The 55,888-nt window shown below is 62.4% G+C and carries 53 protein-coding genes and 1 pseudogene (1 of these 54 cut by a window edge); 23 read left to right on the plus strand and 31 right to left on the minus strand.

The window, feature by feature from the left end:
- Positions 1–12 precede the first annotated feature (12 nt).
- The 4 genes and pseudogenes from ACIPK7_RS27560 to ACIPK7_RS27575 all read left to right on the plus strand — a co-directional run bounded on the left by ACIPK7_RS27560 (position 13) and on the right by ACIPK7_RS27575 (position 7,351).
- Complete coding sequence (locus ACIPK7_RS27560; protein WP_401091523.1) at positions 13–4,101, plus strand: Ig-like domain-containing protein; 4,089 nt, start codon at positions 13–15, stop codon at positions 4,099–4,101.
- A gap of 108 nt (positions 4,102–4,209) precedes the next feature.
- A complete protein-coding gene (locus ACIPK7_RS27565) occupies positions 4,210–5,112 on the plus strand; it encodes an OmpA family protein (protein WP_401091435.1) in 903 nt (300 codons plus the stop codon).
- Positions 5,113–5,575: 463 nt separating this feature from the next.
- Positions 5,576–6,184, plus strand: a pseudogene (locus ACIPK7_RS27570) (response regulator); the annotation flags it as partial.
- Positions 6,161–7,351 (plus strand): PAS domain-containing sensor histidine kinase, encoded by a 1,191-nt coding sequence (locus ACIPK7_RS27575; RefSeq protein WP_401091524.1) that lies wholly within the window; start codon positions 6,161–6,163, stop codon positions 7,349–7,351. The pseudogene ACIPK7_RS27570 and the gene ACIPK7_RS27575, both read left to right, overlap by 24 nt.
- Positions 7,352–7,468: 117 nt before the next feature.
- On the opposite strand, the gene ACIPK7_RS27580 is transcribed toward ACIPK7_RS27575, so the two are convergent.
- Positions 7,469–7,813, minus strand: coding sequence for a hypothetical protein (locus ACIPK7_RS27580; protein WP_192436279.1), 345 nt, complete (start codon positions 7,811–7,813; stop codon positions 7,469–7,471).
- A gap of 1,059 nt (positions 7,814–8,872) precedes the next feature.
- Here ACIPK7_RS27580 and ACIPK7_RS27585 point away from each other — a divergent pair.
- Positions 8,873–9,277: a hypothetical protein gene (locus ACIPK7_RS27585; RefSeq protein ID WP_401091437.1), complete on the plus strand. Its 405-nt coding sequence runs from the start codon at positions 8,873–8,875 to the stop codon at positions 9,275–9,277.
- An 85-nt stretch (positions 9,278–9,362) separates the two neighbouring features.
- Positions 9,363–9,623, plus strand: a complete 261-nt coding sequence (locus ACIPK7_RS27590; RefSeq protein ID WP_401091439.1) for a hypothetical protein — start codon at positions 9,363–9,365, stop codon at positions 9,621–9,623.
- Positions 9,624–9,630: 7 nt separating this feature from the next.
- On the opposite strand, the gene ACIPK7_RS27595 is transcribed toward ACIPK7_RS27590, so the two are convergent.
- The 5 genes from ACIPK7_RS27595 to ACIPK7_RS27615 all read right to left on the minus strand — a co-directional run bounded on the left by ACIPK7_RS27595 (position 9,631) and on the right by ACIPK7_RS27615 (position 17,776).
- A complete protein-coding gene (locus ACIPK7_RS27595; protein WP_401091441.1) occupies positions 9,631–10,611 on the minus strand; it encodes a hypothetical protein in 981 nt (326 codons plus the stop codon).
- Between the two features lie 388 nt (positions 10,612–10,999).
- Positions 11,000–11,947 (minus strand): glycosyltransferase family 2 protein, encoded by a 948-nt coding sequence (locus tag ACIPK7_RS27600; RefSeq protein WP_401091443.1) that lies wholly within the window; start codon positions 11,945–11,947, stop codon positions 11,000–11,002.
- A 60-nt stretch (positions 11,948–12,007) separates the two neighbouring features.
- A complete protein-coding gene (locus ACIPK7_RS27605) occupies positions 12,008–14,101 on the minus strand; it encodes a M10 family metallopeptidase (protein ID WP_401091445.1) in 2,094 nt (697 codons plus the stop codon).
- Positions 14,102–14,188: 87 nt separating this feature from the next.
- A complete protein-coding gene (locus tag ACIPK7_RS27610; RefSeq protein WP_401091447.1) occupies positions 14,189–15,616 on the minus strand; it encodes an HlyD family type I secretion periplasmic adaptor subunit in 1,428 nt (475 codons plus the stop codon).
- An 18-nt stretch (positions 15,617–15,634) separates the two neighbouring features.
- On the minus strand, positions 15,635–17,776 hold the full coding sequence (locus ACIPK7_RS27615) for a type I secretion system permease/ATPase (RefSeq protein ID WP_401091449.1): 2,142 nt from the start codon (positions 17,774–17,776) through the stop codon (positions 15,635–15,637).
- Between the two features lie 359 nt (positions 17,777–18,135).
- Between ACIPK7_RS27615 and ACIPK7_RS27620 the strand changes: the two genes are divergently transcribed.
- Positions 18,136–19,398, plus strand: a complete 1,263-nt coding sequence (locus ACIPK7_RS27620) for a tetratricopeptide repeat protein (RefSeq protein WP_401091451.1) — start codon at positions 18,136–18,138, stop codon at positions 19,396–19,398.
- Positions 19,399–19,533: 135 nt separating this feature from the next.
- Here ACIPK7_RS27620 and ACIPK7_RS27625 read toward each other — a convergent pair whose 3' ends face one another.
- Positions 19,534–19,701, minus strand: a complete 168-nt coding sequence (locus ACIPK7_RS27625; protein WP_192436110.1) for a peptidoglycan-binding domain-containing protein — start codon at positions 19,699–19,701, stop codon at positions 19,534–19,536.
- A gap of 788 nt (positions 19,702–20,489) precedes the next feature.
- Here ACIPK7_RS27625 and ppnN point away from each other — a divergent pair.
- Positions 20,490–21,881, plus strand: a complete 1,392-nt coding sequence (gene ppnN, locus ACIPK7_RS27630; RefSeq protein ID WP_192436109.1) for a nucleotide 5'-monophosphate nucleosidase PpnN — start codon at positions 20,490–20,492, stop codon at positions 21,879–21,881.
- A gap of 169 nt (positions 21,882–22,050) precedes the next feature.
- Here ppnN and ACIPK7_RS27635 read toward each other — a convergent pair whose 3' ends face one another.
- The 10 genes from ACIPK7_RS27635 to ACIPK7_RS27680 form a co-directional block, all read right to left on the minus strand.
- A complete protein-coding gene (locus ACIPK7_RS27635) occupies positions 22,051–22,233 on the minus strand; it encodes a PA3496 family putative envelope integrity protein (protein ID WP_192436108.1) in 183 nt (60 codons plus the stop codon).
- A 107-nt stretch (positions 22,234–22,340) separates the two neighbouring features.
- On the minus strand, positions 22,341–22,979 hold the full coding sequence (gene nth / locus ACIPK7_RS27640; RefSeq protein WP_192436107.1) for an endonuclease III: 639 nt from the start codon (positions 22,977–22,979) through the stop codon (positions 22,341–22,343).
- Entirely contained in the window at positions 22,976–23,689 is a 714-nt protein-coding gene (locus tag ACIPK7_RS27645) for an electron transport complex subunit E (RefSeq protein ID WP_401091453.1), read from the minus strand. The genes nth and ACIPK7_RS27645 overlap by 4 nt, the downstream gene beginning before the upstream one ends.
- Positions 23,682–24,317 (minus strand): electron transport complex subunit RsxG, encoded by a 636-nt coding sequence (rsxG, locus tag ACIPK7_RS27650; protein ID WP_192436105.1) that lies wholly within the window; start codon positions 24,315–24,317, stop codon positions 23,682–23,684. Before rsxG ends, ACIPK7_RS27645 begins: the two co-directional genes overlap by 8 nt.
- Complete coding sequence (locus tag ACIPK7_RS27655) at positions 24,314–25,354, minus strand: RnfABCDGE type electron transport complex subunit D (RefSeq protein WP_192436104.1); 1,041 nt, start codon at positions 25,352–25,354, stop codon at positions 24,314–24,316. The genes rsxG and ACIPK7_RS27655 overlap by 4 nt, the downstream gene beginning before the upstream one ends.
- Positions 25,351–27,675, minus strand: a complete 2,325-nt coding sequence (gene rsxC / locus ACIPK7_RS27660) for an electron transport complex subunit RsxC (RefSeq protein WP_401091456.1) — start codon at positions 27,673–27,675, stop codon at positions 25,351–25,353. Before rsxC ends, ACIPK7_RS27655 begins: the two co-directional genes overlap by 4 nt.
- On the minus strand, positions 27,672–28,226 hold the full coding sequence (gene rsxB / locus ACIPK7_RS27665; RefSeq protein ID WP_401091458.1) for an electron transport complex subunit RsxB: 555 nt from the start codon (positions 28,224–28,226) through the stop codon (positions 27,672–27,674). Before rsxB ends, rsxC begins: the two co-directional genes overlap by 4 nt.
- Positions 28,223–28,807, minus strand: coding sequence for an electron transport complex subunit RsxA (gene rsxA / locus ACIPK7_RS27670; protein WP_401091460.1), 585 nt, complete (start codon positions 28,805–28,807; stop codon positions 28,223–28,225). The genes rsxB and rsxA overlap by 4 nt, the downstream gene beginning before the upstream one ends.
- A gap of 37 nt (positions 28,808–28,844) precedes the next feature.
- The gene (locus tag ACIPK7_RS27675) at positions 28,845–29,156 is read right to left on the minus strand and encodes a CcdB family protein (RefSeq protein WP_192436100.1); all 312 of its coding nucleotides are present in this window, start codon (positions 29,154–29,156) and stop codon (positions 28,845–28,847) included.
- Entirely contained in the window at positions 29,156–29,401 is a 246-nt protein-coding gene (locus tag ACIPK7_RS27680; RefSeq protein WP_401091462.1) for a type II toxin-antitoxin system CcdA family antitoxin, read from the minus strand. The genes ACIPK7_RS27675 and ACIPK7_RS27680 overlap by 1 nt, the downstream gene beginning before the upstream one ends.
- Before the next feature lie 148 nt (positions 29,402–29,549).
- Here ACIPK7_RS27680 and ACIPK7_RS27685 point away from each other — a divergent pair, with 148 nt between their 5' ends.
- Complete coding sequence (locus ACIPK7_RS27685; protein ID WP_401091464.1) at positions 29,550–30,080, plus strand: hypothetical protein; 531 nt, start codon at positions 29,550–29,552, stop codon at positions 30,078–30,080.
- On the opposite strand, the gene ACIPK7_RS27690 is transcribed toward ACIPK7_RS27685, so the two are convergent.
- From ACIPK7_RS27690 to metG, 5 genes are read right to left on the minus strand one after another with little or no spacing between them, the layout of a single operon-like run.
- Positions 30,074–30,472, minus strand: a complete 399-nt coding sequence (locus ACIPK7_RS27690; RefSeq protein WP_401091466.1) for a DUF350 domain-containing protein — start codon at positions 30,470–30,472, stop codon at positions 30,074–30,076. The two genes, ACIPK7_RS27685 and ACIPK7_RS27690, sit on opposite strands and share 7 nt — an antisense overlap.
- Before the next feature lie 10 nt (positions 30,473–30,482).
- Positions 30,483–31,598, minus strand: coding sequence for a glutathionylspermidine synthase family protein (locus ACIPK7_RS27695; RefSeq protein WP_401091468.1), 1,116 nt, complete (start codon positions 31,596–31,598; stop codon positions 30,483–30,485).
- On the minus strand, positions 31,598–31,924 hold the full coding sequence (locus ACIPK7_RS27700) for a hypothetical protein (RefSeq protein WP_192436095.1): 327 nt from the start codon (positions 31,922–31,924) through the stop codon (positions 31,598–31,600). The genes ACIPK7_RS27695 and ACIPK7_RS27700 overlap by 1 nt, the downstream gene beginning before the upstream one ends.
- A complete protein-coding gene (locus tag ACIPK7_RS27705; protein ID WP_401091526.1) occupies positions 31,921–32,718 on the minus strand; it encodes a DUF4349 domain-containing protein in 798 nt (265 codons plus the stop codon). The genes ACIPK7_RS27700 and ACIPK7_RS27705 overlap by 4 nt, the downstream gene beginning before the upstream one ends.
- Before the next feature lie 36 nt (positions 32,719–32,754).
- Positions 32,755–34,788, minus strand: a complete 2,034-nt coding sequence (metG, locus tag ACIPK7_RS27710; RefSeq protein ID WP_401091470.1) for a methionine--tRNA ligase — start codon at positions 34,786–34,788, stop codon at positions 32,755–32,757.
- A 300-nt stretch (positions 34,789–35,088) separates the two neighbouring features.
- Between metG and apbC the strand changes: the two genes are divergently transcribed.
- From apbC to ACIPK7_RS27725, 3 genes are all read left to right on the plus strand, one after another.
- Positions 35,089–36,183, plus strand: coding sequence for an iron-sulfur cluster carrier protein ApbC (gene apbC, locus ACIPK7_RS27715; protein ID WP_401091472.1), 1,095 nt, complete (start codon positions 35,089–35,091; stop codon positions 36,181–36,183).
- Positions 36,184–36,279: 96 nt separating this feature from the next.
- The gene (gene dcd, locus ACIPK7_RS27720; RefSeq protein WP_017521037.1) at positions 36,280–36,846 is read left to right on the plus strand and encodes a dCTP deaminase; all 567 of its coding nucleotides are present in this window, start codon (positions 36,280–36,282) and stop codon (positions 36,844–36,846) included.
- Between the two features lie 25 nt (positions 36,847–36,871).
- Positions 36,872–37,465 carry a hypothetical protein gene (locus tag ACIPK7_RS27725; protein ID WP_401091474.1) on the plus strand — a complete coding sequence of 198 codons (594 nt, stop codon included), beginning with the start codon at positions 36,872–36,874 and terminating at the stop codon, positions 37,463–37,465.
- Here the strand turns inward: ACIPK7_RS27725 and ACIPK7_RS27730 are convergent.
- The 4 genes from ACIPK7_RS27730 to ACIPK7_RS27745 all read right to left on the minus strand — a co-directional run bounded on the left by ACIPK7_RS27730 (position 37,439) and on the right by ACIPK7_RS27745 (position 41,600).
- Complete coding sequence (locus ACIPK7_RS27730; protein WP_401091476.1) at positions 37,439–37,996, minus strand: AAA family ATPase; 558 nt, start codon at positions 37,994–37,996, stop codon at positions 37,439–37,441. The genes ACIPK7_RS27725 and ACIPK7_RS27730 overlap by 27 nt on opposite strands.
- A 198-nt stretch (positions 37,997–38,194) precedes the next feature.
- Entirely contained in the window at positions 38,195–40,735 is a 2,541-nt protein-coding gene (locus ACIPK7_RS27735) for a penicillin acylase family protein (RefSeq protein WP_401091478.1), read from the minus strand.
- Positions 40,736–40,905: 170 nt separating this feature from the next.
- A complete protein-coding gene (locus ACIPK7_RS27740) occupies positions 40,906–41,106 on the minus strand; it encodes an SEC-C metal-binding domain-containing protein (RefSeq protein WP_024765232.1) in 201 nt (66 codons plus the stop codon).
- 8 nt (positions 41,107–41,114) lie between these two features.
- Complete coding sequence (locus ACIPK7_RS27745; RefSeq protein WP_401091479.1) at positions 41,115–41,600, minus strand: LEA type 2 family protein; 486 nt, start codon at positions 41,598–41,600, stop codon at positions 41,115–41,117.
- Positions 41,601–41,722: 122 nt separating this feature from the next.
- Here ACIPK7_RS27745 and ACIPK7_RS27750 point away from each other — a divergent pair, with 122 nt between their 5' ends.
- Positions 41,723–42,271 (plus strand): hypothetical protein, encoded by a 549-nt coding sequence (locus ACIPK7_RS27750; RefSeq protein ID WP_401091480.1) that lies wholly within the window; start codon positions 41,723–41,725, stop codon positions 42,269–42,271.
- Here ACIPK7_RS27750 and ACIPK7_RS27755 read toward each other — a convergent pair whose 3' ends face one another.
- From ACIPK7_RS27755 to ACIPK7_RS27765, 3 genes are all read right to left on the minus strand, one after another.
- Entirely contained in the window at positions 42,272–42,898 is a 627-nt protein-coding gene (locus tag ACIPK7_RS27755) for a trimeric intracellular cation channel family protein (protein ID WP_024765229.1), read from the minus strand.
- A gap of 123 nt (positions 42,899–43,021) precedes the next feature.
- Entirely contained in the window at positions 43,022–43,495 is a 474-nt protein-coding gene (locus ACIPK7_RS27760) for a YchJ family protein (RefSeq protein WP_081517733.1), read from the minus strand.
- A 2-nt stretch (positions 43,496–43,497) separates the two neighbouring features.
- Positions 43,498–43,986 (minus strand): DUF6231 family protein, encoded by a 489-nt coding sequence (locus ACIPK7_RS27765; protein WP_401091482.1) that lies wholly within the window; start codon positions 43,984–43,986, stop codon positions 43,498–43,500.
- A gap of 140 nt (positions 43,987–44,126) precedes the next feature.
- On the opposite strand from ACIPK7_RS27765, the gene ACIPK7_RS27770 reads away from it, so the two are divergent.
- The 3 genes from ACIPK7_RS27770 (at position 44,127) to ACIPK7_RS27780 (ending at position 45,939) form a co-directional block, all read left to right on the plus strand.
- A complete protein-coding gene (locus tag ACIPK7_RS27770) occupies positions 44,127–44,759 on the plus strand; it encodes an OmpA family protein (RefSeq protein ID WP_192436085.1) in 633 nt (210 codons plus the stop codon).
- Positions 44,760–44,879: 120 nt separating this feature from the next.
- Entirely contained in the window at positions 44,880–45,182 is a 303-nt protein-coding gene (locus tag ACIPK7_RS27775) for a DUF1145 domain-containing protein (RefSeq protein ID WP_401091484.1), read from the plus strand.
- Positions 45,175–45,939 (plus strand): collagen-like protein, encoded by a 765-nt coding sequence (locus ACIPK7_RS27780; RefSeq protein ID WP_401091486.1) that lies wholly within the window; start codon positions 45,175–45,177, stop codon positions 45,937–45,939. The genes ACIPK7_RS27775 and ACIPK7_RS27780 overlap by 8 nt, the downstream gene beginning before the upstream one ends.
- A gap of 70 nt (positions 45,940–46,009) precedes the next feature.
- On the opposite strand, the gene ACIPK7_RS27785 is transcribed toward ACIPK7_RS27780, so the two are convergent.
- Complete coding sequence (locus ACIPK7_RS27785) at positions 46,010–46,474, minus strand: CopD family protein (RefSeq protein WP_401091488.1); 465 nt, start codon at positions 46,472–46,474, stop codon at positions 46,010–46,012.
- Between the two features lie 122 nt (positions 46,475–46,596).
- Between ACIPK7_RS27785 and dinG the strand changes: the two genes are divergently transcribed.
- The 6 genes from dinG (at position 46,597) to ACIPK7_RS27815 (ending at position 55,446) form a co-directional block, all read left to right on the plus strand.
- The gene (gene dinG / locus ACIPK7_RS27790; protein ID WP_401091490.1) at positions 46,597–48,741 is read left to right on the plus strand and encodes an ATP-dependent DNA helicase DinG; all 2,145 of its coding nucleotides are present in this window, start codon (positions 46,597–46,599) and stop codon (positions 48,739–48,741) included.
- A gap of 79 nt (positions 48,742–48,820) precedes the next feature.
- Complete coding sequence (locus tag ACIPK7_RS27795; RefSeq protein WP_401091492.1) at positions 48,821–51,103, plus strand: beta-galactosidase; 2,283 nt, start codon at positions 48,821–48,823, stop codon at positions 51,101–51,103.
- 103 nt (positions 51,104–51,206) lie between these two features.
- Positions 51,207–52,352 (plus strand): serine hydrolase domain-containing protein, encoded by a 1,146-nt coding sequence (locus tag ACIPK7_RS27800; protein ID WP_192436079.1) that lies wholly within the window; start codon positions 51,207–51,209, stop codon positions 52,350–52,352.
- A gap of 243 nt (positions 52,353–52,595) precedes the next feature.
- Positions 52,596–53,402: an OmpA family protein gene (locus tag ACIPK7_RS27805; protein WP_192436078.1), complete on the plus strand. Its 807-nt coding sequence runs from the start codon at positions 52,596–52,598 to the stop codon at positions 53,400–53,402.
- Positions 53,403–53,510: 108 nt separating this feature from the next.
- Positions 53,511–54,158 (plus strand): pyridoxamine 5'-phosphate oxidase, encoded by a 648-nt coding sequence (gene pdxH / locus ACIPK7_RS27810; protein WP_192436077.1) that lies wholly within the window; start codon positions 53,511–53,513, stop codon positions 54,156–54,158.
- A gap of 148 nt (positions 54,159–54,306) precedes the next feature.
- A complete protein-coding gene (locus tag ACIPK7_RS27815; protein ID WP_401091495.1) occupies positions 54,307–55,446 on the plus strand; it encodes a glycerate kinase in 1,140 nt (379 codons plus the stop codon).
- Here ACIPK7_RS27815 and ACIPK7_RS27820 read toward each other — a convergent pair.
- On the minus strand, positions 55,431–55,667 hold the full coding sequence (locus ACIPK7_RS27820; RefSeq protein ID WP_192436075.1) for a hypothetical protein: 237 nt from the start codon (positions 55,665–55,667) through the stop codon (positions 55,431–55,433). The genes ACIPK7_RS27815 and ACIPK7_RS27820 overlap by 16 nt on opposite strands.
- Positions 55,668–55,873: 206 nt before the next feature.
- Between ACIPK7_RS27820 and ACIPK7_RS27825 the strand changes: the two genes are divergently transcribed.
- Positions 55,874–55,888: the 5' end (the start) of a glycine zipper 2TM domain-containing protein gene (locus ACIPK7_RS27825; RefSeq protein ID WP_192436074.1), read on the plus strand. Its footprint extends 450 nt past the window's final position; 15 of the gene's 465 nt are visible here — the first part of the coding sequence; the start codon lies at positions 55,874–55,876; its stop codon lies off the right edge, out of view.

The raw sequence follows: 55,888 nt of genomic DNA on the forward strand, positions 1-55,888 counted from the left end.
GCCGAGCAGACCATCAGTGGCAAGGCCACCGGTGACTTCAAGGCCGGTGACAAGGTGACCTTCACCCTCAACGGCACTGCCTACAGCGCCGACGTCGCGGCCGACGGCACCTGGAGTGTCAAGGTGGCCGGTGCCGACCTGGCCAAGGGCAGCAGCATCAACGCCACCCTGGTAGCCCACGATGGTGCGGGTAATGCCACCGAGGTACTCAGCAACCGTCCGTACAGTGTCGACCTGGCTGCACCGGTCGTGACCCTGACCATCAACGCCGTGGCCGGTGACGACATCGTCAACAGCGAAGAGTCCAAGGTTCAACAGACCATCAGCGGCAAGGCCGGTGGCGAGTTCAAGGCCGGTGATCTGGTCAGCCTCGAGCTCAACGGCACCACCTACAGCGCTGCTGTAGATGCTGCAGGTAACTGGAGCGTCGAGGTAGCCGGTTCCGACCTGGCCAAGGCCACCGGCATCCACGCCACCCTGGTGGCTCACGATGCAGCGGGCAACGCGAGCAGCATCGAAGCCGATCGCAGCTTCACTGTGGACGTCACTGCACCGGTCGCCACCCTGAGCGTCAACGTGATCGCCGGTGATGACATCGTCAACGCCGCGGAAGCCGCGACCAACCAGACCGTCAGCGGCAAGGCCGGTGGCGAGTTCAAGGCTGGCGACCTGGTGACCTTCAGCCTCAATGGCACTGCCTACAGTGCCCAGGTAGCGGCCGATGGATCCTGGAGCGTGCAGGTATCGGGCACCGACCTGGCCAAGGGCAGCAGCATCGACGCCACCCTGGTGGCCCATGATGCGGCCGGCAACCAGAGCAGTGTCACGGCCAACCGTCCTTACACCGTCGACGTGACGGCGCCGGACGCAACCACCACCCAACTGACCATCGACACCGTGGCCGGCGACAACATCGTCAACCAGGCCGAATCGCAGGTGCAGCAGACCATCAGCGGCAAGGCGAGCGGTGAGTTCCAGGTCGGTGACGTGGTGAGCTTCAAGCTCAACGGCACCACCTACAGCGCTGCAGTTGCAGCCGATGGCAAGTGGAGCGTGCAGGTATCCGGCGCCGACCTGGCCAAGGCCACCAGCATCGACGCTACCCTGGTGGCCCATGATGCGGCTGGCAACACCGGCCTGATCACCGCCAACCATGGCTACACCGTCGATGTCACCGCGCCGGCAAAACCGACCATCGACACGATCTATGACGAGGAGAGCAAACAGTCAGTACTGCCAGGCTCCAACTCCGAAGACAACACACCTGTAATCACTGGCAGCGCCGAAGCCGGTAGTACTGTCATCATCAAGAATGGCGGCAAGGTCATCGGCAGCACCACCGCCGACAATAATGGCAAGTGGGAATTCACCCCCCAGACCCCATTGGACGAAGGCGCTCATGAGTTGACCGTGGAGGCAGTGGACAAGGTCGGCAACACCAGCCTGCCGTCTGCCCCCTTCAATTTCGGCGTGGTGCCCGGCGGTGACGATCAACCGGCAATGCTTAGCGGAGGCTCGGCGGTCTTCAACTACACCGTGGTGCTCGATACCTCCGGCAGCATGAATGGCACAGGAATAGCGGCTGCCAAGCATGCGCTGCTTTCCATGATGAGCACTGTCCTCTATTACGGCGGCACAGCGACCTTTGATCTGATTACCTTCGCAACGAGCACGAAATCTCACGGTAGTTTCACCTTCGCCAAAGCCACCGATGCGGATTACTCCCGGCTGGTGGATGTGATTAATTCTCTGGTTGCAACTGGAGGAACAAACTATGTGGAGGCGTTGAGTACGGCATCTCAGAGAATAGATTCCGAAATGTCTGCCGGTATTGTGGAGAACAAACAGGTATTCTTTTTATCTGATGGAGATTCGTTACCTGTTCCGACTGCCAGTCAGTATGCTTCATGGCAAAGTTTGATGGCCAATCCGCCAGGGGGGAATATGCCAATTCCAGTCACGACCATCGGACTGGGCAGCGGTATTAGAGATTCTGAGCTGTCAAAGATCACAACCAGCCAGACCATTATGTCGCCATCAATCGATGATCTGGCCGGCATTATGCTGAACAACCTCTTCGTTGACTCTTCCTCGGGCAATCTGCTGTCCAACGACGCCAAGATCATCAAGGATGGTAAGGAAGTCATCGCTCAGGTGGAGCACGATGGAGCGATCTACCGGATCACCGGTGGCAAGCTGGAGGTACAGAATCCTAGCGCCAAGGTAACGGCCAGCTACGACGATCTTACTGGACGCTTGGTGCTGGATACCGAAATGGGTGTATTGACCCTGTATACGAAAGCTAACGCCAACTATGTAGCGGGCGACTATCTCTATCAATTGCGTCCTTCTACTGAGCTGAACGCAAATATTGGCGATATTGCTCATTGGGATTATCGCTACACCGCCATGGATAGCCAGGGGCATAGTCAGTCGGCGACGTTGCAAGTTTCGGCTGAACTCGGCCAAACCATTTCCGAGGCGATCGAAATCCTGTCGGTAAGTGGTGGGGACAGCGAGTTCGGCGCTGCTGGCGGGGCCGGGCGCTATATAACCGGCAGTGTGGCCCAGGCCATTGCCTCGGGAAACTTCCTGGAAGTCTCGGTGGATAAAGGCAAAACCTGGAGCCAAGTGAGTGCCACAGATGGTAAGAGTTGGGCCTTTGTGGACAAATCCAGTCACACCGCTGACTGGACAATTCAGGCCCGTATCTCTGACGGTAAAGGCAACTCGGCTTATTTGACCGAGCAAGAGGTAACTTGGGCCGCCCCAGCCAAAGCGCCGACCATTCTGGGCATTCCGAAGGCTGACGACGGTTTGCTAAGTGCAACCGAGGCCAATACTGGCGTGGAAATGACGGTGTCACTGGCCAACACTGGCGCCAAGGCGGGGGATATTGTCCATGTCCAGTGGGGAATCGCACTCTTCGACCAGACGTTAACTGCTCTGGACATCGATTCGGGGCAGGTCGTTGTGAATGTGCCCAAAGCCGTCACCAACAGCGGCACTACCTCACAAGGCGTGTTGTATGACTTCGACGTCGCGGTGAGTATTGTCTCCAATGGCGTGGCGGGAGAAAGCTCCTTGGCTTACCACGTGATAGGGGGTGGCTTCTCCACGAAAGCCATCAGTGACTCTCTCTCCAGCGCGTCTTCGACAGTGGTCGACAACACCTACACCGGCGAAGGCTTCAAAGTCACCACCAGCGGTGCATCGCTGGAGAAGACTGCTCAGATCACCAACCAGAAATATGCAGGTTTGACTGTGAGCGATGCGGCCATGGCAGACATGCTGTTCACCTTGGACAAGCCTGCGACCCGCATTGGGTTCACGCTGTCCGGTTTGGAGAGCGGAGCGGAGATCATCGTTTATGGCACTAACGGAAATGAGATCCATCGCGAGACAGTTAGCGGTACTTCCTCCGGCTACCAATACAAGGCATTCAGCTACCAGGCAGTGGCTGGTATCGAAGTAAGCAGCTTCAAGGTTATTTCCGGTAGCGATAGCCTGACCATGAGTAGCTATACGGAAACCCAGGCGCTGCACGTAACCGATACTCGTGAGCTGAAGATCGATGACCTGTCAGATAGCTACTACGGTACCTCCTCGTACGATGTGGTGAGCCTGAAGTACAGCGCAGCGGGCTTCCTTGCGAGCACCAGTAACAAGGGCTTCCATGGCGGAGATGGCGTGGATATCTTGAAACTGGAAGGTGGCAGCCATGTCTTCAACCTGAACCTGGCGACCTCTGCGGGCAAGCTGACGGGTTTCGAGGTCTTGGATATCACTGGTTTCCTGGCCACGGGGGGGACAACTTCCGGTGCCAACACCCTCACGCTGTCGGTCAAGGATGTACTGGAGAATGGTCAGGTGGACCTGTTCCAAGCTTCGGGTAAACACACCGTGCAGATGATGGTAAAGGGCGATGCCAACGACACCGTGAATCTCGATGACCTGCTGGGTGCCACCGGGCCTGACTATGGCGACTGGGCCCTAACCGGCCAGACCTCCGTCGACAATCAGTCCTATAACACCTACCACCACAGCGGGCTGGATGCGGAGTTGCTGATCCAGAGTGCGGTGAAGGTCAATCTCATCTGATGCAGGTGTCTGTGTTCGGCCCTGCCGGGCCGAACACACTTCTCCCTCGATTTAGTCATTTCAGGATGGAGCCTCTCCGCGTGCCGGCGAGGTTCTGGAGTTATTTTCATGAGCATTTTCCCTTCCTGGCCTTTGCATAATGTCGTCTGCCTCAGCGCCTTAGTACTGGCTATCGGCTTTGCTGGCGAAGTTGAGGCTGGTATCGACACTTCGATTTACGGCGACTCCCATCAGAAGGTGGAGTCCGTCTCGGTCGCCCAGGCCCAGATCGTAATGTTCCGTGGTAACGATGGCGGCAAGCAGGCGGCTCACGTCTACATCGACGGCGAGTTGCAGAGTGCCCTGATGCCCGGTGGTTACACCGTGTTCTGCACCCCCGCGGGCGAGCACTCGGTGGAGTCGTACATCGGTGACGCACCGCTGTATACCGGCAAGCGCAATCCGCAGAGCTACGCCAAGCTGGCCGGCGGCCAGACCTACGTGCTGGAAGCACCGGTCGGCATTGGCCAGAAGACGCCCATCGTACACACCGGCAAGCAGGCTGAACGCAGCCTCCAGGGTATGCGCCGACAGATCCATGTACTCAGCCGCGCCAGTGCCGTGGTGCCCTGCCAGACGGAAACCCGCCTGAGCCTACGCAGTGATGTGCTGTTCGCCTTCGGCAAGGGCTCGTACCACGACTTGACCGCAGAAGGCCGGAGCCAACTGAGCCAGGTCGTGCAGGAGATCAGGCAGGATCTGAACAAGGTCCAGGGCGTGGAAATCGTCGGCCATGCCGACCCCATCGGCACTGCGGCAGCCAACCAGCGCCTGTCCCTTCAACGCGCCGAGTCGATCCGCCGGGTGCTGCTGGAAGCGGGCATTCAAAGCGATCAGCTCACGGCCACTGGGCGTGGCAGCCTCGAGCCGGTGGTGCAGTGCAACAGCGGTTCGCGCAGCGCACAGATCGCCTGCAACGCGCCCAACCGCCGCGTCGAGCTGGTGATTCGCGGCGCTCAAGTATCGCTGTAAATCCAGGCGTAATGAGTCCCGAAGCGCCTTGCGGCGCTTCGGGCCTAAAATCGGAATCGGCGGAGAAGCCCACCTCGGGGTTCACGACTGCTTCGTCGATTCCGGACCTGCCTCGCGCATATCTTCTCTTGCCGAACGCTGATTGCTTGCTGACCTGGCCCTCTGCCCCCCAATTAGCCAGTGCGTCGAAAACAGCTCCCGCCGGTAACCTGCGCAAGCTGATCGGCCGCTTGCAACGGATGCAGTTCCAGCAACTGAGGCGCCGGACTCATCGCGTAACGACGCCTCATAACCAAGTCCACTCCTGCCAGCGTCGATCCTCGCCCATGGCTCAATTCTCGCCATCAAGGCCTGTCCACAGCTGTCCGATTGTCTGTGGTCAAAGCGAAGGAAATTAGTTCCAGTACGAGCGCAATGGCATGCCATGGGCTAAAAAAAAATAGTCATCCTGAGAGAAGCCCCCATGAGCAGAATTTTAATCGTCGATGAGCAACCTTTGACGCGGGAAGCATTGCGGCTCCTGTTGGAGAATGACCGGCACGAGGTGGTCGGCGAGGCGGACAACGGCCCCAGCGCGTTGCAGCAGGCCCGTGACTGCAACCCGGATATCATGATCCTCGACTTGTCAATTCCACGCCTGGGAGGGCTGGAGGTCGTTCAACGCCTAGCCACTCAAGAGTCGCGCGTGAAAACGTTGGTGCTGACCTCACAGGATTCGGAGTACTTCGCGGGGCGTTGCGTTTCAGCCGGTGCAACGGGTTTCGTCAGCAAGCAGGCTGATCCTCAGGAAGTTCTATTGGCCGTTCGGGCAATCACCAAAGGGTTGAGCTACTTCCCTTCCAGTCGAATGGGAACGGTAAACGTCGCAGATAAAGCAGTGCTCAATAAGCTTTCCGTTAGGGAGCTTAGTGTCCTGCAATTGCTAGCTAAGGGAATGAGCAATATCGCTATCGCCGATCAACTTGCCATAAGTGATAAGACTGTAAGTACCTATAAAGTCAGACTGATGGAGAAAATGCGGGCGAAATCCCTGGTGGAATTGATAGATATTTCCCGAAGACATGGCTTAGTCGAAGGTGATAGCGGAAAAGCGGAAAGCCCGCAATTGAGTGAGGACCAGCTAGAGGAGCTTGAGCTTCTAAGGCGCACTATGGATGAACTGCCGCATCCCATTACTATTAGGGCTCTTGATACCCGCATTCTGTACTGTAATAAGGCGACATTAGAACTGCTCGGAGTTTCTGAGGAGGAAATTATCGGAAAACGAGTAGGCGAGTTGGCAGAGTTTGCTGATCCCAACGAGGCTGAATTGCTTAGGGAAGATTTAGCTTCCGCCATCCAAGCGGGGGAACCCTATCAGGCGGACGTGGAAGTGCAATTGAAAATAGGTCGCCTAGTACTCCGGCATTGGGGGCGACCTTATCGGGATAAGAGGGGCGTCCTGATAGGAGCAATCTGTGGGTCAGTCAATGTCACGGACCAGGATGATGTGGTGCGAGATCTGCGGAACGCTAATGCTCGTATCGAAGTGATCAGCCACGGAAAGACTGAGTACCTTAGGGGGATCGCAGAGGAAATTCAGGGGCCACTGCAGAAAATCATAGCGATGATAAATCTCAGACTGGGAAAGGACGAGTCAGATGTACGTGATAAGCCGCTGGTCGTCGCTCGCTCAGTATCCTTTAACCTTCTTAGTATATTGGATGAGGTTAAGCTTCTCTGTCGAGTAAAGGCAGGCCGCATACGGCTTGTGAAAGAAAAGGCTGATCTGCGGGAGTTGGTGAATAACCAGTTGGATAACTTCAGAAGTCAAGCCCAAGCTAAAGGGTTGGAGCTTTCATCTGATTTTAACTTGGCGCTTCAGCCAAAAGTCTGGTGTGACGCGCTTCGTCTACAGCAAATACTGCAATTGCTCTTGGATAATGCAATAAAATATACTGAAGAAGGGGTTGTGCTGGTCCGACTCAGTGCACGAGGGCAAGGTCAGGGGATGGTTGAAGTAATAATGGACGTTGAAGATACAGGAGTTGGAATTCTTGAGCCTGACCAGATCGGTCTTTTTGAACCTTTCTCATATGATCTCGATGGTATGCGTGTAGGGCAGGGGAGATCCAGTCTGGGTTTGGCTATATGTAAAAGTTTGGTGACTTTGATGGGCGGAGATATATCTGCAAAAAGTCGTGTAGGTGTGGGGACGGAAATTCAATTTAAATTATCTCTGCCGGATGCAAGAGGGTGAATGGGGTTGAATATTTTTAGCAGGATGAAGAGTTAAGTAAAATTTTGTAGATGTTTTGAAGGTGTGGCTTTGCTTTTTCAAAGCCACATTTTAACCTGCGCGATTTGGAATGTGGTATTACTGCTCCATATTTTCCTTTGCATGGGTTTTAAGATAGTTGACTGCTTCATCCATTTCTTTAAAAGCCATTCCTGCCGGCCACTCGTTACCCAGTGGTGTAGCTAACCATGGAAGTTCACTCTTGATTTGAATTACCTCGCCAATAGACACCCCGCCTTGGCTGAGGATAGTTACTCTTGTGAGCTCTTTGTTTTTCTCTACTACAGCCCAAGATCTCAATCGTTCGGCCTGCTTGGAACTGATTAATCCATTTCTTTCGGCGCGATTTATCGATGGGATGTCAAGTCGCTTTTTAAGATGGTAGTAGAATCTACGACTATTTTGTTTAGGTTTTCCGTGCATAAGGTGGTGCCGCAATGTACTTGTTCAGCAAGATGTTGGGCGTGCCTGAATATCCAGCGGCCTAGCCTATATGCCAGCATATTTACAGGATCCCAGTTCTATACTTGGTTATGTCAGATAAAACTCTCTTGAAATCAATTGAGCTACACCTTTAATAGTTTTCTCTATATAGTGGCGATAGAAATATGAGCCAAGTCGAGCCGTGCAAGCGATTGCCAGCGAAAATTTAAGATTGAATTGTTATCAATGTTGATATGAGAATTTTTAGATGGGTTTGACGAGAGAGAGCAAGCTGGCCTGAGTAACACCGAGCGCTTCCAGTCCGATAGCGGCCCAGAAAATCCAGATTGCAGCGTCGCCAGAGACTGAGGCGAAGTATGTTCTGCGCAGGAGGCAGGTAGCTGTATGGTATTGGGGGGAGGATATAAAATTGGGAGGCTGTAATACTCTAGGTTCGCCCGAGTGTGGGCAGCCCATTGATCTTGGGTAGAGTTATATGCGCTAGGTGAAATTGGAGCGGTGACCAGTGCTTTGCCGGGCAGAGGTACTGCGCCAGGCATCCCGGTGTAAAATTCATTCAAGGTATAGTTGGGGCTTACATTATTTAAATCTGTAAGCTGAGCAATTGCTGCGACTGCTGTTGCAGTCGATGCAATTATGGCAAAGTGCTGCAGATAGGATGGAGCTTCGCGTAACGGATTGCTTGTAGTCAAGTTAATGTCTCGGTCGGCGGGCCTTGCGGCCGGTTGACACCTCACGCAATGCATTTTAAGTATCCGGCGATGGCATCTCTTTCAGATTATTCCTCGTTAATTTTTATTTTTTAAAAATATGAATTGTTTCATGTTTTCGAAAGAGACAGGGGCTGAGCCTGGTGGCAGGTAATTACAGAGACGTCAGGTGGAACTATGTGGCTGTCGATATCTATCTGTTGCTTGGTAGGTGTCTCGATTTATTGTCGGTAAATTCCTATGCCGAGGTGGGATTATTCGTGCAAGCCTAGTGTGTGAGTTCGCGTATGGTTTTTCCCCACTACTGAGAAACGGGCGAAAAATATAGATGCGAAAGGAACAATCTTCAGCGAATTCTGTGTTCGGGGATACGAAATTGCCGTCTTGGCAAGCCCATACCGTCTGGCGATGGAGCGAGCTTCCGGTTTGTCTAACTGCCGGTTGGCTTGTGGCTTTGATCGCGTGGTTGGGACTTGCGGTGCTCATCGCCATGTCTGTGCCCCTGGATGACGCACGAGCGGAATCCATTCCTGCAATAGCTGTGTTTTTGCATCAAGTTTCACCTTGGGTCTATTTGGGGCTGCTAGCTTCAGCCGTCGGCTGGTTGCAATTGCATCTGAAGGTGGCTGCGGCGGGCGTACTTGCGTTTTGTGTGGGGGTGCTGACTGGTGCCCTCATCACCCCTGTTCTATGGATAGAATTCAATAGGGAACCGTTCTGCTGCCTGCTTTGAAAGCGCGAACTCGTCGGTCGCTGGAAATGCCGAGAAGCATTCCCGACTTCTTATTGGTCCTGAATAGATCGTCCCCGTGATTGTCATGTCCAGCACTTGGCTGCGTATCACCGATCAATTCTTTCGCCAACTGGGCATGGTGGTGCTGATCTTTGCGCTGCCCATATCGCCGATCACCCTGATGATTGACTTGCTCCTGGCTGTGAGACGTCGCAGAGCAGTCAGCGGCGACGCCGGAATGTGCCATCGCCCACTTTCAGTTCGTGTGGGCCTGGGCACGGTCTGTGCGGCAGGCACCACCGGAGCGAGTAGCGCCACATCAGTGGCGCTGCGCGCTTGGTTATGATGCCCCCTTAAACCGCTTGCTCATGGCTGGCCAGGATCGCTGGGAGCCAGCTGGTCCCTTCTGCCAGGCGGCCAGACTCGCTGGCCAAGTCACCCTTTTTCAGCGTCGACAGACGCGTGACATCTGTCGGAGAGACTGTCTGCATTGCCTCCAGGGAAAGCCCCTTCGGCACCTGGGAGAAATAGCTCTCAGCAGTCGGTTTCCACCAGTTCCGCATATCTAGCCCCAGGGTGCGGGCCAGCTCATCGGCTGCACTGTCGCCCTTGGTGCCTTTGTCACTCACCACGTCGACACCCGTTCCGACACAGACGGCGAACAGTGCAGCCAAATCCTCCAGCGACAGCTCCAGCAGCGCCGCATAAAGCTCCTTCGGATTGGATGGCAGGCGTTCGCGCCAGTGCTGGATCAGCTCGGCCATCGCCTCCAGGGCAACGCCGCCTTTCAGGTCGTCCGCCAGATCAGTCAGGCCGCCCCGAGAGGTCAGGCTGACGCCAATCGGCATCTTGAAATTGAAGTAGTACTCGTCGTGGATCACCCGCATGGCCATGCCATGCACGGCTGTGGCCAACGCCACTTTAGGATTGCGGGCTAGCTCGACATGCAGTGCAGCAGTCTTGTGTGCGGTCAACTGACGCCCCGTGCGGTCCGATAGTTTCCCGGCCGGCTCTGGTTCCTGACTATTGCCATCGTCTGATCCAGAATTCTGTTCCACGTCGTCCTCGGTCTCGACCTCGATCAGATCTTCCGGCTTCACCAACCCCCGGTTAACGGTTACCTCCCCAGTACGGTGGACGCATACAACACACCTAGCGCGAGCCATATCGTCAGGTGCATACGCACGGGTCAGGCTGCGTTCCAAGGTATCCAACGCGGCGCGTGATTCGTCGGCCTGAGCGTCGCAATCATCTGCCTTTTCCCACTCTTCGGCCTCGTAGAAGGCCTCTCTTTCTGCATCAAGCGACTCGATGTCAGCCTGTAGCTGAGCCATGTGGCTCAGCTGCTGGGCGCTAAGATAGGCGTCCGCGCAAGGGCGAGGCTTGCCGGGTGTAGCCCAACGACGGTGATGAAGATCCGAGATCGTTTGATTTAGTAGCTACACTGGAGGCAAGTATGAGGGAACACTCCGTAACAGCGGAGCCTACGTTTGCGTTTGCAGCTGACTCAGATATCGCGGAGTTCGGGTATCTCCCGAAAGCGATCTGCACCGGCCTAGGCCCGAGCTCACCGGCAAGGCACATGATAAACGGACCCATCAGCAAAAAATGGGAGATGCCGATCCGTGTCCGAAAGGGGCGCTGACGTGCCTTACGATCAGCCCACGTGATCGGCGTAATGCTCCAGGTTTACGAAGTACTCTTCAGAGTTTTCGTAAAAAATTACTCAATGCCCGCCATAGCTTGAGTCCTACTGGCTTTCAATTGCGCTATACCATTACTCCATCTGTGTTGACACGCCAGCAGGAATCCATCGCGCTCTTTTCTGCTTTCACCATGCTTTGATACTTCGCTGGCTAGTAAGCGGGGCAGTAGCTCAAGGCTTGCCTCCACTTCTGTTACGGGGAGCGAGGGAGGGTTTAACCAGCGGAGTAAAGGCTCGACTTGGGTGACTTCCAGCTGATTTAGAGTGGGGAAAAACTCATTCAGCACCTGGCTGCGAATGCCACTGGTGATAGCCTGCATACGGTTCAAACTTCCGGATTGCTGCTGATTGTGCACTCTATAATTTAGTAGAACTTGAGGGAGGTTTGCGAATTTTCCTCCATGGCACATAGCGTTTACAAAGAAACCGTAGTCTGCTGCACCCTTCTGATTGGGGTTGAAGTGGAGGGAGTGCTCCTCGATAAAGGATTTTCGGATCATTACGGTTGGGTTGAAGAGATTTTGCGAGGCTGGGAGAAAGTTGGCCTTGATGTCCTGGTCTTGTTGTGGGGCCCCCGTGGGCCCGTTGTCGGTGCCAAATACCAGCATTTGGCCGCTGACCATGCATATTTCGGGATTATTTTTAAGGAAGTTGGCTTGCCAGCCTAATCTTTGTGGCTTTGAAATGTCGTCCTGGTCGGCGTGGGCAATATAGTCGCCTTGAGCTAGTCGATGTCCCAGGTTGGTCGATGAAGCAGTTCCCATGTTTGTAGGGTTTTCGACATAGCGAATACGTTTATCTCGAGCTTGATATTGCTGGCAGATGTCCGAACTGTTGTCTGTGGAACAGTCATTTATCAATAGGATCTCAAAATCCTTAAAGTTTTGTGCTAGCAACGAGTCCAAGCATTCACCTAGATAGGCTGATCCGTTGTACACGGGAAGTATGATGCTAACTTTGGGCATGAAATTATCCTCTGGTACGGTGTTTTAAGGGCGGCAGAAGTTAATCTGCCGCAAGGGGCGTCAACTCCATGCCGCGGCGATTACGCCTGAAAGCGCTTGCTGGTAGTTAGAGGGTAGAGTTGTCTGGCCAAGTGCCGGTGGGGAAAATGCAGCCATTGCATTTACCAATTGATCAACCTTGTTGTAAGTCAGGATCTTGCCGTCGCTGGTTTGGAATTCCTCAATGTAGCACCCGGACATATTGGTCTGCGGACTGCTATACCATGACTCGATAGAAATCTTGTTGTTTGTGCCAATTATTCCTACTGACAATACTCCGCGATCGGCTTGTTTGCTGAACCAAAGCTGATTTGAGTTAATGTCTGGCCCGAACTTCAGTACGTCGATGTCGGTTTTGGCTGCTGCGATACTACTTGATGCCTCTCGGATCAGGTCTGCGCCGTCGCCTTTGTTGAATATGTAAGTGTCGCTGCCGGTTCCACCCTCCAGAATGTCATCGCCTTTTCCGCCGATGATAGTGCTATTTCCGCGTCCCAGGGATATGTAGTTGGAAAGGTTGTTGCCCGTGATACTTATGTTGCTTCCGAGGCTTGGTGACAGGAGGTTCTCGACGTTGTCTGCTAATGTATAGGATGTAATGCTGTCTGAGCCAATTTGAATTGAATCTATTCCTTCATCCTGATATTCAATAATTGTAGCGGATGCGTCAAATATCAAATATTTATCATTTCCAGTTCCGCCAAATAGATAATCGCCTCCAATATCACCAGCTAAAATGTCATTTCCTTCGCCGCCAAAAAGGAGATCGCGCCCTCCGAATCCTTGTAAAATGTCATTGCCTGCGCCTCCTGTCAGTACATTTTCAGAATCATTGCCAAGAATAGTGTTGTTTAGGCTATTGCCAGTCCCATTAATCGCTGAGCTACCGATAAGAGTGAGGTTCTCAATATTGGCGCCTAAGGTGTAATTAACGCTGGAAATAACTGTGTCTAGGCCTTCGTCTCTGTTTTCAATAACTATGTCGTCGGGGTTGTCTACATAGTATGTATCATCGCCTGCTCCGCCAGTCATAGTGTCGGCGCCGGCTCCACCATCGAGAATGTTGCTGGCGGAATTTCCGATCAGTGTGTCATTGTGGGACGAGCCAGTTGCGTTTTCTATGATCGTGTTGTGGGCAATAGTCAAACAGTCGCGAACATATGCTTGTCCATTCCAGAACTCCTTACCGATTTGCGACCAGCTACCGGAGTTGAGGTTGAGCAGGACGCCCTTGGTCTGGTTGCTGGCGTCCAGGGTGTCAATGCCGCCGCCGTCGTAAATGGTTTCAAATACTGAGGTATTGGCTGTCCAACTATAAATATTGTTTCCCGACTGATAGCTGGTGTTAACGCCGTAAAGGAATTGAATGGCTGCAACGTCGTTGAGCATCAGGGAGGTCGGGAAGAAATGAGTTTGATATGTCAGTGCAGGGTCTCCTGCATAGTCTCGGTAGCTCATTACGCTATACCTGAGCTGGTCCTCATCGTACGAGACCGGCGTTATGCTCTGGTGAGGATGCCCGAGCCCAAGGGAGTGGCCTAGTTCATGTAGGAATGTGCTATATCCATAAGTACCTGGGGTGGGGGCTGTGAAAAAGCTGTCATACTTTTCACCTGTCCAAATATCACCGCCAGCGCTGGTGCTATCTGGTCTGGATCCAAAGGCAGTTGGTATGATTGGGTCTGTACTGCGGGCCCAACGAATATCGCCAGCGCTAGTCGGTCTATCCTCAACTTCGGTGAAGTTTATTTGAGATATATTGGCATAGGCTTGCATGACTTGGCGAGCCGCAATAATTTGTCGATCAGTTAAGTATCTGTCCGGCATTAAAGTCCCATTATAAACTGAGTTCGGAGATGAAAAGCTATAAGTTAGATTGACGCTTTGATGCAGTTCTGTACCCCACTTTGAAGCCAGGCCATTCGGGCCAAAAATTAGACTGTCAGTCCCTGTAGCTCCGCTTTTATGAGTTATGTCAAAGCGCAATACATTGCTGCGACTGCCTGTAATTCCGTTTCCACCGCCATAAATTATTCCGCTCTCCCATCTGATGCTGGGTAACGTGTTTTTGCTAGTGTCGTCATTAGAAAATTCTACTTGATGGGTTTTGGTCATTATTAACTTCCTTGCTTGTTGTATTTAATTTATTGATAAGTTATGGCGGTCTTATTTGGCTAATTGCTTCGTCGATCCTGCTCTAAATCACCTCTCGCTCAGGCTTTCATTCACATGTTTTTTTAACGGACTTAGGAAGTAATCGATCACTCTCTGTTGATCTGTCTTGATTTCCGCACGCACGGTCATGCCCGGAGTCAGCGGCATGTTCAGGTTCCCCACCCGCAGGTGGTTTTGTTGCAATTCGATACGCAGGTCATAGAGCGGGCCGCGCTTTTCGTCGTCGACGGCGTCGTCCGAGAGGCTCAGGACCTTGCCGTTGAGCACGCCGTACTTGGTGAAGTTGAAGGTGTCTACCTTCACCGTGACGTCCTGGCCGGGGCGGACGAAGCCGACGTCCTTGTTCTCTAACTGCGCGATGACTTCCAAGGGCTGGTCGCTGGGCACGATCACCATCAACGGCTGGGCCTCGGTGGTGACGCCGCCGACGGTGTGGATGGCCAGTTGCTGGACGCTGCCATCCACCGGGGCAGTGAGGCGGGTGAGGCTGTCGCGGTGTTCGGCCTTGTGCAGTTCCTGTTGCTGCGCGGCGATCTTCTGTTCGGATTGTTGGCGCAGGTCGAGCATTTCCCGGCGGGTCTGGGCGAGGAGGGTGGCGCGGCGTTCTTCGACTTCGCGGCGCGAGGCGCTCAGTTCCTGGATGCGGCTCAGGCGTTCGCCGAGTTCACGTTCCTGGGCAAGCTGTTCCTGTTGTTTGCCCAGGTGGTGGTGCTTGGGCACCAGGCCTTTTTCGGCCAGGCGGGCATAGTCGGCGGTGATGCGGTGGGTGATGGGCAGACTCTCTTCGAGCTTGCGCGCGGATTGTTCGGCGGAGCGGATTTCGACGGTGCGTTGGGCGATCAGGGCGTCGCTTTGCGACAGGCTGCTGCGCAGTTCCTCGAACTGACCTTGCAACCACTGATCAGCAGCGCGTTGTTGTGCCGGAGGCGCTTGAGGCAGATAGGGCGCCACGCCGCCTGGCGGCTTTTGCTGGTCGATGGCATCGAGCAGGGCCTGGGCGCGGGCCGCATCGATCTGGGCGGCGAGCAGATCGCTTTTCAGGCGCTCGACGTCAGCGCCGGTCTGCGCGGAATCCAGTTCCACCAGCAGGTCGCCCGTTTTCACGACTTGTCCATCACGCACATGTATGGCTTTCACCACGGCCACTTCATGGGACTGGATCACCTTGCTGTGCCCGCTGGGTACGATGCGTCCGCTGGCGGTGGCCACCACATCCACTTGCCCCAGGCAGGCCCAGGCCAAGGTCAGGGCAGCGAAGGCCATGATGATCCACTGCAGATAGCGTGGCGCGGGATGCGGTGGTGCTTCCTGCAGGGCCAGCGCGGCTGGCAGGAACTGCACTTCGTGGGGGTGGCGTGGCGGTGGGATGAGGCTCTTGCGCCGCTGCCAGGCATGGCGCCAAGCCTGTGAATAACGCCCCGCTAGTTGACGGCGCGGGCTTGTCGAATGGCTCATGATGGTTGTCCCTGTCCGTCATTGGTGCTGCAGGTGGTAGAGGTGGGAATACAGGCCCTTGGGCTGCGCCAGCAGTTCGGCATGGCTGCCCTGCTCGACGATCTGCCCGCGGTCTAGCACCAGGATGCGATTGGCCTGGCGCACGGCGGAAAGACGGTGGGCGATGATGATCACGCTGCGGCCCTGGCAGATGCGCTGCATGTTCTGCTGCACGATGCGTTCGGACTCATAGTCCAGTGCGCTGGTGGCTTCGTCGAAGATCAGGATGCGCGGGTTGCCCAGCAACGCGCGGGCAATCGCGATGCGCTGGCGCTGGCCGCCGGACAACGACGCGCCGTGTTCGCCGACCATCGTGTCGTAGCCCTCGGGCAACTCCAGGATGAAGTCGTGGGCACCGGCCAGGGACGCCGCCTGCATCACCGCATTCAGCGGTGCGCCCGGATCGGCCAGGGCGATGTTTTCGCGGATGCTGCGGTTGAACAGCATGTTCTCCTGCAACACCACGCCGATCTGCCGACGCAGGGACGACACCTCCGCCAGCGCCAGGTCCATGCCATCCACCAGCACCCGGCCCCGATCGGGCACATACAGGCGCTGCAAAAGGCGCGTCAGCGTGCTCTTGCCGGAACCTGAGCGGCCTACGATGCCGATGACTTCACCCGGCTGAATGGTGACACTGACGCCCCGCAGCACTTCCGAGCCGTCACTGCGGTAGCGGAAATGCACCTGGTCGAACTCGATGCGGCCACTCACCGGCGGCAAGGAACCGCGCTGGCCTGTTCCTGCCTCGCTACGGGTATTGAGAATGTCGCCCAGGCGCTGCATGGAAACGCCGGTCTGCTGAAAGTTCGGCCACAGCTGCGCCAAGCGCATGATCGGCTGCGCCACGCGCCCGGCCAGCATGTTGAAGGCGATCAACTGGCCAAGGGACAACTCCCCTTCCATCACCAACCGCGCGCCCAGCCACAGGGTCAGTACCGTGACCAGCTTGCCGATTAATCCGACCCCTTCGTTGGCTAGCGCCGACAACACCTGGGTGCGAAAACTGGCGGCTACATAGGCGGCCAACTGGTTGTCCCAGCGCCGCGCCGATTGCGGCTCCACCGCCAGCGCCTTGAGCGTGTCGATCCCGTTGAGCGACTCCACCAGGAAGGCCTGGTTCTCCGCCCCGCGGTTGAAACTCTCCTGCAACCGAGCGCGCAGCGGCGGCGTGATGAACAGCGACAGCAGGGCATACAACGGCAGCGAGAGAATCACGATCAGACTCAGCCAACCGCTGTAAAACAGTATCACCGCGATGAACACCACACAGAACAGCAGGTCCAGCATCAGCGTGATGGCATTGCCGGTGAGGAAGTTGCGAATGTTCTCCAGCTCGCGCACCCGCGCCACCGAATCGCCTACGCGGCGCGCGTGGAAGTAGGCCAGGGGCAGGGCGATCAAATGCCGATACAGCCGCGAGCCCAACTCCACATCGATGCGACTCGCCGTGTGGGCAAACACGTAGGTGCGCAGCCCACTGAGCAGACTCTCGAACAGCATGATCGCCAACAGGCCGATGCACAGCACGTTGAGCGTCGACAGGCTGCGGTGCACCAGCACCTTGTCCATCACCACCTGGAAGAACAGCGGCGTCAGCAACGCAAAAATCTGCAGGCAGAACGATGCCAGCAGCACTTCGCCGAGCAGCTTGCGGTACTTGACGATGGCCGGGATGAACCAGGTGAAGTCGAAACGCGCCAGGTCGCCGGCAATGGAGGCCTGCGAGCGCAAGAGGATCAGCCGGCCATTCCACTGGCCTGCCAGTTCGTCCAGGGACAACGTCTGCGGGCGCGGCGCACCGGGCACCTGGATCAGGGCCTGCCCCTGATCCACGCGGGCAAGAATGTAAAAGCCTCCGTCGGACGTCTCTGCAATGGCTGGCAGCGGGGTTTGCGCCAAGCGCTCCGGGCGGGTGTGTACGGCCTTGGTCAGCAGTCCCAGCTTGCGGGCGGCGAGCAACAGTTGATCGCGATTGAAAAGCTCGGAGCTATCCGCGAACTCGTGGCGCAATTGCTCGCCGCTGGCAGCGATGCCGTGAAAGCGCGCCAGGGTCACCAGGCATTCGAGTCCGCTATCGATTGAGGGTTGGGGGGCTTCCTGTCGCGGTGGGGCGTTCACGCTTTACTTCCAATCCGTGGAAGCGCTCAGATAGCGCTGCCTAGGGTCGAAAGTTAATTCCGTTCAGATTCTATTCAGCAATGCCGTGGTGGCGAGATTGCTCTAAATCGGATGTTTCAGATGGGATCGTACGGTCAAGTCAGCGTTAGGCTCAGGAATATTCGCTATCTATTTAAGTAGGAATGACCCGCGTAGCGGAAAATAAGCAGCCGCTGGTTAAATCCTTCCCTGGGAGTGGAAACGGTTTAGACGTCTGACATCAGTCATTCCTTTCGGCTTCATCAGTTTTATCTGATGGGGGCGCCGGTCCTGGAGAAATAGAGTGCCCGCCATCCGAGAACGCACGAGGCGCAGCGGCAATGAAACCCAGGATTCCCCGTCAGGCCGGTGGCCGCCATCTGAACCAGCTCAATACGGCACTGACTGCGCTGGGGGAAAAGGCCAGCGCGGCCGCTGCTCGCGGCGATTACCAGACGGCGCTGCAATGTGCGCAGCAGGCCCTGCGCATGGCGCCGCAGCATGCGGTGCTGTGGTCGGACGCAGCGGTTTACGCCATCAAGCTCGAACGCTGGGACGACGCTATCCAGTACGCCAATCGTGCGCTGAAGGCCAAGGGCGATAGCCTTGCGATCTTCGACGCCCTGGCCCACGCCTGGGGCCTCAAGGGGAATGCCGAGGAGGTTCGCCGTTGGGGGATGGCCGCGCTGAATGCGCGCGAACAAAAGTTCGGCACGCTGCCGGCGCTGCCTCATGAGGTATCGCGCACCTCCCTGCCGCCGCCTTCGGCACAGACCCGCGAGAACAACCTGATTGCCTTCTCCCTGTTCGGCGCCAATCCCAAGTACTGCGAGACGGCGGTGCTCAACGTGCTGGAACAGCCGGCGGTGTATCCACACTGGCGCTGCGTGTTCTTTGTCGATGGCAGCGTGCCGGCCGATGTCGTCGAGCGGCTGCGTGACGGCGGGCGGGTGATCGAGGTGACCGAGCCGGCATTGCTCGGCGCTCCGGGTCCGATGTGGCGCTTCCTTGCCTACGACCTGCCGGACGTGCACCGGGTCATCTTCCGTGACGCCGACTCGGTGATCAGCCAGCGCGAAGCCGAGGCGGTGCAGGAGTGGATCGACAGTGGCGAGCGCTTCCACCTGATGCGGGACTATGCGACCCATACCGAGCTGATGCTCGCCGGGCTCTGGGGCGTTTGTGCCGGCGCGCTGCCGCCGATGCGTGCGCTGATGGATAGCTTCCTGGCGCAGCCGGTGTCCTCGCAGCATTTCGCCGACCAGTACTTCCTGCGCTCCTGGGTCTGGCCCTATGCGCGGCAGAGCCTGCTGCAGCACGACTCGCAATTCGGCTTCCTGGAGGCGCGGCCTTTCCCTGGCGGTGCGGTGGCTTCTGCCGCCCATGTCGGCGCGGCAGAAGGGGCTACCTATTTCAGCCTGCCGATCGACGCTGCCGATGGCGCTCCGGTGCTCTGGGGGCTGCACCAGAAGGATGCTCCGGAACGGGAAATCTGCCGCTACGAAGGCGCCGTGCGCGAGGGCTCGCTCTCGGCGCACCTGCCGGCGCGCTATGGGCGCGCCATCCAGGCCGGTGAGTTGGCTATCCGTTACCAGTTGCTTTGAAGCGTTCGCGCAGGCATACCGAGCAGGACAGCTGTTGCTCTCCGTTGCGACAGGTTCCGCTGCCTTCGCAGTGGGCACATAGTCACAAATTCGACTTGATGTCATGCATCGTCATTTTTCTTCTCTCACTACGAGTTAGGGAATGCGAATCCCCTGCGCATTCAGCGTCGGCGTATCCATGCGCCCGTTGATCGCTAAGCCGCTGTTCATCTGGAAGGACAGCAGCGCGCCGCGCGTCGTCTTGCCCAAGATCTCGTCGATTGATCCTTCGTAGTATTTGCGCACCATCAGAGCGGTCTGCATGCGAATCACAAGCTTGGAAAGCTCGCCTGCTGCTGGGTATGGCGGACCTGTATTGGTCGAGGTGTCCGTACTGGGGCGACCGGAGAGTTGCTGAAGCTGTTCCCTGATCGCCTGATAATGCTGGTGCCTCCGCTATCACTCGAACTGCTCGGGGCTGTATGAGCCAGATATTAGAAATGGCCGTTCACTTTATTGCTTGGGCAGTCGGAGCGGGGGGGAGGGATGATTTTGGCTCGAAAATTTGGCGAGTATAAGGCGTCGAGAAGCTTGATTTACCAGTTGATCACGTTAACTGGCCGGGTCATTGGAGCAACTGCTGCAAATGCCAAGATTGGGATTCAGCTTTGGTAGTCAATGTGTTTCACTGCTAATTTCTATGGATAGCGGGACAAACGGTTAACCTTCTGAAAAAGCTGCCTTTTTTGATGTCCATATCCCTGGATGCTTTGGGGTAAGCACTGCTTCAAGATCGAGCTGCTGAGCCCGCAGCGCAAGGACTGATCGCGAAACGTCCTTGAAGAAACCCCGCCAATCCGGTGGGGTTTTTTCTTTTGAGGCGGTCATCAGAAAGTCATCGCAGCGTTCATACTCAAGGGGCATCGACGTCGGACGCGTCGATTGCGGAAGCAGTTTCCGCCATTCGCTTGTCACAGTCAGAAGGAGCGCGCTGCGGGCCGGAGAATCCCCGCCGCGACGCCCCCGGCAATGACGGCCGAATGGACGGCCGCATCGATTTATCGGAAAGCCGCGCGCTCAGGCGCCCGGCTTCCATCGTCAAGGAATACAGCATGTCCCCAAGACCGGTAAACAATGCCTCGGTCAGCCCCAAGGGCAGCCTCGAAACCCTCTCCCAACGTGAAGTCCACCAGCTCAGCGAAGCGGGCTCGGGCAGTACCTACAAGCTCTTTCGCCAGTGTGCCCTGGCCATCCTCAACACCGGCACACAGATCGATAACGCCAAGCACATCCTCGACGCCTACCGCGACTTCGAACTGGAAATCCACCAGCAGGACCGCGGCGTGCGCCTGGAGCTGTTCAATGCGCCAGCCGACGCCTTCGTTGACGGCGAGATGATCGCCAGCACTCGTGAGATGCTCTTCAGTGCCCTGCGCGACATCGTCTACACCCAGAACGCCCTGAACAGCCGGCGCTTCGGCCTGGACAGCTCCGCCGGCATCACCGATTACGTCTTCCACCTCCTGCGCAACGCCCGTGCCCTGCACGCCGGCGTGGAACCGAAGATCGTCGTGTGCTGGGGCGGCCACTCCATCAGCACCAACGAGTACAAGTACACCAAGAAGGTCGGCCATGAGCTGGGCCTGCGCAGCCTCGACGTCTGCACCGGTTGTGGCCCGGGCGTGATGAAAGGCCCGATGAAGGGTGCCACCATCGGCCATGCCAAGCAGCGCATCACCGATGGCCGCTACCTGGGCCTGACTGAGCCGGGAATCATTGCCGCCGAGGCGCCGAACCCGATCGTCAACGAACTGGTGATCCTGCCGGACATTGAGAAGCGCCTGGAGGCTTTCGTCCGTGTCGGCCACGGCATCATCGTGTTCCCTGGCGGCGTCGGCACGGCGGAGGAGTTCCTCTACCTGCTGGGCATCCTCATGCACCCGGACAACCAGGACATGCCGTTCCCCCTGGTGCTCACCGGCCCGCGCAGTGCGGCGGCCTATATCGAACAGCTGCACGCCTTCGTCGGCGCGACCCTGGGCGAGGCGGCGCAGAAGCGCTACCGCATCATCATCGACGACCCGGCGGAGGTGGCGCGAGAGATGAGCACCGGCCTGAAGCAGGTCAAGCAGTTCCGCCGCGAGCGCAACGACGCTTACCACTTCAACTGGCTGCTGAAGATTGACGAAGGCTTCCAGCGCCCGTTCGAGCCGACCCACGAGAACATGGCCGGCCTGGACCTGGGCCGCGACGTGCCGCCCCACGAGTTGGCGGCGAACTTGCGCCGGGCGTTCTCCGGCATAGTCGCCGGCAACGTGAAGGACCGCGGCATCCGCATGATCGAGGAGTTCGGCCCGTACGAGATCCATGGTGACGCGGCCATCATGGAGCCGCTGGATGCACTGCTGCAGGCCTTCGTCGAGCAGCACCGCATGAAGTTGCCGGGCGGGGCGGCGTATGAGCCTTGCTACCGGGTGGTGCAGCGCGCTGGTGTAGCGGTGTGATCGTGTAGGAGCGAGGGGGACGCCATCGTTATTGCTCGCAAACAGAGACTCCCGACGACTCTGTGGCTGGGCGGTTCGCGAGCAAGCTCGCTCCTACGAAAAACCAAAAACAAAAAGCCCCGCCAGGATGCGGGGCTTTTTCATGAAGGTACTTCGCTTAGGAGAAGGCTTACAGATCGAAATCGTAGTCGGACAGTTGGCGCTGCAGGCGACGCTCTTCCAGATAGTTGTCGATGATGCGGCGCTTGGTCAGGTTGGTCTTGGCGACCTCTACTGTGGCTTCGGCGCTGTCATCGCTGTCGTCTGTGCTGACATCGTCCTCGAGTTCGAGGTCTTCTTTGTCGTTTGCCATTCGGTGCACTCCACAACACGGGGTGTGTTGGCGCCCCTTATAACGACAAAGAACCAAGCGGTAAAAAAGATTTTTTCAATCGGCCTGAAGGAATTTTCCCATAACGCTCAATCGTCCGACGTCTTGTGCTTGTACTCGCACAGGTCCTCGATTCGGCAGCTTCCGCACTGCGGCTTGCGCGCCTTGCAGACGTAGCGCCCATGCAGGATCAGCCAATGGTGCGCATCCAGCAGGTATTCCTTGGGCACGAACTTGAGCAGCTTGCGCTCCACTTCCAGCACATTGCGCCCCGGCGCGATGTTGGTGCGGTTGGAAACACGGAAAATGTGGGTATCCACCGCCATCGCCGGCTGTCGGAAAGCCGTGTTGAGGACCACGTTGGCCGTCTTGCGGCCCACGCCCGGTAGGGCTTCGAGGTCTTCGCGGTTCTCCGGCACCTGGCCGCCGTGCTTCTCGATGAGGATGCGGCAGGTTTCGATGGTGTTCTTCGCCTTGCTGTTATACAGGCCGATGGTTTTGATGTACTCGGACAGGCCCTCGACGCCCAGGGCGTAGATTGCCTCCGGGGTGTTGGCCACCGGGTAGAGCTTGGCGGTGGCCTTGTTCACCCCGACGTCGGTGGCCTGGGCGGAGAGCAGCACCGCGATCAGCAGCTCGAAGGGCGTGCTGTAGGCCAGTTCGGTTTCGGGGTTGGGATTGTCTTCCTTGAGTCGGCGGAAAATCTCCGCGCGCTTGGCGGCATTCATTCGATCACTCCGGTCACGCGGACGCGTTGGCGCTCGGTTGCGGGACCGTCGCCCGCTGGCACCTTGGCGCGGTCCGCCAGGCTTTCATCAATATGGTTCTTCAGGGCAATCAGCAGGCCCAGCACCAGGAAGGCACCGGGCGGCAACACGGCCAGCAACAGGCCCTGGTAGCCGGGAATCTGCAGTTTCCAGCTGGCGGCGTCGGGGCCGAACAGCAGGTCCATGCCCGCGAAAAGGGTGCCATGGCCGAGCAGTTCGCGCAGCGTGCCGATGGCCAGCAGGACCAGGGCGAAGCCCAGCCCCATCATTAGTGCGTCGAAGGCCGAGCGCGCCACGTTGTTGTTCGCGGCGAAGGATTGCGCGCGACCGAGGATCACGCAGTTGGTGGTGATCAGCGGCACGAAGATGCCCAGCACTTCATACAGCTCGTACCGCCACGCCTGCATCAGCAGTTCCACGCAGGTGGTGAGGGTGGCGATGACCAGCAGGAAGGCCGGCAGGCGCACGGCCTCGCTCAGCGTGCCACGGATCAGCGAGACGGCGACGCTGGAGCAGACCAGCACGAAGAGGGTCGCCAACCCCAGGCCGAGAGCGTTGACCATGGAGCTGCTAGTGCCCAGCAGCGGGCACAGGCCGAGCAATTGCACAAGGCCGGGGTTGTTCTTCCACAGGCCTTGCAGGGCGATTTCGCGGTAGCCGGGATTACTCATGCTTGTCTCCCGAGGTCGCAGGGGCCAGCAGCTCGGATTTGTGCGCGTCGAAGTACTGCAGCGCCAGGTGCGTGGCCTTGACCACCGCGCGAGGTGTGACGGTGGCGCCGGCGAACTGATCGAACTGGCCGCCGTCCTTCTTCACTTTCCAGCCGGCCTCGGTCGGGTCGCTCAGGGAGCGGCCGTCGAAGCCATGCAGCCAGTCGCTCCTGCCCAGCTCGATGCGGTCGCCCTGGCCGGGTGTCTCGTGGTGCGCCACGACCCGCACGCCGAGCAGGCGGCCTTGTGCGGTTACCCCCACCAGCAGCTGGATCGATCCGCCGTAGCCATCTCGCGCCACGGGCTGGAGCACGACCGCCGTGGTCTGCCCCTGGAGCCGGGCGAGGTAGGCGGGCGCCGGCTCGTCGCGGCCCAGCAGCTTGGGATCGAAGGCGCTGACTTCGGTCTCCAGTGGATGGTTGTCGTAGCTGCCCCTGGGCAGCAGTTCCAGCAGGGTGCGGCCACGCGCCTCGCGCTGGGCGGTGTCGATGCGCTGGGCGGTGAGCTGATGGACGATCGACACCATGCCGGCGGCAAGCACCGCGAGCAGGCCCAGCGCCAGGACATTCTTCAGCAGGGTGCGGTTCATCGCTCACCCGCCTTGAAGCCGCGCTCGGGCTTCTTGTGCCCGTAGGTGCGCGGACGGGTGAAGTAGTCGATGGTCGGTGCGGCAAGGTTCATCAGCAGCACGGCGAAGGCCAGGCCGTCCGGGTAGCCGCCCCAGGCGCGGATCACGTAGGTGAGCACGCCGACGCCGATGCCGAACATCAGCCGGCCACGGTTGGTGGTGGCGCCGGAAACCGGGTCGGTGACGATGAAGAAGGCGCCGAGCATGGTCGCGCCACTGAACAGGTGCAGCAGCGGCGACCCGTGGGAGTCGGAGCCGGTGCCGTTCCAGAACAGCAGGCTCATGACAAACAGGCCACCGAGCATGCCTACCGGAGCGTGCCAGGTGAACAGCTTGCGCCAGAGCAGGAACAGCCCGCCGGTGAGGAAGGCCAGGTTGACCAGTTCCACGCCGCGCCCGCCAACGTTGCCGAAAGCGGGCGACTGAGCCAGCAGTTCTTCCATGGTCAGGCTGTGGTTGTTGCGCACCACGTCCAGCGCCGTGGCGCCGACCCAGGCGTCCGGCCCTGTGCTTGCGAAGCCGAAGATCTGCCGCAGGCCCTCGGCGAAACCGAGCGCGCTGTCCGGTGCCGGCCACTGGCTCATCTGCTGCGGGAAGGACACCAGCACCACCGCGTAGCCGACCATGGCCGGGTTGAACGGGTTCTGTCCGAGGCCGCCATACAGGTGCTTGCCGAAGATCAGCGCGAACACCGTGGCGATCGCGCTCAGCCACCAGGGCGAGTAGGGCGGCAGGGCGAGGGCGAGCAGTACCGCGGTGACCAGCGCGCTGCCGTCCTTGAGGAAAAAGGTCACCGGACGGTCGCGCAGCTTGAGCATGAGCGCCTCGGTAGCGAGGGCGAGCAGGCTGCACCAGAGCAGGTTGAACAGGGTGCCGACGCCGTACAGGCCGATTAGCACCAGGGCGCCCGGTGCGCAGGCGGCTAGCAGGGTCAGCATGACCTTCTGCGTGCGATTCGCGCCGGTGGCGTGGGGCGAGCTGATGCGCGGCAGCTTCATGAGCGCACCTCGCCCTGGGCGTCGGCGACGCCGCGTTCAGCCGCGTACAGGCGTTCACGGGCAACGGCCAGAGCCGCTTCGCCAGCACCTTCGCGTTCGAGCTTCTTCAGATCGGCGCGGGCGTAGGCCAGTTCGGTTTTGGCGGCGCGCAGGGCATCGGTGATCGGGCGCTTGTCGGTGCGCACCAGGTCCGGCGGCGCCTTGCCACTGGCGTCTTCGGCGGCGTGCAGGGCGGCTTCGGCGGCCCCGAGCGACTGGCGGATCGCGGCCAGTTCCTCGGCGGTAGCGCCTTCGCGCTCAGCGGCGCGCAGGGCATCGCGCTGGGCGATATAGGCCACCTTGGCCTCGCGCAGGGCGAGAACGCCGTCGACGGGATGCCCGGTTTTCAGTTCGGTCGGCATGGCGGGCCCCTGCAGTTCGTTGAGTTGGCGCTCGATGCGTTCGACGTCTGCACGCAAGGAGGCGAGGGTGGCGCGCTGCTCGTCGCTGGGCGATTCGCCGAAGGCCTTCTCGGACTTCTTCAGTTGGGCGCGCGCCATGGCGGCGTCGATCTTCGCTTTCTTCAGTACGGCTTCGTCCGCGGCCGGCGCTGCGGCGGGGGCCGGTTCCGAGCTGACGATTTGCGCTTGGGCAGCCGCCAGCGCGGCTTTCGCCTCTGCGGCGGCGCTGCGCAGTTTGGCGACCTGGGTGCGCAGTTGGTCGGTGTCGTGGGCGGCCAGTTGCTTCTCCGCCTTGTTCAGGGCGACCTGGGCCATGCTGGCGTCGATCTTCAACCGCTTGAGCTGGTCGGGTGCATTGCCCACCGCCTTCTCGGCCTTCACCCGCTCGATCACCGACTGCGCGGCTGGCGCGGCGGGCGTTTCGACCTCGGGTTGGTCATTCTGCGCGCGCGCCGCTCGCTCCTGCCGGGCGAGGCGGTCGGCAGCGCGCTGTGCTTCCTCACGGCGCAGACGCTCCTGGCGCTGCTCGAAGCGCAGGCGCGACTGCTCGGCCTTCAACTGGCGCTGTTCCAGCTCGCGTATCTCGCCCTTGGAGGCGCGATAGTACTGCACCAGCGGAATGCTCGACGGGCAGACGTAGGCGCAGGCGCCGCACTCGATGCAGTCGAACAGGTTGTGCGCCATGAGCTGCTGATGGTCTTCGGCGAAGAAGTACAGCTGCTGCGGCAGCAGGCTCGCGGGGCAGACCTGTGCACAGTCGCCACAGCGGATGCACGGCAGCGCCTGCGCAGGTGGCGGCAGCTCTTCGCGCGTGGCGGCCAGCAGGCAGTTGGCGGTCTTGATCAGCGGCACGTCCAGCGAGGGCAGGCTCTCGCCCATCAGTGGGCCGCCGAGCAGTAAGCGGTCCAGTTTCGCGTGGTCGAGGCCGGCGAACTCCAGCAGCTCGCCTACCGGTGTGCCGATCAGCGCTTCGACATTGCACGGGCTCGCCAGCGCGGCGCCGCTCAGGGTGGTGATGCGCGAGATCAGCGGCCGCCCGCGCAGCACGGCATCGGCCACGGCGACGGCGGTGCCGACGTTCACGCAGAGCATGCCGATATCCGCCGGCAGTCCGCCCGAAGGCACTTCGCGGCCGGTGAGCACCTGGATCAGCTGGCGCTCGCCGCCGGAGGGGTAGCGGGTCGGCACCGGTTGCAGGCGGATCGGCCGTTCGCCAATGGCGGCCTGCACGGCGGCGATGGCCTCGGGCTTGTTGTCCTCGATGCCGAGCAGCACCTGCTGCGGCTGGAGGATGTGCATCAGCACCTCGATGCCTTCGACCAGTTCGACGGCGCGCTCGCGCATCAGCAGGTCGTCGGCGCTGATGTAGGGCTCGCACTCGGCGCCGTTGATGATCAGGGTGTGCAGGTCGTCCTGAGCGCGGGAGGCGAGCTTGGCCGCGGTGGGGAAGCCGGCGCCGCCAAGGCCGGCGATGCCTGCCTGACGAATGCGCTGCAGCAGTTCGACGCCGGAGAGGGATACATACTCGGGCTCGGGTGTGAGCTCGATCCACGTCTGCGCGCCGTCGCTGTCGATGACGATGGCGGGCACCAAAAGGCCGGAGCTGTGCGGATAGGGTTGCTCGCCGATCGCGACCACGCTGCCGGAAGTCGGTGCATGCAGCGCAGCACTGATGGCGCTGCCAGCCTCGGCGATCAACTGGCCCTTGAGCACGCGTTGGCCGACTTCGACGCAGGGCACGGCGGGCTCGCCGATGTGCTGCTGCAGCGGCAGCACCAGGCGGCGGGGCAGCGGCGGTTGCTGGATCAGCGTGGCGGTGGATTGCTGCTTGTTGGCCGGCAACTGCAGGCCGCCGGGGAAGCGCCAGACCTGCGCGTTCATGCCGCCTGCTCCCGATCGGTCTGGATCAGCCGGCCCTTTGGCAGCGGCCATTTCCAGTCGGCGACGCGCACCGGCAGATCGCGCATCTCGATGCAGTCCACCGGGCAGGGTTCCAGGCACAGGTCGCAGCCGGTGCATTCGTCGGCTATCACCGTATGCATCAGCTTGGCCGCGCCGACGATGGCGTCCACTGGGCAGGCGCGGATGCACTTGGTGCAGCCGATGCACTCGGCCTCGCGGATATAGGCCACGCGCTGTGGCGTCTCTTCGGCGGCGTCCAGCGGCAGGGGTTCGACGTCCAGCAGTTCGGCGAGGGCGGCGATGGTCGCGGCGCCGCCGGGCGGGCATTTGTTGATCGCGTCACCCTCGGCAATGGCCTGGGCGTAGGGCTTGCAGCCGGCGTAGCCGCACTGGCCGCACTGGGTCTGCGGCAGCAGGTCATTGATCTGCCCGGCGATGGGCTCGCCTGCGAGCTTCAACCGCGCTGAGGCCAGGCGCAGCGCCACGGCGCCGCCGAGGCAAACCACGATGATCAGCAGCGCCGCGATCATGGCTTGAGCAACCCGCTGAAGCCCATGAACGCCAGGGACATCAGCCCGGCGGTGATCATGCCGATGGCCGCGCCCTTGAACGGCTTGGGCACGTCGGCGATGGCGATGCGCTCGCGCAGGGCGGCGAAGAGCACCAGCACCAGGGTGAAGCTCAGCCCGGCGCCGAAGCCCTGGAAGGTGGATTGCAGGAAACCGAACTCGGCCTTGCGCGCATTGAGCAGCGCTACGCCCAGCACGATGCAGTTGGTGGTGATCAGCGGCAGGAAGATGCCCAGCGTGCGGGCCAGCAGCGGGCTGGTCCTGTTCACCAGCAGTTCGGTGAACTGCACCACCACGGCGATCACCAGGATGAAGCCGATGGTGCGCAGGAACTCCAGGTCCAGCGGTTGCAGCACGTAGCGCTGCAGGATGTAGCTCAGCGCCGAGGCGAGGGTGAGGACGAAGGTGGTCGCCAGGGCCAGCGCGAGCGCCGTCTCGATCTTGCGCGACACGCCCATGAACGGGCAGATGCCGAGGAACTGCACCAGTACGAAGTTGTTGACCAGGATGGCGCTGACCAGGATCAGGGCGAGTTCGGTCATGGCCGGCGCCCCGTGCTCGGATGTGGGCTGTTCATGCTCAGATTCCGCTGATCAGCAGGTCGATGGCGGCGATGATCTCCAGGCGCAGGTGCGCCAGACTGCCCACCGGCTCGCCCAGCTCACGGCGGGAGATACCGGCCATCTGTGGGGTCAGCAGCAGGAGCGTCTCATCGCCCACGTGCACTTGCGGCATCAGTCGATGGATGCCGGCCAGGCCCCTGGCGCGGCTGAGCGGGATCACCATACGCGTGTTCAGCGAGGCCAGCAGGTCGCTCTGTACGTCCAGCAGCAGCGGGATCGCCTCGCAGGTGCGCGGGTTGGCGTTGCGGTAGAGATCGAACTGCTTCATCAGAAGCTCCGCAATCCATTACTGAACACGCCGGTTTCCTCGACGTGCTGGTTGTAGGTTTCGATGGCTTCGCGGTTCTGCTCCAGCCAGCGCTGGCCCAGGCGCTCCTTGACCACATCGGCCAGCGCCTCCTCCAGCACCGCCGAGAGGTTCACGTCCAGCTCACGAGCCTGTTTCAGCAGGTCACTGTTGAGGCTCAGATTGGTGGCTTTCTTCGGCGCCTGGGGGTCGTAGGTCATGTGCATGAGCGCCTCCACGGTAGATGCGCATAGGTTATGCGCATTGCTCGGCGGGGACAATCTTCCCGCGCTGTAAATCAGTTGCGGTGCCAGGGGCGGCGGGAGGAATATCGGCGGCTGCCGAACCTGATCGGTTCCCCTCACGGAAGTCGCGATGCGCACACCCTTGTCCGGACGCTTCACAGCCCTCTGCCTGTTGTTCTCCAGTAGCCTGGCTTCGGCCGCACCCTTCACCATCGCTGACCTGGTCGGTTGGCCGCGCATGAATCTCGCTGACTTCGCCTGTCTGCTGGAGCAGCGTACCGGCCACGCCGACGCACAGTTCAGCTGCGCCGCCAGCAAGAAGCTGAGCAACTGGGGCGATGCCTGCCACGACACTGACCTCAGCTACGCCGGTCCGCAGTTGCCCGAAGCGCTGGTGCACCAGATCGACCCGCGCATCGCGGCGGTGGACCTGGACTGGGAGTTCGGCCGGCTGCAATCGGTCAACGTCACCTTCGAGAGGATCATGACCGCCGAGGAGGTCGCCGATATTTTCCCGCAGGTGAACCTGGAAGACCCCACTTCACGGGACAACCTGAGCAACGCTTCGCTGCAGGACTGTGCGTCGGATGCGTCGTGCCTCTACCTGGAAGGCTTCGAGCACCTGGGTGGCGGCGACGTGGACTGCGAAGACGCTCAGTAGGTCATGCACGCGGCGTTGAGCAGGCCGATGCACAGCGAGGCGCCGCCGAGGAATACGCCGTGGGCCAGGGTGTTGCTTTCGATGCCGCCCTTTAGCTCCGGCACCAGGCGCGACAGGCCGAGGAACACCAGCACCTGCACCAGCATGGCGATCACGCCCCAGATCAGCATGTCGACCAGGCTGACGCTGTGGGCGATGGCGCTGGCCAGCGGCAGGGCGAAGCCCAGCAGGGTGCCGACCAGGGCCACGGCGGCGCTGAGGTTGCCCTGGCGGATCAGCTGGATTTCCGCGTAGGGCGTCAGGCGGATGTAGAGGCTGGTGAACAGCCCGAACAGGCCGATGGCCGAGGCGAAGTAGGCGAGGAAGTTGGGCAGGGTCTGCAGCAGGTTCATGGCGGATCCTTCAGACGAAATAGTGGGGAACGAAGCGGCTGCTGTCGCGGGTGATGGCGCTGGCGTCCTCGCGGATGCCCAGGCCGGCGGCCTCGCCGTCGATCACCCAGCAGCCGAGCACGGCGTAGTTGCCATCGTTGTTGGCCAGCGGCGCATAGCCCTGGTAGATGCAGGGCGCGTCGGCGTGGGGGCCGTTGCTTTCCAGCTGCAGGTCGCCGGCGACGATGCGGATGTTCTCGCCCTCGCGGGAATACAGCGGCTTGCGTACGTAGGCGCCGGGAATGTCCTGGCGATAGCTGGCGGGCAGCAGGTTGGGGTGCTGCGGGTTGAGCTTCCAGAGGATCGGCAGCATGGCCTTGCTCGACATCAGCAGCTTCCACGCTGGCTCCAGGAAGCGGACGTCACTTCGCTCCAGGTGCTCGGCGAAGCTGTCCTGCAGCAGCCATTCCCAGGGGTAGAGCTTGAAGCAGTGGCGGATGTCCTGCTCGTACTGGTCGATGAAGGTGCCGCGTCCGGCGTGATGGCCGATGAACTCCAGCGGCAGGTAGCGTGTGGACAGGCCGGCCTGGTGCGCGGTGTCGAGCAGGTAGAGGGCGTTGCCGGTGTCTTCCTCGTGGCCGTCGATGGCAGTGAAGTGCAGCAGGCCATCCGGGGCGATGGCCTTCCAGCGCGCGATCAGCTTCTCGTGCAGCGAGTTGAACTGGTCGGCGGCCGGGTTCACGTCGTTCAGCCACTGCCACTGCACCACGCTGGCTTCCAGCAGGCCGGTGGGTGTGTCGGCGTTGTACTCGAGCATCTTCGGCGGGCCTTCGCCGTTCCAGGCGAAGTCGAAGCGGCCGTACAGGCTCGGGTCCTGGCGGTTCCAGGAGCGGATGATTTCCTCGCGCGCACCCGGCGGCAGCTGGAAGGGCTCGAAATGACCGGTACGGATCACCCATTCCACGCATTCCAGGTAGCGCTGGTGCAGGTCTTCGCTGGCGGCCTCCAGCGTCTCGATCTGTTCGAGGCTGAATTCGTAGGCCACCGATTCGTCCCAGTACAGGCCGTCGATGCTGTGGAAAGTGAAGCCGACCGCCTCGCAACGCTCGCGCCAGTCGGTACGCGGCGTCATGACCAGGCGACGCATCAGCCGCCCCCGGAGAAGCGCGCGCCGGAGTGGCCGAAACCGCCGCGGGTGACCAGTTGGCGCGATTGCACCTGGTAGGTCTGAGCGGTCCTCGGCCGCGAGCCGTCCTCGTAGCTCGGCCCGCGATAGCGCCCAGAGCTGCCGACGTAGCTGCCGCCACCGCTGCTGGTGGATTCCGGCTCGCAGGCGTTGGGCGTCGTGCCCCAGTCCTTCAGGCAGTCCTCGCGATTGGCGTAGAGATCACGGTACACCGGGTTGTGGTGCAGCACGCTGTAGAGCACCCCGCCAGTAAGCAGGGTGGTGAAGACGATGTTGGATTTCTTCATGCTTGGTTCGTGGCGCGCCGGGTTCCGAGTTTTCGCCATAGCCAGCGCAGGAGCAGGCCGGCGATCAGCAGCACGACCAGCAGTGGCAGGCCATACGCGGCTGTCTGGATGGCATTGACGGTGCCGTCGGTGAGTTCGTCGAGCGAGTTGCCGAAGGCCTTGCCGATGCGCGACCAGCGACCGCTGGGCTGGTATTCGCTGGAGAAGTCCAGGGTCAGCAGGTTGGTGGAGATGCGCCGTTGTTGCTGTGCGGCGTCCTGGCTTGCGGCGTGCAGTTGCTGCTCGACCTCGGCGGTGGCCTTCGCCAGGGCCAGCAGGTCGCTGACGCTCATGTCCTTGCGGCCCTGGAAGCCCTGCAGGGTCTGGTACTCGCGCTCCAGCCGCTCGCGCAGTTGCTGGTTGTCGCTGACCGCCTGGGCGAGGTCTTCGGCGCGGGTGCTGCGACTCTGCAGTTGCCCGCCTTCGGCTGCGAGGGCGACGAGTTTTTCCACGCCTTCGGGAACGATGCGTACGACGAGGTGCGCTCTGCGCATCTGGCTGTCGCCGCTCTGCTCGATGGCGATCAGCTCGCACTGGCCAAAGTGGCTCTGCGTGCAGGCATCGCGGGAGGCAGCCAGTTGCGCGTCGATGCGCTCGCTGGCCAGGCGGATGCCGACCTGATGTTCATAGGCGAGGAAGGAACCGGCTTTCGCCGCTTCCCCCTGGAAAGCGGCGCCGGAGCCGGCGGCGTGCTCCGAGGGAGCGCCGCAGCCGGCGAGGGCGGCGCTCAGGCCGAGCGCTGCCCAGAGGTGCAGTTTCATCGATGGCCTCCTTGCCTTGATGAGGTGCGCTTACTTGACGCGCTGGCCGGGTTTGGCGCCGCTGTCGGGGCTCAGCAGGTAGATCTCTTCACCGCCGGGGCCGGCGGCCAGGACCATGCCTTCGGAGATGCCGAACTTCATCTTGCGCGGGGCCAGGTTGGCCACGTACAGGGTCAGGCGGCCTTCGAGCTTGCTCGGGTCCGGGTAGGCGCTCTTGATGCCGGAGAACACGTTGCGCTTCTCGTCGCCGATGTCCAGGGACAGGCGCAGCAGCTTGTCGGCGCCCTCGACGAACTCGCACTTCTCGATCAGCGCGATGCGCAGGTCGACGGCGGCGAAGGCGTCGAAGTTGATCTCCGCGGCCAGCGGGTCCTTGGTCAGTTCGCCATTACCAGTGGGCTGGTTGGCGGCGGCGAGGTCTTCCTTGGAGGCTTCGATCATGGCTTCGATTTTCGCAGGCTCGATACGGGTCATCAGCGGGTTGAACGGGTTCAGTTGGTGGTTGGCCAGCAGTTGCTCGTGGTCGGCCCACTTCAGCGGGGCGACGTTGAGGAAGGCTTCGGCGGCTTCGGCCAGCTTCGGCAGCACGGGCTTAAGGAAGATCACCAACTGACGGAACAGGTTCACGCCCAGGGCGCAGATGGCCTGGACTTCGTCCTGCTTGCCTTCCTGCTTGTTCAGCGACCACGGGGCCTTGTCGGCGATCCAGGCGTTGGCCTGGTCGGCCAGGGCCATGATCTCGCGCATGGCGCGGCCGAAGTCACGGGCTTCGTAGGCGGCGGCGATGCTCGGCGCGGCAGTGCGGAAGGCCTCGACCAGTTCCGGCGCAGGATTGGCGTCCACCAGCAGGCCGTTGTTGCCCTTGTGGATGAATCCGGCGCAACGGCTGGCGATGTTGACCACCTTGCCGACCAGGTCGGAGTTGACCTTCTGCACGAAGTCTTCGAGGTTCAGGTCGAGGTCGTCCACGCCGCGGCCCAGTTTGGAGGCGTAGTAGTAGCGCAGGTATTCCGGGTCCAGGTGGTCCAGGTAGGTGCGCGCCTTGACGAAGGTGCCGCGCGACTTGGACATCTTCTGGCCGTTGACGGTCAGGTAGCCGTGCACGTTGACCGCGGTCGGCTTGCGGTAGCCGGCGCCCTGGAGCATGGCGGGCCAGAACAGTGCGTGGAAGTTGACGATGTCCTTGCCGATGAAGTGGTACAGCTCGGCCTCGGAGCCCTCTTTCCAGTAGGCGTCGAAGTCCAGTTCCGGGCGGCGCGCGCAGAGGTTCTTGAAGCTGGCCATGTAGCCGATCGGTGCGTCCAGCCAGACGTAGAAGTATTTGCCCGGTGCGTCGGGAATTTCGAAGCCGAAGTACGGCGCATCGCGGGAGATGTCCCACTCCTGCAGGCCGGAGTCCAGCCATTCGGCGAGCTTGTTGGCCACCGAGTCCTGCAGGGTGCCGCTACGGGTCCACTGCTGCAGCATGTCCTGGAAGTCAGGCAGCTTGAAGAAGTAGTGCAGCGATTCCTTGAGCACCGGGGTGGCGCCAGAGATCGCCGATTTCGGGTCTTTCAGCTCGGTCGGGGCGTAGGTCGCGCCGCAGGCTTCGCAGTTGTCGCCGTACTGGTCGGCGGTGCCGCACTTCGGGCAGGTGCCCTTGATGAAGCGGTCGGCCAGGAACATCTGCTTTTCCGGGTCGAAGTACTGCGTCACCGGACGGGTGGCGATGTGGCCGGTGTCGCGCAGCTTCAGGTAGATCGCCGAGGACAGCTCGCGGTTCTCTTCCGAATGGGTCGAGTGGTAGTTGTCGAAGTTGACCATGAAGTCGGCGAAATCGGCCATGTGCTCGGCGCGCACACCGTCGATCAGTTGCTCGGAAGTGATGCCTTCGCGCTCGGCGCGCAGCATGATGGCCGATCCGTGGGCATCGTCCGCGCACACGTACGCCGCCTGGTTGCCACGCATCTTCTGGAAGCGCACCCAGATGTCGGTCTGGATGTACTCCAGCATGTGACCCAGGTGGATCGAACCATTGGCGTAGGGCAGGGCGCTGGTGACGAGGATCTTGCGGGCTTCGGACATGATGATCGGCCGTTCCGGTTAAAACGAGGGAATCGGCAACTATATAGGGGCGGGGCGAAATTTTCATCCGTGGCCCGCTTGGCTGCAGGGGCGAATTCACCTTTGAGCATCAGGCGCTTGGGCTGTTCGCGAGCACGAACTAGGCGTCCCCCTCGTTCCTACGAAGAGCGGCAACTCTGCATGAACCTGTAGGAGCGAGCTTGCTCGCGAACCGGGCCTACCCCCGATGACCCGAGCAAGGCCGCGGCGAGAGGCGTAAGATACCCGCCCATTCTGCTCAGTCTTTCATCGGGAGTACCCATGGGCGCCGCCAACCGAGCCACGGTGGAAAACCTTCTCCGCCAGATCAACGACCCTCATACCGGCCAGAACCTGCTGGACGCCGGCTACCTGCGCGAGCTGGACATCCAGGGCGGGCGTATCTCGCTGACCCTGGAGCTGGGCTACGCCGCCGGCCTGTTCAAGAACGGCCTGGCGCAGACTGTGCAGATGGCCCTGGAAGCGCTCGACGGCGTCGACTCGGCCCTGGTCAAGGTGGAAACCCACATCGCCGCGCACAAGGCCCAGGCCCAGGTGCCGGGCATGAGCAACGTCAAGAACATCATCGCCGTGGCCTCCGGCAAGGGCGGCGTGGGCAAGTCCACCACCGCCGCCAACCTCGCGCTGGCATTGGCCCGCGAAGGCGCCAAGGTCGGCATCCTCGACGCCGATATCTATGGCCCGAGCCAGGGCATCATGTTCGGCATCCCCGAAGGCACCCGGCCGAAGATCCGCGACCAGAAGTGGTTCATCCCGCTGGAAGCCCACGGTGTGGAAGTCATGTCCATGGCCTTCCTCACCGACGACAACACCCCGGTGGTGTGGCGCGGCCCGATGGTTTCCGGCGCGCTGATCCAGCTGATCACCCAGACCGCCTGGAACGACCTGGACTACCTGGTCATCGATATGCCGCCGGGCACCGGTGACATCCAGCTGACCCTGGCGCAGAAAGTTCCGGTGGCCGGCTCGGTGATCGTCACCACCCCGCAGGACCTGGCCCTGCTCGACGCGAAGAAGGGCGTGGAGATGTTCCGCAAGGTCAACATCCCGGTGCTGGGCGTGGTCGAGAACATGGCCGTGCACATCTGCTCCAACTGCGGGCATGCCGAGCATCTTTTCGGAGAAGGCGGCGGCGAGAAGCTGGCCGCGCAGTACGGCGTGGAGCTGCTGGCCTCGTTGCCGCTGTCCATGGCCATCCGCATGCAGGCCGACGGCGGCAAGCCTACGGTGATCGCCGACCCGGAAAGCCAGCTGGCGATGATCTACCAGGAAATGGCCCGCTGCGTCGGCGCCCGCATCGCCCTGAGCGAGAAGGCCGCGCCGGACATGCCGAACATCTCCATCAGCGACGACTGATCTGTGACCACGCCGCCGGGCGTGCCCCTTTGCCGGGCGGCGCGCCTGCCGGTAAGATTCGCCTTCTTTTTTCAACCGCCGCACAGGACACCCGCCATGAGCATCAAATCAGACAAGTGGATTCGCCGCATGGCTCAGGAACACGGCATGATCGAGCCGTTCGTCGAGCGCCAGATTCGTGGTGCCGATGACAGCCGGGTGATTTCCTACGGTGTTTCCAGCTACGGCTACGACGTGCGCTGCGCCGCCGAATTCAAGGTGTTCACCAACATCCACTCGGCGGTGGTCGACCCGAAGAACTTCGACGAGAAGAGCTTCGTGGACATCAACAGCGACGTCTGCATCATCCCGCCGAACTCCTTCGCCCTCGCCCGCACCGTCGAGTACTTCCGCATCCCGCGCGACGTGCTGACCATTTGCCTGGGCAAGAGCACCTACGCGCGCTGCGGCATCATCGTCAACGTGACTCCTCTGGAGCCGGAGTGGGAGGGCCACGTGACCCTGGAGTTCTCCAACACCACCAACCTGCCGGCGAAGATCTACGCCCACGAAGGCGTGGCGCAGATGCTGTTCCTGCAGTCGGACGAAGCCTGCGAAGTGTCCTACCGCGATCGCGGCGGCAAGTATCAGGGCCAGACCGGCGTCACCCTGCCCAAGGCCTGATCGGGCCGCACAGAGAGAAACGGACATGACCTCGCAAGGATTGCGGGGCCTGCTTTGCGCCCTGTTGCTGGGCGCCAGCGGCCATCTGGCGGCAGCCGAACTGAATGTCACCCCCGGTGGCGAAGTGCTCGGCCTCCCGTCCAACGCTCCCCTGAACCAATTCGTCGAACGCCTGGGCGAGCCCACGGCGCGCTTGCCCATGCGCGGCGGCGAACAGGGCCTGCTCTACGGCAACGCCACGCTGCTGGTGTTCAAGGGCCAGCGCCTGACCGAGGTGCGCTGCTGGCTGCATAGCCGATTCACGCCGTCGTTGTTCCTCGGTTGGCTGGATCAGGTTGAGCCGGGCAAGGACCCGCTGACCTTCGCCGTGGATGACACGCTGCATCTGGGGCAGGAGCGCGGTGCCGCGTCCGGCTGGCTCAATGGCCACGAAGGTGACGGTGACGAGCTGTCCGATGTCCGCATGAGCGGCAACAGCGAAGTCTGGCTGGGTTATGGCAACTCCGACGACTACGGCATCCAGGGCGAGAGCCGTCAGGTCGTGGTGTCCCTCAGTGTGAGTATTCCCGAACCGCCTGCTGCTGCTGCTGCCTCAATGGGCGTGATGAGCCGTCCCTAGGACTTCCAGTACGAAGGCCGCTCGTTCCTCCAGGCTCGCGAGTGGCAACTGCACGACGCGATACCCCAGCGCCTCGTAGACTGCGGCCATCACCGCCGCCGTTCGCCGCGCTTCGCTGAAGTCCTGCCGGCGTTCGGCGTCGTTGCGGTAGATGGCTTCCCACGCGGGCGCCAGGAACACGGTTTGCCCGTAGCGCTGTTCCCGTGTGGCGATTTCCAGTGCTTCGGGAATCGGCAGGCCGCAGAGCCGTGCGTACCCCAGCACGTCCGGCAGGCCGCGATCGAACAGCCATAGTCCACCCGCGGCGAGCGCTTGTTCGCGGGTCGTCAGCGCATGCTCGAACATTTCCCGGCAGAAAGCCTCCCGGTTTGCCCACGGCAGTGCATCGCCGCCACGGGCCAGTTGCTCGCGGATGATCGCGCGGCCGCCTTCCTCAACGATATTCAGGCCGTGATGCTGGTGCAGATGTTCGAGCAGCGTGCTCTTGCCGGCGCCAGGGCCGCCGGTGATGACGATGAGAGATTCGGACATGACGATGACTCCTGTGGGAAAGGATGCGAGGGAGTACCGGCCGGAGAAGAGTGTTGCGAAGGGAGGTGCAGCGGAAACGAAGCGGGGAAAAAAGAAAGGCACCCAGAGGGTGCCTGAATATGATCATGGAGTAAGTCGACAAATCTGATTCCGGGGCGGGGACCAAGTTCCCGGTCCCCGGAAATATTTTTCAGATCATCACTTCTCCGGCACCAGTGTCAGGCGTTTCACGCCGTAGACCTTCTCCAGGTTCTGCGACTGGAAGGGGAAGCTCATGTAGTTGCCTTTCAGCCAGGCATCAATGCCGTCCGCGTAGTGCGGACTGGCCGGATTGCCGGACTGGCCGCTGCTGTTGAGGCCGATCATCGGCTCGCTCTGGCCGAAGTCGACGACGATGCGCATGGCCGGGATCAGCCAGGTGTTGAAGTCCTGGCCCCAGTGGTAGGCCGAGACGTTCAGCGTGCTGTGGTCGCCGCCGGCCGGGTAGGGGCCGCGGTCCAGATAGCCCTTGATCGCGCCCAGGCTGGCACGGTCGCCGGCGCTCAGGTTGGGCGCCATCTTGGTGCTGTCGCTGACCCACTCGTAGGTGTGCAGCTTGCCCCACTGCCAGGCGTGGCGGTCGCTGCCCAGCTTCTGCTCGCAGAAGGCGGTGGCGGCAGCCAGGCTGCGGGCGAGGATCGCCGGCTTGTCTTCCTTCTGCGGGGTGCGTGTGTCGTCCCAGAACGGGCTGTCGTCACGGCCCAGCAGGTGGTCGGCCTGGGCCGAGTAGGAGAGGTTGGCAGTCTCGACGAAGGCCTTCCACGACGGGCTGTCTTCCGGGCCCAGTTCGTCGAGGAAGATCTGTTTGGTGCTTTCCTGCAGGAAGGCTTCGTAGAGCGCGGCGTCGCCGGAGGTGGCCGAGAGCTTGCCGTCGAATGCCATGATCCGGTCCAGCGCTTCGCGGGCGCGGGCGCGCTGGTCGGCGGGCAGGGCGTCGATGGCTTTCTTCAGCGGCTGCGCCATGCCCGGTGCATCCAGCATCGACTGCAGCTTGCCGGCGAACGGCGTGGTCTGGTCGTACTGCATGGCGATCATGCTGCGGTAGTCGTGGCTCTTGCTGCCGCCGGCGAGCTGGGCGATGCGCTCGTAGCGCTCCGGGTAGTACCAGGAGCTGGACAGCTGCGCGCCGTAGCCCGGCTGCACGCTGCGGTGGTTGGCGGTGCCCAGCCAGCCTTGCGCCGGGTCCTGGTCGGACGGGTGCAGGATCGGGTCGGCGTAGCCGTCCCAGTCATAGCGGCCGTCCCAGCCGGGGGAGGGCAGCAGGCCGCGGCCTTCCTTGCGGTTGGGGAAGCGCCCGGTGACCTGCCAGCCGATGTGTTTTTCGTCGGCGAACACGATGTTCAGCGCCATTGCGCGCACGTCGCGGGTGGCGTCGAAGGCCTGCTCGACGTTCTTCGCGCGGGACAGGTCGAAGAAGGCGTCGAGGGTGCGGTCGGTTTCGCCCTGGATGCTCTGGTAGGCGATGCCGTAGCCGCTGGACAGCGGCAGCGGTTGCAAGTCGTGCTTGCGCTCGCCCAGCGCGCTGTTGAGCAGCGGGCCGTGGCGGGTCTCGTAGATGACTTCGCGGACCGGGCTCTGCCCCTTGATGAAGAAGGTCTCGTTGCGCTCGATGGTGGGCTTCCACTGGCCGTCGGCGAGGTAGTAGAGCTTGCTGCCCTGGCGCTTCACCTGCTCGAGGAAGAGGTCCTGGTTGTCGCCCATGACCATGGTCATACCCCAGGCCAGCTTGCCGTTGAAGCCAGCAACCACGCCCGGCACGCCGGCGATGGAGACGCCCGCGGCGTTGTACTTGGGCGAGCGGATCTGCACGTAGTTCCACACCGAAGGCATGGACAGCGGCAGGTGGGTGTCGTTGGCCAGGATGCTCTTGCCGCTGCGCGTGCGCTGCGGGGCGATGGCCCAGTTGTTGGAGGCGGCGACGCCCATCATCTGCAGCGAGGCGACTTGCCCGGCGGCGCGGTCGAGGACGTCGAGGCCAGCGATTTTTCCATCCAGGCGCAGGCCCTTGAGTTTCTCGGCTTCCTCGAAGGGCAGCGCTTCGTCCGGGTAGATCGGCGTCAGCCAGGGCAGCTTGTCGGTACCGACCTTCTGCGCGAGCACCAGGGAGGCGATCTCCTCCTGCAGGTTCACCGCCAGGCCGAAGTTCAGCAGGCTGAAGACCAGCGCGGAGTCTTCCGGCTTCCAGTATTCGGGACGGTAGCCGGACTCTGCCAAGTCCATCGGTAGCTTGTCGCGGTAGCGGTACAGATAGGCGTTGACACCGCGTGCGTAAGTTTCGAAGAAACGCTTGAGGCGCGGTGAGGAGCCTGCATAAAGCGCGTCTGCGGCCTTTTTCAGGTTCACCGTGCGCATGAAGCGGTCGGTCTCCAGCGCACCGGGGCCGACCATCTCGGACAGGCGCCCCTGCGCCATCAGGCGCAGGCCGACCATCTGGCTGATGCGGTCGCTGGCATGCACATAGCCCAGGGTGAACAGCGCGTCGTGGAAGGTGCTGGTCTCGATCAGCGGCATGCCCAGGCTGTTGCGGCGGATCGACACGTTGTCCGCCAGGCCCTTGATCGGTTGCACGCCGTAGCTCGGCGGCAGGCTGCCTGCATAGCTGTCGTTGAGCCAGCCCTGGCAGCCGGTGAGGCTGACAGCGGCGCTGAGGGTGGCGGCAAGGCCGAAGCTGGGAAGCCGGCGGAAGGCTCGCGGGGCCATGGGAATGTGCTCCTGCACGAAGAGGATCGCGGAAAAGGCGCTACGTTAGTGAGCCGAGGATAGCTGTGCAAGCCACGCGCGGCGGGATTTTCAGCGGCAGGCGAATAGTTGGGCCGGACAGCAGAAGGCCCGCGCTCGGCGGGCCTTCTTCGCAGTGCTCGGGGCCTGGGTCAGGCGCCGTGGCACTTCTTGTACTTGCTGCCGCTGCCGCAAGGGCAAGGATCGTTGCGGCCCACGTCCTTGAGCGGGTTACGCGCCGGCTCGTGGCTGTGGTTGCAGTGCGGGCCGTGCACGTGGCCGTGATCATGGTGGTGGTCATGATCGTGGTCGTGGTTGCAGTTCGGACCGTGTACGTGGGGTTCCTGGCTCATGGTGACGCTCACTCGGGGATGAAATCGCCGGGAATTATCTCGCCATTACGGGCGATGTGCACGCTCTGTCCGAAAAGCAGGCCGGTCTTCACCTCGCCGGTGAGGTTGTACCTGATCGGCTTGTCCGGGTCTTCCAGCAGCTTGACGATGTACTTCATGTGCCGCCACAGGTTGGTGGTCACGGGCACCTCGAAGGTTTCGTAACCATTGGCCGGCACTGTGAACCAGTTATTCGACTCGCCCTCGGCGAGATCGACATCATTGAGCTTGACCTTGTAGGCCAGGCCGCGAACCGGAAGGCTGAAGTCGTTCGGGTTGTCGATGCGGAAATGCAGGACGAATTCCTGCTCCAGCAAACGAGCTTTCACGACGTCGACTTTCTGCAGCTTCACGTCGGGTTGCTCGAAATTGCCTGACATCCAGCCGCAGCCGGAGACTAGGCCGAACAGCCAGAACAGGCCGAGAATTCTTATCATTTGCGCCTGATAATTCATGTCTACCCCTCAAGACGCCCCAGTGTACCAAGCACCTGCTCGGCCGCAAGTTGTTGTTACGTTAAAAGAAGCTGCACCATACTGGCCGAATGTAACCGGCGGGTTAACACAGGAGAGTGAAGATGAGCCGCTATGAGATTGCCTTCTCGGGACAGACCGTACCGGGTGCTCAGCTCGAAACGGTGAAAGCCAACCTGGCCAGGCTGTTCCAGGCCGACGCGCAGCGCATCGAACTGCTGTTCTCCGGCCGGCGCATGGTGATCAAGAACAACCTCGATGCCGAGGCCGCGGAAAAGTACCGCAGTGTGATCGAGCGCGCTGGCGCCGTCGTCGAAGTGGTCGACATGGACGCGCAGATCGAGGAAATCGAACTGGCCCCGCCGCCGCCCACCGAGCCTGTCAGCGCACCCGTACAGCCTGCTGCGGCGCAGGGTCGCCTGAAAGTGGCGCCGCGAGACGAATACATGGCGGCATTCGCCGACGTGGATGCTCCGGACTTCGGGCTGGCGCCGGTGGGCACCGACCTGCAGGACGAGAAGCCCGACGCCCAGGCGCCGCGCGTGGACCTCAGCCAGTTCAGTGTCGCCCCGGTGGGCAGCGACATGGGCCAGGCCAAGCCCGAGCCTGCTGCGCCTGCGCCAGATACCAGCCACCTCAAGCTACAGGACTGATCAGTCGCCCTGGTGCGGGTCGTCCTTGTAGACGAACTTGGGCATTTCCCAACGGAAGCGGATCGCCAGCATGCGGAACAGGAAGCCGGCAAACAGGGTGATCAGCATGGCCTGCTCCTTGGGCAGGTCGATCTGCAGGCAGATCAGGTAGCACCAGGCGCTGGCGAACGACACGCTGGCGTACAGCTCGCGGCGGAAGATCAGCGGCACGTCGTTGCAGAAGATGTCCCGCAGGATGCCGCCGAATACTCCGGTAATCACCCCGCTCACGGCGGCGATCAGCAGGCTGTGGCCCATCTCCAGGCTGACCTGGCAACCGATCAGGGTGAAGGCCACCAGGCCCACGGCGTCCAGCGCGAGGAACATCGAGCGCAGGTGGCGCATCAGCGGCGCGATGAACACCGTGACAAGCGCCGCGCCGGCCGTCAGTGCCAGGTACTCCGGGTGACGCACCCAGGTCAGCGGATAGTGGCCCAGGAGCATGTCGCGCACTGAACCGCCACCCAGGGCGGTGACGCAGGCCACCAGCACCACGCCGAACAGGTCCATGCTCCGTCGGCCGGCGGACAGCGCGCCGGTCATGGCTTCGGCGGTGATGGCGATGATATAGAGAACGGTCAGCAGCATGGCGAGGTCCGGCAGGAGTAGCCGGTGCGGCGAAACACCGCCGCCCCGGAAAAAAGCGCGGATTCTAGCCCAGACACCGCACGCCCCCAAGTGGGGCGAGTTCGCTCCTTACTCGATCCTCTCCTACTCAATCCAGGGCCCGCAGCATTTTTTCAGCTTGCCGCCAGCGCCGCAGGGGCACGGGTCGTTGCGTCCCAATTTCATCGGCACCGTGGGATCGAGGAAGTACCAGCGCCCGTCGCGCTGGACGAATCCCGAGCACTCGCGGTGGCTGTGTTCGCCGCCGGCATCGTGCCAGCGGGCAATGAAGGTCACCCGTGCATGTTCCGGCTGGCCGCCGAGCACTTCGTGGCTCACCACCTCCAGGCCGAGCCAGGTGCTGCCCAGGCTCCAGGTGCGGATGGCGTCCAGGTCCAGGCCCTGTTGCTGGGCGGGCAGCGTCGTGTCGCGCAGGTAATCCACCAGGCCCAGCGCGTAGGCGCTGTAGCGCGAGCGCATCAGCGCCTCGGCGGTAGGCGCCGCGACGCCGGCATGGAAGCGCCCGCAGCAGTCGGGTAATGGGCGGCCGCTGCCGCAGGGGCAGGTCGGTTCGATCATGGTCACCACCAGTACTTGCCGAAGTTTTCCGGGTTGGCCCAGAACTTCGCATTGAGCCAGTCCGGGACCTGTTTGTATTCGTGCAGATCGTAGGTGAACAGGGTGATCACCTGCTCGTCGCGCTGGAAGCGCTCGCTGGCCTGCATGGCCAGGGCGTAGAAGTCGGCGTCCTGCGCTTGGGCGGCGTCGAGGTCGACCAGGACGGCCACGCGGCTGCTGTTGAGGTTGCGAATGCCGCCCACCAGTTGCTGCGCATCACGGCGTGGCAGGTGCTCCAGGCAATCGGCGAGCAGTGCGAGGTCGTAGCGCTGGCCTGCCAGTTCGGCGGGCAGCGCCCCGGCGTCGGCGTGAAACAGTTCGCAATCCGGATGCGCCGCGAGGAAGGCGTCCACCGCCGGGATCTGGCTGGCACCCACTAGCAGGAGGCGCTGCGGCGCGTAGCGATCAAGCAGGGCGGCCAGGGCTTGTTGCGGCGTGCGTGTCGAAATCATGAGGCTCGTCGAAGGCGAAAAATAATGAACGAAGACTAGCGTGTGACACCCATATGGCCTAGTGCTGGCGCATTCTGTCAGTCACGTCTTTACTCGGTAATTGTCGGTCAAGACCCGATCATTAGAGGAGACATAACTTTATGAGCATCACAAGGACCGCTTTACCCCTGCTGCTGGTAAGCACGTTGCTCACCGGCTGCGCAGGGTTGCAGAAGTCCGATTGGCCAACCTGCGCCGTGGTTGGCGGTGTCGGCGGCGCCGGTCTGGGTTCCATCGAAAGCAGCGCCTGGGCTGGTTGGGGGGCCCTGATTGGTGGCGTGCTGGGTGCGTCCTACTGCTGGGTGCATGGCGCCGCAGAGCAAGTGGCCGAGGTTCCGCCGCCTGCACCGGCTCCTGAGCCTGCTCCGGCTCCGCTGCCCAAGGAAGAGACCATCGTGGTGCGTGACCTGCACTTTGCCTTCGACTCGTCGAAGATCGATGCGCAGGACAAGGACAAGCTCGATACCATCGCTACCCGCCTGAAGGGTGAGGCCGCGACCACCGAGCTGAACATCGGCGGTCACACCGACAGCATCGGTACCGACGCCTACAACCAGAAACTGTCCGAGCGCCGCGCCAACGCCGTGTCCAACTACCTGGTCGACTCTGGCGTACCTGCCAGCAGCATCAAGTCGGTCGTCGGTTATGGCGAGAGCCAGCCGGTTGCGGACAACAAGACCAAGGAAGGCCGCGCCGAGAACCGTCGCGTGGAAATCAAGATCACCCGTCAGTAAGTCCGGCGTGATCTGTACAAAGGGGGCCTTCGTGGCCCCCTTTGTCATTCCCGGTTGCCACTGGCACAGGCGGGGGCAGAGGCGTATGTTCCCCGGCAAAGAAAAACACGGGGGCACTTCATGAAAGCGTTGTTGGGGCTGGGCAAACTGATTGCCCTGTTGTTCTGGCTGGCGGTGCTGGCGAACCTGATCCAACCCTTCGCACATCCCTTCGCGCTGCTGCTCAATGCGGCGGGGGCGCTGATCCTGCTGATCCACATTGTCGAAGTCTTGGCGCTGCGCAAGCGTCTGCAAGGCCGCCCGCATCCGGGCATGGACCGCCTGCAGATCCTGCTGTTCGGCGTCTTCCATTTCGCTACCCTGCCGCGGCCGGCAGTGGAACAACCGGCATCCGCAAAAGTAGAAGGAGATACCCATGCGTAAGTCGATGCTGGGCCTGGCGCTGTTCGCACCGCTGGTGTGTTCGGCCGCCGGCACTGTCTCGGTGGAAGCCAATACCGTGCTGCGCCTGCCGGTGAAGGGCGAGAGCCTGAGCCTGGACCGCATCAGCGTCGGCCCGGAAGGCGCGCTGCTGATTCCGTCGCGGGTGAAGGAACTGAAGATCGGCGAGCTGGACCTGGCGAAGAACGCGCGGATCGGCGTGTTCCCTGGTAACGAGGCGCTGCAGATCGACGTGCAGCACGGCAACCTCGCAGACGGCAGCGTGATCGCCGCGCAAGGCAGTTCCGGCAGCTTCGAGAAGCCCGCCAGCGACGGTCGGAACCTGGTGCTGCGGCTGCAGGATGTGGCGGTGGAAAACCTGCTGATCGACGTTCGCGGTGGTGTCGGCGCACCAGGCTATGACGGCCTGGATGGCGGTAGCGCGCAGACTTCCGGTTGCCTGTGGGGCAGCGGGAAGTCCGCCGGCGACGGCCAGAACGGTGCTGACGGCCAGACTGGCGCGTCCGGCGGCGTGGTGCGCCTGGAAGTGCCGGAGCAGTTCGACGTCGAGAAGATCAGGGTGCGCCTGGAAGGTGGCGCTGGCGGAGCGGGCGGCAAGCCCGGCAAGGCAGGCCCGCGCAGCAGTGAGAAGGGCTGCTGGTTCTATTCGGTGGCGGGCGAGAAGCCCGGCGCGGAAGGCCAGGGCGGTGCGGAAGGGGCGAAGGGCAGCGAAGGCCGCCTGGACGTGAAGCGCTTCTGACGTCGAGGTCATGAAAAAGCCCGCCTGGTGAAAATCAGGCGGGCTTTTTTTGTCCCGGCGGAGTGGCGTCTTACCAGTGCGGACGGGCGGCGACGAACGCCACCAGTGCCATGCCGATCAGCAGGTTCAGGCCCACGGTCTTGCGGATCTTGCCCAGCACGGCGCCGCCGGCCGGCCAGTCCTCGGCGCCCACCGCACGGCGCAGTTCCGGCAGTTGCAGCGCCTGGATGCGCAGGAACAGCGCAAGCATCGCGACATACAGTCCCATCATCACCTGCACGTAGCGTGGCGCGCCGGCCATGCCGTTGAAGCTCAGGTGCAGCATGCCCACGCCGGTCACCGGCAGCAGGATCACCGCGGCCCACACCCAGCGGAAGAAGCGCGGGAACACCTCCAGCCACAGCTTCAGCCGGGGCGGGGCTTCCAGCGCAGCGACGGCGGCCGGGCGCAGCACCATCCAGGCGAAGAACATGCCGCCGACCCAGACCAGGGCGGCCAGGACGTGCAGGGCATAGACGAAGGCAAAGGGTGTCATTCGGACGATCTCCGCTGGCGATTGAAGTCAAGCGCGCTATCATAGCCGCCGATTCGAACCACTGAAAATTTATCCAGCATCCGGATGTGTCCTCGAGGCACGCTCCGGGGCCCGGGAAGTCCATGCTCAGCACCGAACTCAAGGCCACGATCCAGGGCGCTTACTCGCGCTTCCTCGAGGCCAAGGAACTCAAGCCGCGCTACGGCCAGCGCCTGATGATCGCCGAAGTCGCCAAGGTCCTGGGGACCATCGCCAGCGACGAGGAAGGCCATCGCCTGGGCGATGCCGCCGTGGTCGCCGTGGAAGCCGGCACCGGCACCGGCAAGACCGTTGCCTACAGCCTCGCCGCCATCGCCTGCGCCAAGGCCGCCGGCAAGCGCCTGGTCGTCGCCACCGCCACCGTCGCGCTGCAGGAGCAGATCGTCCACAAGGACCTGCCCGACCTGCTGCGCAACTCCGGCTTGTCGTTCAGCTTCGCCCTGGCCAAGGGGCGCGGGCGCTACATGTGCCTGTCCAAGCTCGACCACCTGCTGCAGGAAGGCCAGGCGCAGAGCGCCACCGCCCAGCTGTTCGAGGAGGAAGGCTTCCGCATCGACGTGGACGAGACCTCCAGCAAGCTGTTCAACCAGATGATCGAGCGCCTGGCGGGCAACCGCTGGGACGGCGACCGCGACTCCTGGCCCGAGGCAATCGAGGACGCTCAGTGGGCGCAGGTCACCACCGACCACAGCCAGTGCACCAATCGCCATTGCCCGAACTTCCAGCAGTGCGCCTTCTACAAGGCGCGCGAAGGCATGACTAAGGTCGACGTGATCGTCACCAACCATGACCTGGTGCTGGCCGATCTCGCCCTGGGCGGCGGCGCGATCCTGCCGGACCCGCGCGACACCCTCTATGTGTTCGACGAAGGCCACCACCTGCCGGACAAGGCCATCGGCCACTTCGCCCACTTCACCCGCCTGCGCGCTACAGCCGACTGGCTGGGCCAGGTGGAGAAGAACCTGACCAAGCTGCTGGCGCAGAACCCGCTGCCGGGCGACCTCGGCCGCCTGATCGAACAGGTGCCGGAGCTGGCCCGCGAGCTACGCACGCACCAGCAGTTCATGTTCACCGCCTGCGAGGAAGTTGGCGATTTCCGCGCCGGCGAGGACATGGAAGGCCGCGAGCGGCCGCGCCATCGCTTCGAGGGCGGAGTGATCCCCGAGCACATCCGCGAGATGGGCATCGAGCTGAAAAAGGGCTTCTCCAAGCTCACCGACCTCTTCACCCGCCTGACCGAACTGCTCAAGGAAGCCATGGACGGGGAGGGCAGCGTCGGCATCGCCAGCCACCAGGCCGAGGAGTGGTACCCGCTGTTCGGCAGCCTGCTGTCGCGCGCCCAGGGCAACTGGGAGCTGTGGACCGCCTTTACCAGCGAAGACCCGGAAGACAGCCCGCCCATGGCGCGCTGGCTGACCCTCGCCGAGAGCGGCACCTTCTACGACATCGAGGCCAACGCCAGCCCGATCCTCGCCGCCGAAACCCTGCGCCGCAACCTGTGGAACGTGGCCTACGGCGTGCTGGTGACCTCCGCGACCCTCACTGCGCTGGGCACCTTCGACCGCTATCGGATGCGCGCCGGCCTGCCGCGCGCGGCCGTTACCGCCGTGGTGCCGAGCCCGTTCCACCATGCCGACGCCGGCGTGCTGCGCGTGCCGGACCTCAAGGCCGATCCGCGCGATGCCGCCGCCCACACTGCGGCGATCATCCGCGAGCTACCGGAGATCGTCGAAGGTTCGCGCGGTTCGCTGATCCTGTTCTCCTCGCGCAAGCAGATGCAGGAAGTCTTCGACGGCCTGGACCGCGACTGGCGCAAGCGCGTGCTGATCCAGGGCAACCTGTCCAAGCAGGAAACCCTGAACAAGCACCGCTCGCGGGTCGACGACGGCGAGCCGAGCGTGCTGTTCGGCCTGGCCAGCTTCTCCGAAGGCGTGGACCTGCCCGGCGCCTATTGCGAGCATGTGGTGATCGCCAAGATTCCCTTTGCCGTGCCGGACGACCCAGTGGAAGCGGCGCTGTCGGAATGGATCGAGGCGCGCGGCGGCAATCCCTTCATGGAGATCGCCGTGCCCGACGCCTCGCTGCGCCTGGTGCAGGCCTGCGGCCGCCTGCTGCGGACCGAGCAGGACCGCGGCACCATCACCCTGCTGGACCGCCGCGTGGTGACGCAGCGCTACGGCAAGGCCATTCTTAACGCACTGCCGCCGTTCCGCCGAGAAATCGCTTGAGTGTGTGGGAGCGAGCTCCCGCGCTTGCTGTCAAACGAACGCCCGCCGTCCGGCGGGCGTGTTGCAAGGACTCGAATCCATGACATCGATGCGTTGGCATCTGCCTCTGCTGCTCACCCTGGCCATCGCCAGTGCCCCGGCCTGGTCGGCTGGCGGCAATGAAACCCTGTTCAACTTCGTCAAGCCGATGGCCGTGGTCAGCGTCACCACGCAGAACGCCGACCTGCCCAGCTCCACCGCCGAGGCCACGCCCGAAGGCGAGATCCTGCGCCGGGTGAACTTCAACCCCGCGCCGCAACCGACCTTGCGTCTTGCGCCATCCAGCGGTAGCTGGGACTGGTCCCAGGCCGACAGCATCAGCCTGCGCATCCAGAACGCCATGGACTGGGCCATCACCCTGGAAGTGGAAATCGAAGGCGTCGCCGGTGCCCCCGGCTTGCGCGCGAGCATCGCCCTGCCGCCGGGCCCGGCGCAGACCTTGGTGATCCCGCTGCACGCCATCGCCCCGGAAGACTTCGGCATGCGTGCCGGCGTGCCCATGCCCGTCACCCAGGACGGCCAGCGCCTGCTGCTGGCTAGCAAGGTCACGGGCGAGCTGAACCGCAGCCAGGTTGGCGCGGTGAAGTTGTTCCTCACCTCGCCCAAGGCAGCCCAGGACATCCTCGTCGGCCGCTTCGGCACCCGCGCCGGCAACGACGAATACCACAAGGCCTACACCGGCATCGTGGACGCTTTCGGCCAGTCCACCCGCAGCGACTGGCCGGAGAAGGTGAAGAGCCCCGAGCAGTTGGCCAACGCCTGGAAAGCCGAAGGCGAGCAGTTGAAGAAGTGGCAGCCCGCACCTGGCCGTGATGCCTTCGGTGGTCTGCTGGACGGCCCGGCCTTCGAAGGCACCGGCTTCTTCCGCACCGAAAAGCGCAATGGCCGCTGGTGGCTGGTGACGCCGGAAGGGCACTCGTTCTGGTCCATGGGCGTCAACGCGGTGAATGCCGACAGCAGCCAGACCTACGTCGAAGGCCGCGAATACATGTTCGCCAGCCTGCCGAAGGAGGACGAGCCACTAGCCGCCTTCTACGGTCAGCGCGATGACCGCAGTGGCGTCGGCGCCCAGCAGGGCCGTGCGTTCGGTAACGGGCGCTGGTTCGATTTCTACGCCGCCAACCGCTTCCGCGCTGACGGCGGTCTGAACCCTGACGCCGCTGCGGCCGCCTGGCGTGAACGTACCGTGCAGCGCCTCGGTTCCTGGGGCTTCAACACCCTGGGCGACTGGAGTGATCCGGCCTTCGCCGACGATCCGCGCCTGCCCTATAGCGTGCCGCTGTCCATCAGTGGCGACTACGCCACGGTCAGCACCGGCTACGACTGGTGGGGCGCGATGCCCGACCCGTTCGACCCGCGCTTCGCCATGGCCGCCGAACGCGCCATTGCCATCGCCGCCCGCGACCACCGCGAGGACGCCTGGCTGCTGGGCTACTACGCCGACAACGAACTGGCCTGGGCCGGCCGGGGGGAAGATCCCCAGGCGCACTTCGCCCTGGCCTTCGGTGCGCTCAAGCTGTCCACCGACAGTCCGGCCAAGCGCGCCTTCATCAAGCAGCTCAAGGACAAGTACCAGGAGCACGAGCAACTGGCCGAGGCCTGGGGCGTGCAGCTGGGTTCCTGGGAAGACCTCGACGCGCCGGGCTACCAGGCGCCGCTGCCGAGCGAGGCGCACCCGGCCATCGCCCAGGACTACAGCGCCTTCCTGCGCCTGTACGCCGACCAGTACTTCAAGACCCTGAGGGATTCGCTGCAGTGGCACGCGCCGAACCATCTGCTGCTCGGCCCGCGCTTCGCCGTCAGCACGCCGGAGGCGCTGGCTTCCTGCGCGAAGTACTGCGACATCCTCAGCTTCAACCTCTACGTGCCGCTGCCGCAGCAGGGCTTCGATGCCAACTACGTGCGCAGCCTGGACAAGCCGGTGCTGATCACTGAATTCCACTTCGGCTCCCGCGACCGCGGGCCGTTCTGGGGCGGTGTCGCCGAGGTGTACAACGAGCAGCAGCGTGGCGAGGCGTACCAGCGCTTCCTCGCCGAGGCCGCGAAGGAGCCGAACATCGTCGGCGCGCACTGGTTCCAGTACCTCGACCAACCGGTGACCGGCCGCCTGCTCGACGGCGAGAACGGGCATATCGGTCTGGTCGGCATCACCGACCTGCCGTTCACCGGCTTCGTCGACGCCGTGCGCAAGGCCAACCAGCAGACGCTCAAAGGTATCGACGAGCAAGCCCGCGCCGCCGCCAAGGTGGCGCCGGAGCTGCAGCCAAAACCCACGCCGGCCTCCGACGACAGCGGCGACGAGGAACAGGCCTCGGAGCAATGATCCGACATTCGTGAGACCGCACCCTGCCTTCGGCAGGGTTCCCAGGGGCGGGGTGCGCTGAAAGAATGGCGCCTCCCGCCCTTGTGCATTTCCGGAGCTTGAGATGACCCTGAACGGCCACTGTGATCCGCGCTTCACCCCTGTTGCCGATGCTTTCAGTGCGCTATTCGAGGACCCGCAGGAACGCGGCGCGGCGCTGTGCATCCAGATCGGCGGCGAAACCGTCGTCGATCTCTGGGCCGGCAGCGCAGGCAAGGAGCCGGGCCAGGACTGGCAGGCCGATACGCTGCTCAACCTGTTCTCCTGCACCAAGACCTTCGCCGCCGTCGCCGCGCTGCAACTGGTGGGCGAGGGCCGGCTGGAACTGGACGCACCGGTTGCGCGCTACTGGCCGGAATTCGAGCAGGCCGGCAAGCAGAACATCACCGTGCGCCAGCTCCTTTGCCATCGCGCGGGCCTCCCGGCGATCCGCGAGCCGCTGGCTCCCGAAGCGCTGTATGACTGGTCGAGCATGACCGCCGCGCTGGCCGCCGAAACGCCCTGGTGGACGCCGGGCGCCGAGCACGGCTACGCGCCCATCACCTACGGCTGGCTGGTCGGCGAAGTGATCCGCCGTGTCGACGGTCGCGAGCCCGGCGCGGCCATCATCGCGCGCACCGCCGAGCCGCTGGGGCTGGATTTTCATATCGGCCTGGATGACGCCGAATTCCACCGCGTCGCGCACATTGCCCGGGGCAAGGGCAACCTGGGCGACGCCGCCGCACAACGCCTGTTGCGGACCATGATGACCGATGCCACCGCGCTCTCCACGCGTGCGTTCACCAATCCTCCTTCGGTGCTCACCAGCACCAACAAGCCCGAATGGCGGCGCATGTCGCAGCCGGCGGCCAACGGCCACGGCAATGCGCGCTCGCTGGCCGGTTTCTACACGGGCCTGCTGCAGGGCCGGTTGCTTGACGAAGCGCTGCTGGCCGAACTCACCCGCGAGCATGCCGTTGGCGAGGATCGAACTTTATTGACCTGTACGCGCTTCGGTCTCGGTTGCATGCTTGACCAGCCGAGCGTGGCCAACGCCACCTACGGCCTTGGCCCGCAGGCCTTCGGGCATCCGGGCGCCGGTGGTTCCATCGGTTTCGCCGATCCCGAGCGCGAGCTGGCGCTGGGCTTCGTCGTCAACACACTCGGCCCCTACGTGCTCATGGACCCGCGCGCCCAGCGCCTGGCGCGTCTCGCCGGCGACTGTCTGTAGCGACGAGCGGGAGGAACCTTCCTCCCGCTGCGCCTTCTTAAGGTCGTCCGCATTTGCCGTCGCGCTGGCCGCGACGGCCTTCCCTTGCGCACAGGTATGCGCCGCTCGTCAGTTCGGGATTAAAATCTCGTTCCAACTGAGTAAGTTATGTACAACTCTTAAGCTGATTGCTGAAGTCAGGGTGCCGAGCTTGCCCGTCGCGCCCGGCCTCCCGTCATGTTCCGCCTTTATGGAATCGCTCCCATGAACCTGCTGTTCTCGAATTCGCTGAAAGTCTCCACCCTTGCGCTGTGTGTCGGTCTGTCCGCCTGCAGCCAGTTCCAGTCTCAGGCCAAGGACCCGGCGAATAGCACGGAAAGTGCGGCGGCGGCTGCCAAGCCCGGCACCGGCCACTGGTGGTGGCCGTTCGGTGGTGACGAGGCAGTGAGCGCCGCGGCTCCCGCTCCGGAGAAGAAGCCCGTCGAGGCGGCCAAGGTCGCCGACGCCGGCAGCAAGCAGCCTGGTGGCCACTGGTGGTGGCCGTTCGGCGTGAGCGAGAGCAAACCGGGCACCGACAAGGCCATCAAGCCGCAGGACACCAAGGTCAGCAAGGAATGGCTGGATCAGCACGAGAAGTCCCTGCGGGCAGCGGTGGCTGGCAGCAAGTTCACCGTCGAGCGCCGCGAGAACGCTCTGGTGCTGATCGCACCGGTGGAAGGCTCCTTCAACCCCAAGCGTCCTGAACTGCTGCTGCCGATCACCCTGGCGCCGCTGGGCAACGTGGCGAAGATGCTGCAGAACGATCCGGAAAGCGGCGTGCTGGTGCTCGGTCACAGCGACAGTTCGGGCGACAAGGCGCTCAACGACAAGGTCAGCCTGCAACGTGCCCAGGCTGTGTCCTCGATTTTCCGCCTGAGCGGCCTGGGCGCCGATCGCCTGCGCCTGAAGGGCGTCGGCTCCAGCCTGCCGCGCGCCGACAATGGCAGCGCCGAAGGCCGCGCGCTGAACCGCCGCGTCGAAGTGCTGGTGACCCAGCGAACCAGCCTGCTGGCGCTCGCCCAGGCTAACTGATCCCTTGTGCGCACAGCGTCATTCCAGCCGGAATGACGCTTGTCGTGGATCAAGCGCGAAGGCGCAACTCTGGATAAGCTTAAGGACTTCTTCTGCAGGAGATTTCCGATGGCTCAGACCCTGGCCGATATGCGCCGCGAATATACCCGTGACGGACTGACCGAGACCCAGGCACCCGCCGAACCCTTCAGCCTGTTCAGCCAATGGTTCGAGGATGCGGTAAAGACCGAGCAACTGCCGGTCGAACCCAACGCGATGATGCTCGCGACCGTGGACGCCGACGGCCAGCCGCACTGCCGCGTGCTCCTGCTCAAGGGCCTGGACGAGCGCGGCTTCACCTTCTTCAGCAACTACGAAAGCGCCAAGGGCCAGCAACTGACGGAAAACCCGCGCGCGGCCATGACCTTCTTCTGGCCGGCACTGGAACGCCAGGTGCGCATCGAGGGGCGGGTCGAGAAAGTCTCTGTCGAAGAGTCAGTCGCTTATTACCGCGTGCGCCCGCTGGGCAGCCGCCTGGGTGCCTGGGCTTCGCCGCAGAGCCGGGTGATCGACGGTCGTGGCGAGCTGGAGCAATTGCTGGCCGAGACCGAGCGACGCTTCGCTGACAGCGCGCCGACCTGCCCGGACTTCTGGGGCGGCTACCGCCTGCTGCCGAGCCGCATCGAATTCTGGCAGGGCCGCCCGAGCCGCCTGCACGACCGCCTCAATTTCCGCAACGAAAACGGCGCCTGGGTGCGCGAGCGCCTCGCTCCCTGATTCGCTGTTTGTTTATCGTAGGAGCGAGCTTGCTCGCGAACCAAGCCTCGCTGAAGCGGCTCGCGAGCAAGCTCGCTCCTGCAAAAGCATGTCCGTCTGTTGTGCGGTGTAGGATGCCCTCCATCCTCCCGCTCAACGGACCTGCCCCATGAAAGTCGTCATCGCTCCCGACTCCTTCAAGGAAAGCCTCTCCGGCCCCGAGGTCGCCGAGGCCATTTCCCGTGGCTGGCTGCGTGCGCGGCCCGGCGACGAAACCCTGCTGCGGCCCATGGCCGACGGTGGCGAAGGCACGGTGGACGCGGTGCTGGCGGCGCGGCCGGGCGAGCGCCGCGAGCTGGACGTCTGCGGCCCGCTGGAACAACCGGTGAAAGCCCACTGGGGCTGGCTGGACGACGCCACGGCGGTCATCGAGATGGCGGCCGCCAGCGGCCTGCACTGGGTCCCGGAAGGGCAGCGCGACGCGACTCGCACTACCAGCCGCGGCACCGGCGAGCTGATCCGCGCAGCGCTGGATGCGGGAGCGAGGAAGATCATCATCGGCCTGGGCGGCAGTGCAACCAATGACGGCGGCCTGGGCCTGCTGCAGGCGCTGGGCGTGAGTTTCCTCGATGACCAGGGCAAGGAGCTGGGTGCTGGCGGCGCGCGGTTGGTCGAGCTTGCGCGCATCGACCTGTCGAACCTCGACCCGCGGCTGGGCGAAGTCGAGGTCGAGGTGGCCGCCGACGTGAACAATCCCCTGTGCGGTCCCCATGGCGCTTCAGCCGTCTTCGGCCCGCAGAAGGGCGCGAACCCGGCGCAGGTGCAGCAGTTGGACGCCGCACTCAAACGCTTTGCCGAAGTGGCGGCGCTGGCCCTCGGGCAGGACCACAGCCTGTTCCCCGGTGTCGGTGCCGCGGGTGGCCTCGGCTTCGCCTGCCGGGCTTTTCTCAAGGCGCGCTTCCGTCCGGGCATCGAGCTGATTGCCGAGCTGTCGGAGCTGGAGGCGGCGCTGGCCGGCACGTCGCTGGTCATTACCGGGGAAGGGCGACTGGATGGCCAGAGCCTGCACGGCAAGACGCCGGTGGGCGTGGCCCATGTCGCCCGGCGCGCGGGCGTGCCGGTGATCGCGCTGGCGGGTAGCGTCGGCGAAGGGCTGGCTGAGTTGCGTGAAGTGGGGATCGAGGCGGCGTTCAGCCTGGCGCCAGGGCCCATCACCCTGGCCGACGCCTGCGCACGGGCGGCGCAGGAACTGGAAAACCGCGCCGAGGCGCTGGCGCGCTTCTGGTCGCTGGCTCAGGCGGCGCGGTAGTCGTCGGCGGCGCGCTGCAGCCAGTCAGGCAGGTCGCTTCGCTTCACCTTCTCGCGCTTGGCGTCAGCCAGGCGCTGCAACAGGTAGATACGTTTTTGCGGATCATCGCCAGCCAGCGACAGCGCCAGGTCTCGGTCCATCCAGCGGCGGATGCGCCAGTAGATCCACCAATGGAAATACAGCCCGGCGGCAGTGGTGACGACGATGATGAAGTAATCCATGTAGATATCCGTGTGGGGTGCTTCTGCTGCGCGCACCAGCCTAACCGATACCCGGGTGCGAAAAACTGAGCCATGGCAGGCGTTTTCGGCGGATATGGCACAAACTGTACGAAAGCTGAATCGAGATCAGCATGTTTCATGACCTGGCGTGACAGGCGGGCTGCTGCCGGAGTCTAATAGTCGTAGCCCTACTCGGAGGTTTCCTAATGCGTAAAACTGCC

Origin of the sequence: Pseudomonas sp. NPDC086581 (genome assembly GCF_044746165.1) — a bacterium.
Lineage (GTDB): Bacteria > Pseudomonadota > Gammaproteobacteria > Pseudomonadales > Pseudomonadaceae > Pseudomonas.

Bases quoted from the DNA above. Each gene is read 5' to 3' on its own strand.
- ACIPK7_RS27645 (WP_401091453.1), bottom strand. From the start codon at position 23,689: ATGAGTAATCCCGGCTACCGCGAAATCGCCCTGCAAGGCCTGTGGAAG.
- ACIPK7_RS27605 (WP_401091445.1), bottom strand. From the start codon at position 14,101: ATGACCAAAACCCATCAAGTAGAATTTTCTAATGACGACACTAGCAAA.
- ACIPK7_RS27610 (WP_401091447.1), bottom strand. From the start codon at position 15,616: ATGAGCCATTCGACAAGCCCGCGCCGTCAACTAGCGGGGCGTTATTCA.
- ACIPK7_RS27800 (WP_192436079.1), top strand. From the start codon at position 51,207: ATGACCCTGAACGGCCACTGTGATCCGCGCTTCACCCCTGTTGCCGAT.
- ACIPK7_RS27590 (WP_401091439.1), top strand. From the start codon at position 9,363: ATGTCCAGCACTTGGCTGCGTATCACCGATCAATTCTTTCGCCAACTG.
- ACIPK7_RS27730 (WP_401091476.1), bottom strand. From the start codon at position 37,996: ATGTCCGAATCTCTCATCGTCATCACCGGCGGCCCTGGCGCCGGCAAG.
- ACIPK7_RS27695 (WP_401091468.1), bottom strand. From the start codon at position 31,598: ATGCGTCGCCTGGTCATGACGCCGCGTACCGACTGGCGCGAGCGTTGC.
- ACIPK7_RS27625 (WP_192436110.1), bottom strand. From the start codon at position 19,701: ATGCAGACCGCTCTGATGGTGCGCAAATACTACGAAGGATCAATCGAC.
- ACIPK7_RS27820 (WP_192436075.1), bottom strand. From the start codon at position 55,667: ATGGATTACTTCATCATCGTCGTCACCACTGCCGCCGGGCTGTATTTC.
- rsxA (WP_401091460.1), bottom strand. From the start codon at position 28,807: ATGACCGAACTCGCCCTGATCCTGGTCAGCGCCATCCTGGTCAACAAC.
- ACIPK7_RS27565 (WP_401091435.1), top strand. From the start codon at position 4,210: ATGAGCATTTTCCCTTCCTGGCCTTTGCATAATGTCGTCTGCCTCAGC.
- ACIPK7_RS27750 (WP_401091480.1), top strand. From the start codon at position 41,723: ATGAGCCGCTATGAGATTGCCTTCTCGGGACAGACCGTACCGGGTGCT.
- apbC (WP_401091472.1), top strand. From the start codon at position 35,089: ATGGGCGCCGCCAACCGAGCCACGGTGGAAAACCTTCTCCGCCAGATC.
- ACIPK7_RS27745 (WP_401091479.1), bottom strand. From the start codon at position 41,600: ATGAATTATCAGGCGCAAATGATAAGAATTCTCGGCCTGTTCTGGCTG.
- ACIPK7_RS27755 (WP_024765229.1), bottom strand. From the start codon at position 42,898: ATGCTGCTGACCGTTCTCTATATCATCGCCATCACCGCCGAAGCCATG.
- pdxH (WP_192436077.1), top strand. From the start codon at position 53,511: ATGGCTCAGACCCTGGCCGATATGCGCCGCGAATATACCCGTGACGGA.
- rsxC (WP_401091456.1), bottom strand. From the start codon at position 27,675: ATGAACGCGCAGGTCTGGCGCTTCCCCGGCGGCCTGCAGTTGCCGGCC.
- ACIPK7_RS27655 (WP_192436104.1), bottom strand. From the start codon at position 25,354: ATGAAGCTGCCGCGCATCAGCTCGCCCCACGCCACCGGCGCGAATCGC.
- rsxB (WP_401091458.1), bottom strand. From the start codon at position 28,226: ATGATCGCGGCGCTGCTGATCATCGTGGTTTGCCTCGGCGGCGCCGTG.
- ACIPK7_RS27635 (WP_192436108.1), bottom strand. From the start codon at position 22,233: ATGGCAAACGACAAAGAAGACCTCGAACTCGAGGACGATGTCAGCACA.
- ACIPK7_RS27765 (WP_401091482.1), bottom strand. From the start codon at position 43,986: ATGATTTCGACACGCACGCCGCAACAAGCCCTGGCCGCCCTGCTTGAT.
- ACIPK7_RS27685 (WP_401091464.1), top strand. From the start codon at position 29,550: ATGCGCACACCCTTGTCCGGACGCTTCACAGCCCTCTGCCTGTTGTTC.
- ACIPK7_RS27760 (WP_081517733.1), bottom strand. From the start codon at position 43,495: ATGATCGAACCGACCTGCCCCTGCGGCAGCGGCCGCCCATTACCCGAC.
- ACIPK7_RS27725 (WP_401091474.1), top strand. From the start codon at position 36,872: ATGACCTCGCAAGGATTGCGGGGCCTGCTTTGCGCCCTGTTGCTGGGC.
- ACIPK7_RS27805 (WP_192436078.1), top strand. From the start codon at position 52,596: ATGAACCTGCTGTTCTCGAATTCGCTGAAAGTCTCCACCCTTGCGCTG.
- metG (WP_401091470.1), bottom strand. From the start codon at position 34,788: ATGTCCGAAGCCCGCAAGATCCTCGTCACCAGCGCCCTGCCCTACGCC.
- ACIPK7_RS27770 (WP_192436085.1), top strand. From the start codon at position 44,127: ATGAGCATCACAAGGACCGCTTTACCCCTGCTGCTGGTAAGCACGTTG.
- dcd (WP_017521037.1), top strand. From the start codon at position 36,280: ATGAGCATCAAATCAGACAAGTGGATTCGCCGCATGGCTCAGGAACAC.
- ACIPK7_RS27580 (WP_192436279.1), bottom strand. From the start codon at position 7,813: ATGCACGGAAAACCTAAACAAAATAGTCGTAGATTCTACTACCATCTT.
- ACIPK7_RS27675 (WP_192436100.1), bottom strand. From the start codon at position 29,156: ATGAAGCAGTTCGATCTCTACCGCAACGCCAACCCGCGCACCTGCGAG.
- ACIPK7_RS27680 (WP_401091462.1), bottom strand. From the start codon at position 29,401: ATGCACATGACCTACGACCCCCAGGCGCCGAAGAAAGCCACCAATCTG.
- ppnN (WP_192436109.1), top strand. From the start codon at position 20,490: ATGTCCCCAAGACCGGTAAACAATGCCTCGGTCAGCCCCAAGGGCAGC.
- ACIPK7_RS27690 (WP_401091466.1), bottom strand. From the start codon at position 30,472: ATGAACCTGCTGCAGACCCTGCCCAACTTCCTCGCCTACTTCGCCTCG.
- ACIPK7_RS27795 (WP_401091492.1), top strand. From the start codon at position 48,821: ATGACATCGATGCGTTGGCATCTGCCTCTGCTGCTCACCCTGGCCATC.
- ACIPK7_RS27785 (WP_401091488.1), bottom strand. From the start codon at position 46,474: ATGACACCCTTTGCCTTCGTCTATGCCCTGCACGTCCTGGCCGCCCTG.
- ACIPK7_RS27620 (WP_401091451.1), top strand. From the start codon at position 18,136: ATGAAACCCAGGATTCCCCGTCAGGCCGGTGGCCGCCATCTGAACCAG.
- ACIPK7_RS27740 (WP_024765232.1), bottom strand. From the start codon at position 41,106: ATGAGCCAGGAACCCCACGTACACGGTCCGAACTGCAACCACGACCAC.
- ACIPK7_RS27585 (WP_401091437.1), top strand. From the start codon at position 8,873: ATGCGAAAGGAACAATCTTCAGCGAATTCTGTGTTCGGGGATACGAAA.
- ACIPK7_RS27780 (WP_401091486.1), top strand. From the start codon at position 45,175: ATGCGTAAGTCGATGCTGGGCCTGGCGCTGTTCGCACCGCTGGTGTGT.
- ACIPK7_RS27815 (WP_401091495.1), top strand. From the start codon at position 54,307: ATGAAAGTCGTCATCGCTCCCGACTCCTTCAAGGAAAGCCTCTCCGGC.
- ACIPK7_RS27735 (WP_401091478.1), bottom strand. From the start codon at position 40,735: ATGGCCCCGCGAGCCTTCCGCCGGCTTCCCAGCTTCGGCCTTGCCGCC.
- dinG (WP_401091490.1), top strand. From the start codon at position 46,597: ATGCTCAGCACCGAACTCAAGGCCACGATCCAGGGCGCTTACTCGCGC.
- ACIPK7_RS27775 (WP_401091484.1), top strand. From the start codon at position 44,880: ATGAAAGCGTTGTTGGGGCTGGGCAAACTGATTGCCCTGTTGTTCTGG.
- ACIPK7_RS27595 (WP_401091441.1), bottom strand. From the start codon at position 10,611: ATGGCTCAGCTACAGGCTGACATCGAGTCGCTTGATGCAGAAAGAGAG.
- ACIPK7_RS27700 (WP_192436095.1), bottom strand. From the start codon at position 31,924: ATGAAGAAATCCAACATCGTCTTCACCACCCTGCTTACTGGCGGGGTG.
- ACIPK7_RS27600 (WP_401091443.1), bottom strand. From the start codon at position 11,947: ATGCCCAAAGTTAGCATCATACTTCCCGTGTACAACGGATCAGCCTAT.
- rsxG (WP_192436105.1), bottom strand. From the start codon at position 24,317: ATGAACCGCACCCTGCTGAAGAATGTCCTGGCGCTGGGCCTGCTCGCG.
- nth (WP_192436107.1), bottom strand. From the start codon at position 22,979: ATGAATGCCGCCAAGCGCGCGGAGATTTTCCGCCGACTCAAGGAAGAC.